This window comes from Paraburkholderia pallida (assembly GCF_004524855.1).
GTDB lineage: Bacteria > Pseudomonadota > Gammaproteobacteria > Burkholderiales > Burkholderiaceae > Paraburkholderia > Paraburkholderia oxyphila.
Map to the genome: position 1 here is coordinate 286522 of NZ_CP038148.1, position 56985 is coordinate 343506.

Annotated in this window: 53 protein-coding genes and 1 tRNA gene (2 of these 54 cut by a window edge); 30 read left to right on the forward strand and 24 right to left on the reverse strand. The window is 63.8% G+C overall.

The features are described from left to right. From E1956_RS01190 to E1956_RS01220, 7 genes are all read right to left on the reverse strand, one after another. A protein-coding gene (locus tag E1956_RS01190; protein WP_134746703.1) for a hypothetical protein crosses the window boundary here: on the reverse strand, positions 1 to 2686 show its 5' portion. The gene continues 737 nt to the left of window position 1, outside the view; only the first 2686 of its 3423 coding nucleotides appear in the window; its start codon is at positions 2684 to 2686; its stop codon lies off the left edge, out of view. A 154-nt stretch (positions 2687 to 2840) separates the two neighbouring features. Further along, positions 2841 to 3308 carry a hypothetical protein gene (locus tag E1956_RS01195; RefSeq protein WP_167759955.1) on the reverse strand — a complete coding sequence of 156 codons (468 nt, stop codon included), beginning with the start codon at positions 3306 to 3308 and terminating at the stop codon, positions 2841 to 2843. A gap of 119 nt (positions 3309 to 3427) precedes the next feature. Continuing rightward, positions 3428 to 5476: an integrase gene (locus E1956_RS01200; RefSeq protein ID WP_232071209.1), complete on the reverse strand. Its 2049-nt coding sequence runs from the start codon at positions 5474 to 5476 to the stop codon at positions 3428 to 3430. After that, positions 5448 to 7085: a site-specific integrase gene (locus E1956_RS01205; RefSeq protein WP_134746705.1), complete on the reverse strand. Its 1638-nt coding sequence runs from the start codon at positions 7083 to 7085 to the stop codon at positions 5448 to 5450. The genes E1956_RS01200 and E1956_RS01205 overlap by 29 nt, the downstream gene beginning before the upstream one ends. Positions 7086 to 7088: 3 nt before the next feature. Then, the gene (locus E1956_RS01210) at positions 7089 to 8279 is read right to left on the reverse strand and encodes a tyrosine-type recombinase/integrase (RefSeq protein ID WP_134746707.1); all 1191 of its coding nucleotides are present in this window, start codon (positions 8277 to 8279) and stop codon (positions 7089 to 7091) included. A 257-nt stretch (positions 8280 to 8536) separates the two neighbouring features. Next, entirely contained in the window at positions 8537 to 9085 is a 549-nt protein-coding gene (locus tag E1956_RS01215) for a single-stranded DNA-binding protein (RefSeq protein ID WP_134746708.1), read from the reverse strand. 188 nt (positions 9086 to 9273) lie between these two features. Next, positions 9274 to 10476, reverse strand: a complete 1203-nt coding sequence (locus E1956_RS01220) for an MFS transporter (RefSeq protein ID WP_418789230.1) — start codon at positions 10474 to 10476, stop codon at positions 9274 to 9276. A gap of 206 nt (positions 10477 to 10682) precedes the next feature. On the opposite strand from E1956_RS01220, the gene uvrA reads away from it, so the two are divergent. Next, complete coding sequence (gene uvrA / locus E1956_RS01225; RefSeq protein ID WP_134746712.1) at positions 10683 to 13574, forward strand: excinuclease ABC subunit UvrA; 2892 nt, start codon at positions 10683 to 10685, stop codon at positions 13572 to 13574. A 103-nt stretch (positions 13575 to 13677) separates the two neighbouring features. After that, positions 13678 to 14763, forward strand: a complete 1086-nt coding sequence (locus E1956_RS01230) for an AI-2E family transporter (protein WP_134746714.1) — start codon at positions 13678 to 13680, stop codon at positions 14761 to 14763. A gap of 171 nt (positions 14764 to 14934) precedes the next feature. Here E1956_RS01230 and purU read toward each other — a convergent pair whose 3' ends face one another. The 5 genes from purU to E1956_RS01255 all read right to left on the reverse strand — a co-directional run bounded on the left by purU (position 14935) and on the right by E1956_RS01255 (position 20195). After that, positions 14935 to 15804 (reverse strand): formyltetrahydrofolate deformylase, encoded by an 870-nt coding sequence (gene purU, locus E1956_RS01235; protein WP_134746716.1) that lies wholly within the window; start codon positions 15802 to 15804, stop codon positions 14935 to 14937. Positions 15805 to 15878: 74 nt separating this feature from the next. Further along, complete coding sequence (locus E1956_RS01240; RefSeq protein WP_134746718.1) at positions 15879 to 16748, reverse strand: NUDIX hydrolase; 870 nt, start codon at positions 16746 to 16748, stop codon at positions 15879 to 15881. A 31-nt stretch (positions 16749 to 16779) separates the two neighbouring features. After that, a complete protein-coding gene (locus E1956_RS01245; RefSeq protein ID WP_134746720.1) occupies positions 16780 to 17394 on the reverse strand; it encodes a LysE family translocator in 615 nt (204 codons plus the stop codon). Positions 17395 to 17501: 107 nt separating this feature from the next. Further along, on the reverse strand, positions 17502 to 18068 hold the full coding sequence (locus E1956_RS01250; protein WP_134746722.1) for an adenine phosphoribosyltransferase: 567 nt from the start codon (positions 18066 to 18068) through the stop codon (positions 17502 to 17504). A 111-nt stretch (positions 18069 to 18179) separates the two neighbouring features. After that, positions 18180 to 20195: a monovalent cation:proton antiporter family protein gene (locus tag E1956_RS01255; protein ID WP_134746724.1), complete on the reverse strand. Its 2016-nt coding sequence runs from the start codon at positions 20193 to 20195 to the stop codon at positions 18180 to 18182. 226 nt (positions 20196 to 20421) lie between these two features. On the opposite strand from E1956_RS01255, the gene kdsD reads away from it, so the two are divergent. From kdsD to E1956_RS01310, 11 genes are all read left to right on the forward strand, one after another. Next, positions 20422 to 21408, forward strand: coding sequence for an arabinose 5-phosphate isomerase KdsD (kdsD, locus tag E1956_RS01260; RefSeq protein WP_134746726.1), 987 nt, complete (start codon positions 20422 to 20424; stop codon positions 21406 to 21408). After that, complete coding sequence (locus tag E1956_RS01265) at positions 21408 to 21974, forward strand: KdsC family phosphatase (protein ID WP_134746728.1); 567 nt, start codon at positions 21408 to 21410, stop codon at positions 21972 to 21974. The genes kdsD and E1956_RS01265 overlap by 1 nt, the downstream gene beginning before the upstream one ends. Beyond that, positions 21974 to 22576, forward strand: coding sequence for an LPS export ABC transporter periplasmic protein LptC (gene lptC / locus E1956_RS01270; protein ID WP_134746730.1), 603 nt, complete (start codon positions 21974 to 21976; stop codon positions 22574 to 22576). Before E1956_RS01265 ends, lptC begins: the two co-directional genes overlap by 1 nt. 32 nt (positions 22577 to 22608) lie before the next feature. Next, entirely contained in the window at positions 22609 to 23301 is a 693-nt protein-coding gene (gene lptA / locus E1956_RS01275) for a lipopolysaccharide transport periplasmic protein LptA (RefSeq protein WP_134746732.1), read from the forward strand. A 20-nt stretch (positions 23302 to 23321) separates the two neighbouring features. Beyond that, positions 23322 to 24089, forward strand: a complete 768-nt coding sequence (lptB, locus tag E1956_RS01280) for an LPS export ABC transporter ATP-binding protein (RefSeq protein WP_028219968.1) — start codon at positions 23322 to 23324, stop codon at positions 24087 to 24089. A 326-nt stretch (positions 24090 to 24415) separates the two neighbouring features. Then, entirely contained in the window at positions 24416 to 25933 is a 1518-nt protein-coding gene (locus E1956_RS01285) for an RNA polymerase factor sigma-54 (protein WP_134746734.1), read from the forward strand. 177 nt (positions 25934 to 26110) lie between these two features. After that, a complete protein-coding gene (gene hpf, locus E1956_RS01290; protein WP_028219970.1) occupies positions 26111 to 26467 on the forward strand; it encodes a ribosome hibernation-promoting factor, HPF/YfiA family in 357 nt (118 codons plus the stop codon). A 358-nt stretch (positions 26468 to 26825) separates the two neighbouring features. Beyond that, on the forward strand, positions 26826 to 27353 hold the full coding sequence (ptsN, locus tag E1956_RS01295; protein ID WP_133196318.1) for a PTS IIA-like nitrogen regulatory protein PtsN: 528 nt from the start codon (positions 26826 to 26828) through the stop codon (positions 27351 to 27353). Positions 27354 to 27402: 49 nt separating this feature from the next. Then, positions 27403 to 28371, forward strand: a complete 969-nt coding sequence (gene hprK / locus E1956_RS01300) for an HPr(Ser) kinase/phosphatase (protein WP_027795920.1) — start codon at positions 27403 to 27405, stop codon at positions 28369 to 28371. 79 nt (positions 28372 to 28450) lie between these two features. Beyond that, on the forward strand, positions 28451 to 29344 hold the full coding sequence (gene rapZ, locus E1956_RS01305; protein ID WP_134746736.1) for an RNase adapter RapZ: 894 nt from the start codon (positions 28451 to 28453) through the stop codon (positions 29342 to 29344). A 40-nt stretch (positions 29345 to 29384) separates the two neighbouring features. Next, complete coding sequence (locus E1956_RS01310; RefSeq protein ID WP_134746738.1) at positions 29385 to 30023, forward strand: LON peptidase substrate-binding domain-containing protein; 639 nt, start codon at positions 29385 to 29387, stop codon at positions 30021 to 30023. A gap of 52 nt (positions 30024 to 30075) precedes the next feature. Here the strand turns inward: E1956_RS01310 and mutY are convergent, their stop codons facing one another. Beyond that, positions 30076 to 31197, reverse strand: a complete 1122-nt coding sequence (gene mutY, locus E1956_RS01315; protein WP_134746739.1) for an A/G-specific adenine glycosylase — start codon at positions 31195 to 31197, stop codon at positions 30076 to 30078. A 15-nt stretch (positions 31198 to 31212) separates the two neighbouring features. Further along, positions 31213 to 32043, reverse strand: a complete 831-nt coding sequence (gene mutM, locus E1956_RS01320; RefSeq protein ID WP_134746741.1) for a bifunctional DNA-formamidopyrimidine glycosylase/DNA-(apurinic or apyrimidinic site) lyase — start codon at positions 32041 to 32043, stop codon at positions 31213 to 31215. Positions 32044 to 32174: 131 nt separating this feature from the next. On the opposite strand from mutM, the gene E1956_RS01325 reads away from it, so the two are divergent. The 8 genes from E1956_RS01325 to hisC all read left to right on the forward strand — a co-directional run bounded on the left by E1956_RS01325 (position 32175) and on the right by hisC (position 39497). After that, positions 32175 to 34046: a tetratricopeptide repeat protein gene (locus E1956_RS01325; protein WP_134746743.1), complete on the forward strand. Its 1872-nt coding sequence runs from the start codon at positions 32175 to 32177 to the stop codon at positions 34044 to 34046. Continuing rightward, positions 34046 to 34702: a lipoprotein insertase outer membrane protein LolB gene (gene lolB, locus E1956_RS01330; RefSeq protein ID WP_134746745.1), complete on the forward strand. Its 657-nt coding sequence runs from the start codon at positions 34046 to 34048 to the stop codon at positions 34700 to 34702. Before E1956_RS01325 ends, lolB begins: the two co-directional genes overlap by 1 nt. A 61-nt stretch (positions 34703 to 34763) precedes the next feature. Further along, positions 34764 to 35657 carry a 4-(cytidine 5'-diphospho)-2-C-methyl-D-erythritol kinase gene (gene ispE, locus E1956_RS01335; protein WP_134746747.1) on the forward strand — a complete coding sequence of 298 codons (894 nt, stop codon included), beginning with the start codon at positions 34764 to 34766 and terminating at the stop codon, positions 35655 to 35657. 50 nt (positions 35658 to 35707) lie between these two features. Continuing rightward, a tRNA-Gln gene (locus E1956_RS01340) sits at positions 35708 to 35784 on the forward strand. 63 nt (positions 35785 to 35847) lie between these two features. Next, the gene (locus tag E1956_RS01345; protein WP_134750249.1) at positions 35848 to 36804 is read left to right on the forward strand and encodes a ribose-phosphate pyrophosphokinase; all 957 of its coding nucleotides are present in this window, start codon (positions 35848 to 35850) and stop codon (positions 36802 to 36804) included. 171 nt (positions 36805 to 36975) lie between these two features. Then, a complete protein-coding gene (locus tag E1956_RS01350; protein ID WP_134746749.1) occupies positions 36976 to 37584 on the forward strand; it encodes a 50S ribosomal protein L25/general stress protein Ctc in 609 nt (202 codons plus the stop codon). Between the two features lie 168 nt (positions 37585 to 37752). Then, entirely contained in the window at positions 37753 to 38355 is a 603-nt protein-coding gene (pth, locus tag E1956_RS01355) for an aminoacyl-tRNA hydrolase (RefSeq protein WP_134746751.1), read from the forward strand. Between the two features lie 62 nt (positions 38356 to 38417). Next, positions 38418 to 39497: a histidinol-phosphate transaminase gene (gene hisC, locus E1956_RS01360; protein ID WP_134746753.1), complete on the forward strand. Its 1080-nt coding sequence runs from the start codon at positions 38418 to 38420 to the stop codon at positions 39495 to 39497. 79 nt (positions 39498 to 39576) lie between these two features. Here the strand turns inward: hisC and E1956_RS01365 are convergent, their stop codons facing one another. The 3 genes from E1956_RS01365 to rsmD form a co-directional block, all read right to left on the reverse strand. Beyond that, on the reverse strand, positions 39577 to 39834 hold the full coding sequence (locus E1956_RS01365) for a YfhL family 4Fe-4S dicluster ferredoxin (RefSeq protein ID WP_134746755.1): 258 nt from the start codon (positions 39832 to 39834) through the stop codon (positions 39577 to 39579). A gap of 139 nt (positions 39835 to 39973) precedes the next feature. Continuing rightward, the gene (gene coaD, locus E1956_RS01370; RefSeq protein WP_133196127.1) at positions 39974 to 40468 is read right to left on the reverse strand and encodes a pantetheine-phosphate adenylyltransferase; all 495 of its coding nucleotides are present in this window, start codon (positions 40466 to 40468) and stop codon (positions 39974 to 39976) included. A gap of 110 nt (positions 40469 to 40578) precedes the next feature. Further along, positions 40579 to 41229 carry a 16S rRNA (guanine(966)-N(2))-methyltransferase RsmD gene (gene rsmD / locus E1956_RS01375; RefSeq protein WP_134746758.1) on the reverse strand — a complete coding sequence of 217 codons (651 nt, stop codon included), beginning with the start codon at positions 41227 to 41229 and terminating at the stop codon, positions 40579 to 40581. Between the two features lie 280 nt (positions 41230 to 41509). On the opposite strand from rsmD, the gene ftsY reads away from it, so the two are divergent. Beyond that, positions 41510 to 42634 (forward strand): signal recognition particle-docking protein FtsY, encoded by a 1125-nt coding sequence (gene ftsY / locus E1956_RS01380; protein ID WP_134746760.1) that lies wholly within the window; start codon positions 41510 to 41512, stop codon positions 42632 to 42634. Positions 42635 to 42743: 109 nt separating this feature from the next. Here ftsY and maiA read toward each other — a convergent pair whose 3' ends face one another. Next, complete coding sequence (gene maiA / locus E1956_RS01385; protein WP_134746762.1) at positions 42744 to 43391, reverse strand: maleylacetoacetate isomerase; 648 nt, start codon at positions 43389 to 43391, stop codon at positions 42744 to 42746. A 29-nt stretch (positions 43392 to 43420) separates the two neighbouring features. Beyond that, positions 43421 to 44119 (reverse strand): fumarylacetoacetate hydrolase family protein, encoded by a 699-nt coding sequence (locus E1956_RS01390; protein WP_134746764.1) that lies wholly within the window; start codon positions 44117 to 44119, stop codon positions 43421 to 43423. Between the two features lie 258 nt (positions 44120 to 44377). Here E1956_RS01390 and ybiB point away from each other — a divergent pair, with 258 nt between their 5' ends. From ybiB to leuA, 3 genes are all read left to right on the forward strand, one after another. Continuing rightward, positions 44378 to 45343, forward strand: coding sequence for a DNA-binding protein YbiB (ybiB, locus tag E1956_RS01395; RefSeq protein WP_134746766.1), 966 nt, complete (start codon positions 44378 to 44380; stop codon positions 45341 to 45343). Between the two features lie 333 nt (positions 45344 to 45676). Beyond that, complete coding sequence (locus tag E1956_RS46005; protein ID WP_167759956.1) at positions 45677 to 45856, forward strand: hypothetical protein; 180 nt, start codon at positions 45677 to 45679, stop codon at positions 45854 to 45856. Continuing rightward, positions 45846 to 47492, forward strand: coding sequence for a 2-isopropylmalate synthase (gene leuA / locus E1956_RS01400; RefSeq protein ID WP_134746768.1), 1647 nt, complete (start codon positions 45846 to 45848; stop codon positions 47490 to 47492). The genes E1956_RS46005 and leuA overlap by 11 nt, the downstream gene beginning before the upstream one ends. 285 nt (positions 47493 to 47777) lie before the next feature. Here the strand turns inward: leuA and E1956_RS01405 are convergent, their stop codons facing one another. After that, positions 47778 to 48161, reverse strand: a complete 384-nt coding sequence (locus E1956_RS01405) for a nuclear transport factor 2 family protein (protein WP_028219992.1) — start codon at positions 48159 to 48161, stop codon at positions 47778 to 47780. A gap of 631 nt (positions 48162 to 48792) precedes the next feature. On the opposite strand from E1956_RS01405, the gene rpoH reads away from it, so the two are divergent. The 5 genes from rpoH to cydX all read left to right on the forward strand — a co-directional run bounded on the left by rpoH (position 48793) and on the right by cydX (position 53147). Beyond that, positions 48793 to 49734, forward strand: a complete 942-nt coding sequence (gene rpoH, locus E1956_RS01410; RefSeq protein ID WP_134746770.1) for an RNA polymerase sigma factor RpoH — start codon at positions 48793 to 48795, stop codon at positions 49732 to 49734. Between the two features lie 182 nt (positions 49735 to 49916). Beyond that, positions 49917 to 50204 (forward strand): cytochrome oxidase putative small subunit CydP, encoded by a 288-nt coding sequence (gene cydP, locus E1956_RS01415; RefSeq protein WP_134746772.1) that lies wholly within the window; start codon positions 49917 to 49919, stop codon positions 50202 to 50204. Continuing rightward, entirely contained in the window at positions 50194 to 51783 is a 1590-nt protein-coding gene (locus E1956_RS01420; RefSeq protein WP_134746775.1) for a cytochrome ubiquinol oxidase subunit I, read from the forward strand. Before cydP ends, E1956_RS01420 begins: the two co-directional genes overlap by 11 nt. Positions 51784 to 51838: 55 nt before the next feature. Then, positions 51839 to 52975: a cytochrome d ubiquinol oxidase subunit II gene (gene cydB / locus E1956_RS01425; RefSeq protein ID WP_134746777.1), complete on the forward strand. Its 1137-nt coding sequence runs from the start codon at positions 51839 to 51841 to the stop codon at positions 52973 to 52975. A 58-nt stretch (positions 52976 to 53033) separates the two neighbouring features. Further along, on the forward strand, positions 53034 to 53147 hold the full coding sequence (gene cydX, locus E1956_RS01430; RefSeq protein WP_063744714.1) for a cytochrome bd-I oxidase subunit CydX: 114 nt from the start codon (positions 53034 to 53036) through the stop codon (positions 53145 to 53147). 46 nt (positions 53148 to 53193) lie between these two features. Here cydX and E1956_RS01435 read toward each other — a convergent pair whose 3' ends face one another. From E1956_RS01435 to ptsP, 4 genes are all read right to left on the reverse strand, one after another. Then, the gene (locus E1956_RS01435; protein WP_134746779.1) at positions 53194 to 53622 is read right to left on the reverse strand and encodes a type II toxin-antitoxin system VapC family toxin; all 429 of its coding nucleotides are present in this window, start codon (positions 53620 to 53622) and stop codon (positions 53194 to 53196) included. After that, positions 53619 to 53873: a type II toxin-antitoxin system Phd/YefM family antitoxin gene (locus E1956_RS01440; RefSeq protein WP_134746781.1), complete on the reverse strand. Its 255-nt coding sequence runs from the start codon at positions 53871 to 53873 to the stop codon at positions 53619 to 53621. Before E1956_RS01440 ends, E1956_RS01435 begins: the two co-directional genes overlap by 4 nt. Positions 53874 to 54059: 186 nt before the next feature. Continuing rightward, the gene (gene nagE / locus E1956_RS01445) at positions 54060 to 55823 is read right to left on the reverse strand and encodes an N-acetylglucosamine-specific PTS transporter subunit IIBC (RefSeq protein WP_134746783.1); all 1764 of its coding nucleotides are present in this window, start codon (positions 55821 to 55823) and stop codon (positions 54060 to 54062) included. A gap of 175 nt (positions 55824 to 55998) precedes the next feature. Further along, on the reverse strand, positions 55999 to 56985 hold the 3' end of the coding sequence (gene ptsP, locus E1956_RS01450; protein WP_134746785.1) for a phosphoenolpyruvate--protein phosphotransferase. The gene runs 1659 nt beyond the window's last position; 987 of the gene's 2646 nt are visible here — the last part of the coding sequence; the start codon falls outside the window, past its right edge; it ends in the stop codon at positions 55999 to 56001.

Sequence of the window (56985 nt, forward strand, 5' to 3'; positions counted from 1 at the left end):
CCTGCCAGGCTGCCTGGTGTAGCGCATCGTCGGCGTTAGGCAGAATCTGATCAAGATTGCCACGTATCCAGTCTGCGCCGAAATAGAAAAGCCAATCTAGATACCGCCCCAAGATGGCGCGGGGAATACGCCCTGAAGGTGAGAGGTCTGCGAGTTGTGTCTCAAGCATTTGCGCAACCTGCGGAAGCATATGCAGGGCAGTACGTGGAGCCACAGAAATCTGGGAGCAACTGCTTTTGCTTAGCCAGAACAACCAAAGCACGCAGAGTTCGAGAGCGGACCCGCGCAGCGTAGCCGTAGCGGCAAGAAAGGCGTCTCGAGCGAAGCGCTCTTCAAAATCTTCGACCTCGGGTTCACGAGGCGCCTTCTCGATAAGAATAAATACGAGGCTTTGAACCGTCGCAGCCTCTTCAAAAGGAATGGATTCCGCACCTCGTCGCAATCCCGACTTCAGCAGTTCGCTCGCGCTGCGGCAAGCTTGTATCCAGCCCTGCTCACCTGCGACGGTTAGATCCGGTTCACCGACTGAGTCTCCAAGCTTGGAAAACGTATGAGAAACCAGATCAAGGACCGGAGCCCAAGCGAAGTTGGACTGGCTCTTGGCGGCGTCTTCCAACCCCTCGAAGAGTTCATGCACGTAGGATGGCGGAACATCCACGAAGCATTTGGCTGATTCAGCATATCTGCCTGGCTCTCGCTGGACCGCGAGGCGCCATTGATGCGCGAACGCCGCCACGGCCTCCCACGGCTTCTCGTTACGCGGCGTCCAGGTACTGAAAAGGTCGACTATTTCGGCAACTGTTTTTGTGGAAAAATCAGATGCCCATAGGGGAGGGTTTTCTTCCCGAGGAAATGCGATACCGTGTTTCCATTCGTCTGGATTCCCATATTTTTCGACAGTCACGTTGAGTTCCGCCTGTACTTCATCAGGAAGTACCGCGCGCCAATGCCATAGCATATCTCTAAGTACCAAAGCGTCAAACATACGCTCGTCTTCTACACTGACAGGCTGCCCTCGCTGCTCTCGACGGGCTTTCCATGCATCCCGGTAGCGGCCTGGTACCGCTCGAACCGAATTTAGCAGTGCGTTCTGCGCGTCCGGCTTCAGGGACGGGTACCAAGCCAGCGCGAGGGCCGCGTACTCTTCCGCATACAATGAATCTTCGATCAGGTCTGAGTCGGTAAGCCAGCTCTGCGCCAGTTCGGGCTCGGAGGCGGGATTCTTCGCTAAAACATGTATCGCTATACGTTTGAAAATGTTGTTTGACACATTGACCAACAAGGTCACAACAGCATGCATAGAGCACGACACCTGCTGAGCGAGCAGTTCGGCGCTGGTCCTTACCGCGCTCACCAACGCACTGTACGTATCGTGTGCGGCATGTTCACCGCTGGCTATCGAGCCCAGCGTAATATGACTGTGATCGACACCCGAACTCTCCCGCAGTTTGCCGTCGGCAATTGCAGCCTCTCTCAGCAGCGCGACAAATAGGCCCAAGGCTTCCAGACCACAAGCACGAGTGAGCATGGTGACCAATGTCGGCAGGCTGTATTCGTACATATGGCGCGCGTATAGCGTGGAGATACCACCGCCTTCCTCGAAAACCTGAAGGAGCGCGCGCGCAACAATGAGCGCAGCGTCGGTCTGCCCTGCCTCAGCAAAGTTCGTCAAAAGCCGCTCAGGAATATGCATCGACATGTTGCGTATGTCGCGGTCGAGCCACCTTGCGACCACTGTCGCGAACGGTGCGGCTTCGTTCGCAGGTAATGCGGCCAAAATCTCCATGCCGATAAAACGCATTTCCCGCTGTTCGAAGTCAGGCGCAATACGTAGTACCGCGATCACCTGTTCGCGCGTTTCCAAGTCTGCAGAGCCGGCCATTCGCAGCAGATAGCTCCCAGCTGGCCAGGCCCCGAACGGAAACTGGGCGCTGGCATTCACATTTGAATGCGTCAGAAGCTTCCTGTTGGCAAGATGTGGAAGCCAGTCCGGAGTCTGCAAGCGCTGGAAGAAGTGCCATTGAAGCGGCAACGCACCTGGAATCTCTTTTTCGAACAGGGCGACCGCCTGTGCCTTGTCGGATACAGATACAAGCTCTTCCACGCGTCGTAATAGAGCACTGTAGCGGCGTTGTAGAGCCAGCGCGACGCCACGCACCACCAATTCGAACGGCTCCTGAAACGCGATACGAAACTCGTCGTCTACATGCAAGGATTTGTGGAACGAACGCTCATGCGCGCGACCTGCCCCCTTGTCAAGCGAAATCCATGAGCCAGCCACGTCACCGTCAAGAGGGAGCCCCAGCCAGCCGATGATTCCAAGGATTTCATCTCTATGATTGCGTCGATTCGGAAGCGCCTTTAGCGCGCGCCGAATCGCAGTGTCATCGAATCCCAACACCGCCAATTCCTGAGCAGCCCGCTGCAAATTTTCCTGCTCAGACACCGAAAATACTTGGCGAGCGTCGGTCACCGTTGTTAGTGTCTGCCGAAGTGAAGATTCGAATTCCCTTAATGCGTGGGCGGCAAGGGGTCGTGAAACGCGAAGCGAAATTTTCTCCCCAACCAAACGGCAGAAGTCGACATATCGATCAGCGAATGCCTGGCCCAGCAGATGACTTAAGAGGTTCGTTGTGTCTCGCTGCTCTTCAGACAAGTCCGATTCATCTTCTCTTCCGATCGTCATCTTTCACCTCAATGTAATCGACCAGGCGAGATGCGTTCGCGAGACTTCCGGGCAGATCGAATCGTTCTCGACGAGGGTATATCGCTATCTTCGCCACGAATTTGACCATAAGTCCCGGAAAAAATGGTCGGGCATGCGACGCGTGAGCGCACTCTTAGTGCTCTCCTTTTCCCTTCCTGCCCCGCTTCACTTCGGACTTGTCACCCCTTCGGTTTAAATCGTCGAGCGGCTTGTCGAGATCTTCAATGTTCAGCCCGAGTTCGCTGCAACGGACAGCAATGCGTTGCCAACGCTGGAACCACGTTTGCTCCAGATCCTGGTACCTCTTCACCTTACTTTCCAAATCCCTAACCGTCTGATCAAAATATTTCCGTTCTTCGTCCCTGGAGCGCGAAGACGATACGCGCGCCGGATCAGCAAGTGCGTGTTTCGCTTCGTCATAGGCCAACTTGATTCTCGGATGGCGGCTTAGCGCCTGACGGGTATAGCCCGAAAAGGCTTCAATTTTTTCCCACGTAAGCTTGGTACCAAGCTCGCGGTCACGCCACCTCTCCAACTCGGAAATGATAGTGAGTGCTTTCACGTCGCTGATCTTTGCACTCGCCCTGATTACCTTGACCATGCGTTATTCCCCAACCCAATATTCGGTTGCGTCGGCCTACCTGCGCGATCATCTTTGATGCAAGCGACCCGGTGTTCCAGTATGCGATAGACCTTCGATACTTCAACGTCAGCGCATAATCAACCGCTTTCCTCGGGAACTGGTTCAGAGAATTCGCCGCCGCTATCAAGACCATTCTCCGCGATGTACCGATCGATATCCGATTTGTTCAGCGCCGACGATTTCATCTGCTTCAGGAGCTGACGGTACTTCGTTTTCAGGTGTTTCCACCAGTCACTCTTGACGATCCCCCCTGCTGCCTTGCGCCCAAGTGCGGCGCGGATAGTCCCCTGCACGAACGCCATTTGACGCAACAGCGCGTCCTTGCGTTCCGGGTCACCTTTCTCCCAAACGTATTCATCACAATCGGCCGTGCACTCCAGATACTTGGGGCATGGCATCATCTGGAAATCGTGCACGCACATCCCTGGGCCAACGTCGTGGACGGCCTGAACACGCGTAAGCAAGAAACCTCTGGCGACATCAGTCGGCAGTGGCTTGACAATATCGGCGACCTTGCCCTCTACCTTGCCCGCCATGATATCGTCAACCACCTTCCTCGCCCGCTGCGCAGGTGTCAGATGTTGATACGCTCTCGTGTCCGTCGGATTCTTCCGCCCGAACCATTTGGTCTGAACCAGATCCGGAGCCCCTCCCTCATCCAGCAGATTGTTCAGAAAGTGACGGAACCCTTTTGAACTGATATCGATGGGATGCCCGTCAGCGTCAACGATGCCGGAGCGGTCAAAGATGCTTCTGGTCCCTGTGCGAGCCGTCAGGAAGTCACGGATCTGCAGATCGGCGACCGGCTGTGCCGCATAGAGCAACGTGGTTTTGGTTCCACGATGCATCTGGTTCGTGTAAACGACACACAGGGCTTGATGAAGTTCCAGTCCCTTCCCTTTCGGTCCACGCAGCATCGGTAGTGACCAATGATCCCGGATGATGCCCGCCAGGAAGTCCGGTTTTCCAACCCGAATTTTCTTGTTAACGACTTCGTATGGAATATTGCGCTGCTTGAGAAACTGCGCGACATTCCGGCCTTCAAGGCCGACGAGTTGAAGAATATCTCCAGGGCCCAAAATTGGCTTTATTTTTTTTCCAGCAAGGAGTCTTCCAGTGCGGCTGAACGAGCGTGCGACGTTTCGAGCCCCGTCTGTCAACTCGTGTAGCTCCCTAATTGCGCCTTCCACAAGTTCAACAGTTGCACTGAGGAGTGGTTTCACTTTCCACTCAACGGTAATATGGTCCCGCCGCCCCTTGAGCCGCGCATATCGCAAGCTTCTGGTGCCGTCGCGCTCGGTCAACAGCGGATCTTCTGGCAAGGTGAGGACCTCACCTATTCGCAGCCCCGTGCACACGAGAATGGTCGTAATCAGGATGGCTATACGATCAGGATTCGCTACGCCATTGACAGGGCCCTTACTCGGGATATTCTGGTATAGCCACCCCACCGCGCGAATAGCCTCTTCTTTCGGAAGACGGTCATCGGGCTCCGCAACGGGGAGTACGTCTTCGATACGGTCTGTTCCGAGCTTTTCTGGCCGGACCTTCTTGCGACACCGCCAGTCAAGCCGCAGCCTGCAGAGCCCGTTCGCGTCCAGCATGTCCGCGAACTCTTCCATATGGCCAACGGCCTTATACGCGGAGACCTCGGACTCCCGCTTGAAAACCGCGGCGGCAGCAAGATCGAGATGCGCTGGAGTTATCAGACTGATGTCGTAATCGACGGATTTCAGTACATCGTAGACATAGCGTGTCGCGCGAACAAATACCATGTGACTCGGAACGGATTGGCCTCGTTTGGAGTGACGTGCACAAACGAGCGACTTGACCACGTCACCGAATACACCGGCAAGAGGCTCGCCATCGATACGCGCCTTCTGCGAATGCTGCGTGAACAGCAAATTATGAGGCTTGCCGTTCGATTTATATCCACGATCCCGCGACGCATATGACGCTTCCACGTCCCAGACCGGCTCCTCCCAGGTCACATGAAGAAAGGGGTTGGAGATCTTCGAAAGCGCTATCAGGGTGGCCTGGTTCGCGATCCAGTTATCGCACGGCAGCCCGATGACTGAGCCGACGGCTGCCATCGACTTACGTTTGCGTGCCTTTCCGTCGGACATAGGCGGCCACCTCCATTATCACCTCGCAGACGGCGTAGATCACGTCGTCGAGCTGGATCGCAATCTGTAACGAGTATTTTTTTCGACGCTCTTCCCGGGTTGCGAGTAATTCAGTCAGGACGGCGTCATGATCGGCTTCCACGAACGGTTCGAATTGTGGGCAGCAATAGCAGGTAAAGGGAGGATCAAGCTGACAGCTCTTCTTCTTGCCGCAGCCGCCAATGTCGACCGGGTCGACGACATGCTCAGCTCCAAGAAACGTCACGGTTTTCTCGGGCTTCTCGCCATTTGTCGAATCCGCGGCAGATTCAACTATTCTGCCCTTAAACAGCTTCATTAGAGGGCCGAGGCGGAGCGCGGCAGCGCGGTCGAGGATGCGCGTCAATCGCTTTCCCTTGAGCGAATAGTAAACCTGCACGTGCTGGGTATCCGAGTGATCCAGCATTGCCGCCAAGGTGCGCCTGGCCACCCCCCGCTCGACCATGGTCGTCGCAAACGTATACCGCAGGCGACGTGGCGTAATGAACAGGCGCTCATTGGTTCTGGGTGATTTCAGATTCAGCCGGTCCACAAACCTTGATAGCAGGTTACGATAGACGTCAATCGGAAGATGATATTTGTATTCACTCACACCCGTTTCGTCAAACCATGGATCTGGAGTCGATCGCATAAAGAGCGGACGCGGAGATTGTCCGCATTTGATCACCCTGTTGCTCTCGATTAGATCCTGGATGATCTGGACGAGTCTTTCATCGACGCGCTCGTCAATGAATGCGGCCCGCGGTCCAATTCCCGGCTTCTTGATGCGGGGAATGGACAGAACCCACTGGGGCGGTACCTCGAAGCCTGCGAGCGCATTTTTCAAATCCTCCTCGCGAAGCAGGCAGTAGTTGGACGGGTTACGACCAAAGGCCAACCCCAGTGCCGCCGCAGCCCTTTGCATGACGTGCTCACGCTCGGACGAATGATCGTCCAGAATTGCGTGTTGAAGCACTGAGACTTCAACGTCCCAAAGCGGTCCGGATTCCTCATCTTCGAGTTCGACTGCAATTCCTGACTCGCGCCCGGGCACATGAATCTGATCTAATTCAAGCGCATATTCTTCGTCAAAGCCGAGGCAACTTAGTACGTCGGACGACCTGCGATACCAGTCTCGTAAACAGTAAAACTCCTGCATTCGTTTGCGCGCGCGAAGATGCTCGATAGCGGCACTCACGTGAGCACGAAGTGCGTCGGCCAGTTCGGCTGGATGTTTATCCCCCGCCATTGCTTGCCACGAACGGAGTACTCTTTCCGATTCGAGATTGCTGTGCCCTCCACCTCGCAAAGCGAAAATCACTGATCTCAATGCGAAGACAGCTGCGTTCGCAGATTGCTGCTTGACTAATTGCTGGACCCATCGTCGAAGCGAGTATTCGACGACAGAGTTACCGTCTTGAATTGTCTCCCAGTTGAACGACTCCCTGCGTGTTGGAGCGTTGAACTTCCATAAGACGCCGCTCAAGTCCATCGTTCGTCCGTCGCGATCTATGATCTGGTTCTCCAGCGGCGACAGTCCGAACTGACGGAGCTTACGACCCAACTGCTGGTTTATCTCGTCGTTTGTCACGATTCAGCTCGCTTCGCTTGCACTGCCGAAAAGCGACTGCTGATACGCCAGTCCGATCTCGGCGGCTTCCCGGCGTGTTGCGCCCTCGACGTACGGCGCGATTGACTGGTCAGAGCGCCAGCCGAAGAAGGTTTGCATGTCCTTGTCGATATCCGATTCATCGAGGCCCCTGCGGCGGGCGGTTTCCTTGAAGTCGGTCGCACAGGTACTTCTCAAGCAGTGCGGATGCAGATCGGCGAATTCAGGATGCCTCAGGCCGATCTGGCTGACGATCCCATTCACCCGGTTCAGGCTCAGCGGCAGACCCGTCCGGCTCAGGAACAGAAACGGCATCCGATCCGCCAGACGGGTTTCCCTCCGGGTGACACAGATAAACTGATGCAGATCTCTGGCAAGCTGCCGCTCACAGGGCAAATGGCGGGACTCGGTCTTGACCTGTGGTTCATTGATGCGGGGATCGTCATCATCGTCAGGTGAGCGCTCAACGCGAATCTCCGGGATCGCTCGCGTGAGATGGCAGTCAGAAGTTCGCAACTTGAGAAGCTCCCCCCGCCGCAGGCCGAGCGCCAGCATCAAGTGAATGATGAGACGGTTCCTGACGCGACAGGGCCTTTTCCAGGGATTCTCAGGGCTGTCGACCTCGCATATCGCCAGCAGTCTCCGCGTCTCAGGCTCCAGAAGGGCTTTGGCATGTTCCGATGATTGCGTGCGCCCTTTGGCGGCATCCGCGAACATCTGCTTGCAAGCAGTTTGTTTTGCCCGAATGTCCTTGATGTCGTTACTGCCGACAGGCCGGGCACTGATCGCTGCATTGAAGTGCCAGTCGACAAATTGCCGTGCGACGTCCAGACGGGACTTGACCGAGCTGGGTGCGACAGCCAATGACCGGACTGCATCCGCTGTGCGGAAATTGCGGCGCAACCAGGAGCAAAGGCTGTCAATCTCGTTCTGGGTCAGGCCGTTCCCGCTCTCCAGGCGTTCACGTAGCGAGAACTTTTGCCGGAGTGACCATGCATAGATGAAACCCAGTATTCGCGTGACCTTCAGGAGGCTGTTGAATGAAAGCCTGCGACGCAGGCGCTTGAGGATATAGAGATTGATCCAGACGACTGGCTGGCGATCGGCGTCAAGCAGGATCGGAAGGCGTTCGCCCTCCGGATGCCGGACGGTTACCACGAAGAACAGATTGGCCATTAGCCCCTCCTCAAGGGAAGTCAACAGCACAATAGGTGATGTTTACGTTTCTACCAAGGAAAACGTGTGATCACCAGCAACGGAGCCTGTTTCGTGGCAGCAATGTTTACATAGGCCATTACGAACAAAAACACAGCTTGCCGCGGTATACCCTCCGCTCAATCTTGTCATTTCTCCTGGGCCGCAAACCCTAGATAGATAAAGAAAAACCCCACCAAAAGGCGGGGCTAATCTTTACATTTTTCAATTACGGGAGTTCAGAACGGAATATCGTCGTCCATCTCGTCGAAGCCGCCGCCGGCCGGCGCGTTCGAGCGGCCACCGCCGCCCGCACCCGCACCCGCACCGCCACCGCTCGAGCGCGGCGCGCCGCCACCCGAGGCCGCACGGCCGCCGCCGCGCGGTGCGGACGGCTCGCGGCTGTAGCCGCCGTCATCGCCCATGTCGCTGCCCGACGACGCGCCGCCGCCGCTGCGGCCGCCCAGCATCTGCATCTGCTCAGCGACGATTTCCGTCGAGTAGCGGTCGGTGCCGTCCTGCGCCTGCCACTTGCGCGTGCGGATGCGGCCTTCGATATACACCGACGAACCCTTCTTCAGGTATTCGGAGACGATCTCGGCCAGACGGCCAAAGAACGCCACGCGGTGCCATTCGGTCATTTCCTTGAACTCGCCGGACGTCTTGTCCTTGTAGCGGTCGGTGGTCGCGAGGCGGATGTTCGCCACAGCGTCGCCGCTGGGCAGATAGCGCACTTCCGGTTCGGCGCCGAGATTGCCGACGAGGATCACCTTGTTCACGGATGCCATGAGTTTCTCCTGTTGATTCCGTTGCGTTTGAGCGGCCACGCGTTTCGCGCATCGGCGTCACATTGCGATGCGCGGCGCGCGGTCCGCCTCTCGCGAAAAATGTTGCGGCGAACGCCGGGTTCGCCTCAAAGCAGAGGGCGGGCGCGCTTGCGACCCCGCCCGCGGCGCTTGCCTGAGGCCTGGCCCCATCAAGCCCGCTTGGGCTGCACCTTCAGCGGCACCTTCATATAGGCCGCGATTATAAGCCAGCACAGAACGAGCCCCGAGCACGCGTAAAACACCGCGCTCGCGCTATCGTGCTTGAGCAGCCACCCGCCCACCACGCCGCCGAGCGCAAGCCCGATCGACTGGGTGGTGTTGTAGACGCCCGTAGCCGCGCCCTTGCGGTTGCCCGGCGCGAGCTTGGACACCAGCGAGGGCTGCGAGGCCTCCAGGATATTGAACCCGAGGAAGTACACGAACAGCACGGACGCCACAATTGCAATGGTATGCGCAAGCGAGCCAAGCAGAAGCTGGCCGATCAGGATAAGCCCAATGGCCGAGACGACCACGGCCTTCATCTTGCCCCGCTTTTCCGCGGCGATGATGGCGGGCACCATCAGGACAAACGAGAGGCCCATCACCGGCAGGTAGACCTTCCAGTGCGACGCCACGGGCAGGCCCGCATCCACGAGCAGGCGCGGCACGACGAGAAAGAGCGCGGTCTGCGTGGCATGCAGCACAAGCACGCCGAAGTTCAGGCGCAGCAGCTCCACGTTGTGCAGGACTTCGGCGAACGGCGCGCGCACGTGCACGGGCTTGGGCGCATCGGGCACGATCCACAGCACGACGCCGACCGCCAGGATCGAGAACACGCCGACGAGCGCGAACAGGCCGCTCATGCCCAGCCAGTGGAACACGATGGGCGCGCCCACGATCGCCACCGCAAAGGACATGCCGATCGAGCCGCCCACCATCGCCATGGCCTTGGTGCGGTGCTCTTCGGAGGTGAGGTCGGCAATGAACGCGAGCACGGCGGAGGACACCGCGCCCATGCCCTGGATCACCCGGCCGACGATGATCCACGTCATGTCGTGCGCACCGGCCGCGACGAAGCTGCCGATCGCGAAGATCACGAGGCCGGTGGCGATCACGCGCTTGCGCCCCAGCATGTCTGAGGCCCAGCCATAAAAGATGTACAGGAGCGACTGCGTGACGCCGTAGGCGCCGAGCGCGATGCCAACGAGCAGCACGTTGTCGCCGCCGGGGATGGTTTTCGCGTAGACCGAAAACACCGGCATGATCATGAAGAGGCCCAGCATGCGCAGCGCGAAGATCGCGGCGAGCGACACGGTCGCGCGCATTTCGGGCGCGCTCATGCGTGAGGAAGTAGCGGGTGAATTGGAGGACATCGGAGCGTTTTTTGATTGGGCCGCCGCTGCGCGCGCGTTACGCTGGTCCCAAGCCTGAAGACATTCCCGGCCGCCTGCTGTCGAACCTCTTTCGGCGCCCCCGCGCAACCATTCGGGACCCTTTCAAAGACTGTCAGCAAGCCGTAACGGCGGTCTGGAAAAGTCGTTATAGTAGCAGGTTTAGCCTCCCTTTCTCCCGCAGGTTCATGGAACAAATCCGTATCCGTGGGGCCCGAACCCACAACCTGAAGAACGTCAATCTGGACCTGCCGCGCCACAAGCTCGTGGTGATCACCGGGCTTTCGGGCTCGGGCAAGTCGTCGCTGGCGTTCGACACGCTCTACGCGGAAGGCCAGCGGCGCTACGTGGAAAGCCTCTCGGCCTACGCGCGCCAGTTCCTGCAACTGATGGAGAAGCCCGACGTCGACCTGATCGAGGGTCTGTCGCCGGCCATCTCCATCGAGCAGAAGGCCACCTCGCACAACCCGCGCTCGACGGTCGGCACGGTCACCGAGATTCACGACTACCTGCGCCTGCTGTACGCGCGCATCGGCACGCCCTACTGCCCGGACCACGAGATCCCGCTCGAGGCGCAAAGCGTCTCGCAGATGGTGGACGCCGCGCTCGCGCTGCCCGAAGAGACCAAGCTCATGATCCTCGCGCCCGTGGTGGTCGACCGCAAGGGCGAGCACGCCGAGCTCTTCGACGACATGCAGGCGCAGGGCTTCGTGCGCTTTCGCGTGCGCTCGGGCGGCGGCACCGCCAACGAAGGCGAGGCGAAGATCTACGAAGTCGAGTCGCTGCCCAAGCTCAAGAAGAGCGAGCGGCACACCATCGACGTGGTGGTGGACCGCCTGAAGGTGCGGCCCGACATGAAGCAGCGTCTCGCGGAGTCGTTCGAAACGGCGCTGCGTCTCGCCGACGGCCGCGCCATCGCGCTCGAAATGGACACGGGCCGCGAGCACCTCTTCAGCTCGAAGTTCGCCTGCCCGATCTGCTCGTACTCGCTGCCGGAGCTCGAGCCGCGCCTCTTCTCGTTCAACAACCCGATGGGCGCGTGCCCGGAGTGCGACGGCCTCGGCCAGATCACCTTCTTCGACCCGAAGCGCGTGGTGGCGCATCCATCGCTCTCGCTCGCGGCGGGCGCGGTGAAGGGCTGGGACCGGCGCAACCAGTTCTACTTCCAGATGCTGCAGAGCCTGGCGGCGTTCTACGATTTCGACATCGACACCGCGTTCGAGGACCTGCCCGAGAAGGTGCGCAAGATCCTGCTCTACGGCTCGGGCAAGCAGGAGATCCCGTTCTCGTACATCAACGAGCGCGGCCGCACTTCGGTGCGCGAGCACGTGTTCGAGGGGATCATCCCGAACCTCGAGCGGCGCTACCGCGAAACCGACTCGGCCGCCGTGCGCGAGGAGCTGTCGAAGTACCAGAACAACCAGGCCTGCCCGCATTGCGAAGGCACGCGTCTGCGCCGCGAGGCGCGTTTCGTGCGCATCGGCGCGGGCGATGAGGCGCGCGCCATCTACGAGGTGAGCGGCTGGCCGCTGCGCGACACGCTCGGCTACTTCCAGACGCTGCGTCTCGAAGGCGCCAAGCGCGAGATCGCCGACAAGGTGGTCAAGGAAATCGTCGCGCGCCTGATGTTCCTGAACAATGTCGGGCTCGACTACCTCTCGCTCGAGCGCAGCGCCGAAACGCTCTCGGGCGGCGAGGCCCAGCGCATCCGGCTGGCCTCGCAGATCGGCTCGGGGCTCACGGGCGTGATGTACGTGCTCGACGAGCCGTCCATCGGCCTGCATCAGCGCGACAACGACCGCCTCATCTCCACGCTCAAGCACCTGCGCGACCTCGGCAATTCGGTGATCGTGGTCGAGCACGACGAGGACATGATCCGCATGGCCGACTACGTGGTCGACATGGGCCCCGGCGCTGGCGAGCACGGCGGCATGGTGATCGCCGAGGGCACGCCCCAGGAAGTGGAGAACGACCCGGCCTCGATGACCGGCCAGTACCTCTCGGGCGCGCGCCGCATCGACTACCCGGACGAGCGCATCGAACCCGGCGAGCGGCGTCTGCGCATCATCGAGGCGTACGGCAACAACCTGAAGCGCGTCACGCTCGACCTGCCGGTGGGACTGCTCACCTGCGTGACGGGCGTCTCGGGCTCGGGCAAGTCCACGCTGATCAACGACACGCTTTATCACGCGGTGTCGCAGCATCTGTATGGTTCGTCGGCGCAGCCGGCGCCGTTCGAGGCCATCGAGGGCATGGAGCACTTCGACAAGGTCATCAACGTCGACCAGTCGCCGATCGGCCGCACGCCGCGATCGAACCCGGCCACCTACACGGGTCTCTTCACGCCCATCCGCGAGCTGTTCGCAGGCGTGCCGGCGGCCAAGGAACGCGGCTACGAATCAGGCCGCTTCTCGTTCAACGTCAAGGGCGGCCGCTGCGAAAGCTGCCAGGGCGACGGCGTGCTGAAGGTCGAAATGCACTTCCTGCCCGATGTCTACGTGCCTTGCGACGTCTGCCACGGCAAACGCTACAACCGCGAAACCCTGGAGATCCAGTACAAGGGACGGAACATCAGCGAAGTGCTCGACATGACCGTCGAGGCCGCCTACGAGTTCTTCAAGGCCGTGCCGGTCGTGGCGCGCAAGCTCAAGACGCTGCTCGACGTGGGTCTCGGCTACATCCGCCTCGGCCAGTCGGCCACCACGCTTTCGGGCGGCGAGGCGCAGCGCGTCAAGCTCTCGCTCGAACTCTCCAAGCGGGACACGGGCCGCACGCTGTATATACTCGACGAGCCAACCACGGGGCTGCATTTCCACGACATCGCGCTCTTGCTGGAGGTGATCCACCGGCTTCGCGACCAGGGCAATACGGTGGTGATCATCGAGCATAATCTCGATGTCATCAAAACCGCCGACTGGATCGTGGACATGGGCCCCGAAGGCGGCGCGGGCGGCGGCCAGATCGTCGCGCAGGGCACGCCCGAGCAGGTGGCGAAGGCGAAGGCGAGCTTCACGGGCCGCTATCTCGCGCCGCTGCTCAAGCGCCAGGCGGCTGCGCTCGACGCGGCCTCGGGAAAGTAAGCAGTAGAAAACGCTGCTCCGACAACCGCTGCAGCGGTTGCCACAGCAACAACAGAACGGGGGCGCTTGCGCCCCCGCGGTTTGGAGACGGAATACACCCAACATGGTCAAGCGCAACGAAGCGACCGACGATAAACAGGTGCGCGACCTGCGGCCAAGGCCGGTCAGGCTCACGAGCGATATGAGCCTGCCGAAACTCTCGGCAGTGGAGATAGGCAGCTATATGGCGGCGCTCGCCGGATTGTGGGCGGTGCTGCATCTGGACCTGCTCGGCGCGCTGCTCGCGGGGATGCTCGTCTTTCAGCTCGTGCACACCATCGCGCCGCTGATCGAGCGGCGCATGCCGAGCCAGCGCGCGCGCTGGCTCTCCGTCGTGCTGGTTTCCATTGTGATCGTGGGCGTGCTCACGGGCATTACCGTGGGCGTCATCGAGCAGTTCGAAAGCGACGTGCCGAGCGTGCAAAAGGTCATGGCGCAGATGATGACCTTCGTCGACCAGGCGCGCGGCAAGATCCCCGACGCCATCGCGGCCTATCTGCCCGTCGACGTCGCCCAGATGAAGCTCAAGGCCATCGCGCTCATGCACGAGCACGCCACCCAGCTTGGCCAGGGCGGCAAGAACGCCGCGCGCATCTTCGGGCGGATCGTGATCGGCATGATCATCGGCGCGATCATCGCCATTGGCGCGCAGAAGAACGCCACGCGGCTGCCGCTCTCGACGGCCTTCGTCACGCGCGTGGCGCGCTTCGCCGATGCGTTCCGCCGCATCGTGTTCGCGCAGGTGAAGATTTCGGCCATCAACACCGTGTTCACCGGGCTCTTCCTGCTGCTCGTGCTGCCGCTCTTTCACGCGCCGCTGCCGCTCGCGAAGATGCTTGTCGTGGTGACTTTCGTGGTCGGTTTGCTGCCGGTGATCGGCAACCTGATCTCGAACACGCTGATCGTCGCGATCGCGCTCACCGTGAGCCTGCCCGCGGCGGTCACGGCGCTCGTGTTCCTGATCGTGATCCACAAGCTCGAATATTTCCTGAACGCACGCATCGTGGGCGGCCAGATCGAGGCGCGCACGTGGGAGCTGCTGGTCGCGATGCTCGTGATGGAGGCCGCGTTCGGCCTCCAGGGTGTGATCGCCGCGCCTATCTTCTATGCCTATATCAAGCGCGAGCTGATCTATCTGCGGCTCATTTGAGCGTGCGGCGGGGCGGTTTGCCCCGCCTTGGCCTCTGCATCGGCCACGTCTTCGGCTGTTGCTCCGAACCGGCCGTCGCCCCTCGCGCGGCGGCCCGCCTGATCCCTCGCGCGGCTCGCCCTTCCCCTACAGGAAGTTGTGGCAGCAACGGGAGATCTGGACTACCGCAGATTAGCGGAACACCACCGTCTTGTGCCCGTTGAGCACGATGCGATGCTCGACGTGCCACTTCACCGCGCGCGCGAGCGTCACGCACTCGACGTCGCGGCCGATTGCCGTGAGCTGGTCCGGCGTCATGTTGTGATCGACGCGCTCGACTTCCTGTTCGATGATCGGGCCTTCGTCGAGATCGGACGTCACATAGTGCGCCGTCGCGCCGATCAGCTTCACGCCGCGGTCGAACGCCTGGTAGTACGGCTTCGCACCCTTGAAGCTCGGCAGGAACGAATGGTGAATGTTGATCGCACGGCCTTTGAGCGCATCGCACAGCTGCGGCGAGAGAATCTGCATGTAGCGCGCGAGCACCACGAGGTCGGCGCGCTCGCCGTTCACCACTTCGAGCACGCGCGCTTCCTGCGCGGCCTTGTCCGCCTCGCTGCCGCCGAGCAGCGGGAAGTGATGGAACGGGATGTTGTAGCTCGCCGCGAGTTGATAGAACTCCTTGTGATTCGAGATGATCGCGGGAATCTCGATGGAGAGCTGCCCGGTGCGGTAGCGGAACAGCAGATCGTTCAGGCAGTGGCCGATCTTCGAGACCATGATCACCACGCGCGGCTTCACGTTCGCGTCGTGCAGCTCCCAGCGCATGCCGAACTCATCGGCGAGCGGCGTGAACGCGGCGCGCAGGCCCTCGAGGCCCGGGTCGCCGCCCACTTGCTGGAAGTGCACGCGCATGAAGAACTCGCCCGTGTGGCTGTCGCCGAACTGGGCCGAATCGAGAATATTGCTGCCGCGCTCGAACAGGAAACCCGACACGGCATGCACGATGCCCGGCCGGTCGGCGCACGACAGTTTGAGAATGAAGCTGTGATCGGTCGACATGACCCTGGTAACTCCCGTCAATTCTTTGGTGATTCAGAAGGGCTTTCGGTACTGACGAAAAAACCGGCGCCCTTTCACAGCGTCGGCGGCTCGAAGATCGCGGCGATGCCCTCGCACGCGTCTGCGTCTATCCATTGGCGGCGCAACAGCAGATCGAGCGTCGCGAGGCTCGCGTCCACCGTCATCTTGCCCTCTTCGATCCAGCGCGCGGCTTCGTCGATGCGTGCGAGGCGGTGCTCGCCGACTTCGCCGTCCTGATTGTGCGGCACGAAGTCCTCGGGCAGCGCGAGGTCGTAGACGAAGATCTGCTCGGCCTGGGTGCCCTCGGGCAGCGACTGCAGCACGTGCACGGTGCGGCCCGCCTTGGCCTGCGCAGCCAGCCCGGCGGCGACGCCCGCCTCTTCCCAGCATTCCTTCACGAGCGTCTCGTCGATGCCGAAGCCCCAGCCGATGCCGCCCGCCACGACGTTGTCGAGCATGCCGGGGTCGGTGGCCTTGGTGTCGCTGCGGCGCGCGATCCAGAGCTGCGGCGCGCGGGGCGAAGCAGAGCCCGCGTATTCTACGACGCCGTTCAAGTGCACCGCATACGTCATCGTGCCGAAGAAGCGCGAGGCGGCGCGCTCGATGAAGGCGAGCGGCGGCGCGTCGAAAGCGTTGCGGATCGCGTAGGTCTCGTCGCGCCAGCCGGGAATGCAGCCCTCGGCGGCGAGCGCACCGATCACGGCGCCCAGCGCGGCGCTGCGCGCCGTCACGCTGTCGAACTTCGCGGCGAGCGTGACGCGCGCGCGTTCGCCAATATCAGCGATCTCGAACACATCGGGCCAGCGCGCGAGCAGGGCAACGTCGCCGCGGCGGATCCAGCCCACGCGTTCGTCGCCGAAGAAAAACGGCAGATGCGCGCTCGCGTCGAAGCGGCGCGCGTCGGTGATGCAAGGCAAGGTCATCTCGTGAAGCTCCAGGCGTCGTGCGGATGCGTCAGTCGCGCAGCGCAATGCGCATGCCGATGGCGATGAAGGTGAGCCCGGCGAGGCGGTCGAGCCACAAGCCCGCGCGCGGCCGGCGCTTGAGCCAGCCGCCGATGGTGCCCGCGCACAGCCCGAACAGCGAGAACACCACGACGGTCTGCGCCATGAACACGAGGCCAAGCTCGAGCATCTGCAGCGTGACGCTCTGCGCGCCGTGGGTATCGACGAACTGCGGCAGGAACACGACGAAGAAGAGCGTCACCTTCGGATTCATCACGTTGCCGAGCACGCTCTGGCGAAAGATCGTGGCGAGCGGCTGGCGCGGCTTGTCGCCGGCGGCGGCCAGGCCCTGGCTGCGCAGCGCCTTCACGCCGATCCAGATGAGGTACGCGGCGCCCGCGAGCTTGAGGATCTGGAACGCGAGCGGCGACGAGCGCAGCACGGCCGCAATGCCGAGCGCCGCGAGCGTCGTGTGGAACGTCACGCCCGCGGCAAAGCCGAGCGCGGCGACGAGGCCCGCCGCGCGGCCCTGCGAGATGCCGCGTGCGAGCACTTGCAGGTTGTCGGGACCGGGCGCGAAGGTAATGGCGAGCGAGGTAGCGAGAAACAGCGTGAAGTTGGGCATGACGTGAAGGGTATCCGTGGATTCGGTGACCGCTCGAGGGTCACCCGGTGACCGCGCAATGAACGCCCAGTGAACGAGCGCCCGGCGACCACCTGGTGACCAACCACTCAGTGACCGCCAAACGCGGTCACGGTGAAGAGCGGCAGGCCCGCTTCGGTGAGCAGCTTCGAGCCGCCCAGGTCCGGCAGGTCGATGATGGCCGCGCCCTCGACCACCGTCGCGCCAAGGCGCTCGAGCAGCAGCTTGCCCGCGAGCATGGTGCCGCCCGTAGCGATCAGGTCATCGACGATCACGACGCGGTCGCCCTTGCTGCAGGCGTCTTCATGGATCTCGACGGTGGATTCGCCGTATTCGAGCTTGTAGGTCTCGGAAACCGTCTTGTACGGCAGCTTGCCGATCTTGCGGATCGGAATGAAGCCCACGTTCAGTTCATACGCGACGATCGGCCCGATGATGAAGCCGCGCGCATCGAGGCCCGCGACGTAGTCGAGCTTCGCATCGACATAACGCTCGACGAACAGGTCGATCAGCACGCGCAGGCCCTTCGGGTGGCCGATCAGCGGTGTGATGTCGCGGAACTGCACTCCCGGCTGAGGCCAGTCGGGCACCGTGCGAATCAAGCTGTTGACGAACTGCGAGGCTTCGGCGCTCGCGTTCGCAGGTGCGTTGGCCATGATGTCTCCGGGTAATGACGAGAATAAAGAACAGGATTCGGTTAATCGGGGCGGGACCCCTAAAGCAATACGGCGCCTTTGCGTCCCATGGCGTCCTGCGGCGGCGCGCGCTCAAGCCGCTGCCGCGCCCGCACCGGTGGCGCCGGTCTTGCGGTGGCGCGAAAGGAGCTCCTCAGCTTGCGCCAGTTGCTCGGGCAGACCGCGCAGCACGACGATGTCCGCTTCGCGCAGCTTCGTCGACGGATCGGGCTCCACGCCGCGAATGCCATGCCGGCGGATCGCCGTCACCTCCACGCCAAGGTCGAAGAGGCCCAGATCGGCGAGCGTGCGGCCCACCGCCTCGGCGCGCGCGTCGACCGGTACGGATTGTAGCCGCACCTGCTCGTGACCGTCCTCGCCTACATCGTCGGTGCCGTGGAAGTAGCCGCGCAGCAGGCTGTAGCGCTCGTCGCGCATTTCTTCCACGCGCCGCACCACGCGGCGCATCGGCACGCCCATCACCACGAGCATGTGCGAGGCGAGCATCAGGCTGCCCTCCACGATCTCGGGAATCACCTCGGTCGCGCCGGCCGCCAGCAGGCGCTCGAGATCGGCATCGTCCACGGTGCGCACGATCACCGGCAGCGTGGGCTCCAGTTCGTGGATGTTGTGCAGCACGCGCAGCGCCGACTGCGTATTCGCGTAGGTGATCGCCACCGCCGCCGCACGGTGGATGCCCGCCGCCACCAGCGACTCGCGCCGCGCCGCGTCGCCGAACACCACCGACTCGCCCGCCGCCGCCGCCGCCGCCACGCGGTCGGGGTCGAGGTCGAGCGCCACATACGAGAGCCCTTCGTATTCGAGCATGCGCGCGAGGTTCTGCCCCGCGCGGCCGTAGCCGCAGATGATCACGTGGCCGCTCTGCTTGATGCTCTGCGTGGCGATGCGCGTCATCATCAGCGACTGCTGCATCCATTCCGTGGACGACAGGCGCAGCACGATGCGGTCGGCGTTCTGGATCAGGAACGGCGCCAGCAGCATCGAGAGCAGCATCGCGGCGAGGATCGCCTGCAGCAGCGTGGGATCGACGAGATGCTTGTCCAGAATGAGGTTCAGCAGCACGAAGCCGAATTCGCCGGCCTGCGCGAGGCCGAGCCCGGTGCGCATCGCCACGCCCGGCGAAGCGCCGAAGAGGCGCGTGAGCGCCGTGATGAGCACGGCCTTGAGCACGACCGGCCCAACGAGGAAAGCGGCCACGATGAACGGGTGCTGCCAGATCACGTGCGGGTTGAGCAGCATGCCCGTGGTCACGAAGAAGAGACCCAGCAGCACGTCGCGAAACGGCTTGATGTCCTCTTCCACCTGATGCTTGTACGGCGTCTCGGCGATCAACATGCCCGCGATGAACGCGCCGAGTGCGAGCGAGAGGCCGAATTTGTCGGTGACGAACGCCGCGCCTAGCGTGACGAGCAGCACGTTCAGCACGAACAGTTCCTGCGAGCGCCGCCGCGCGACCACGGTGAACCAGCGCGTCATGAACTTCTGCCCGACGATGAGCAGGATGCCGAGCGCGAGCACGATCTTGATGGCGGCCATGCCGAGCGACTCGACGAGCGAGGCCGACGAGCCGCCGAACGCCGCGATCACGATCAGCAGCGGCACCACGGCGAGATCCTGGAACAGCAGCACGCCCAGAATATTGCGGCCATGCTCGGATTCGATCTCCAGCCGCTCCGCCAGCATCTTGCTCACGATGGCCGTGGACGACATGGCGAGCGCGCCGCCGAGCGCGACGCAGGCCTGCCAGGTGATATGGACCCACGGCTGGAGCACGAGCCCGAGCAAGAGCGCGACCACAATGGTTCCCACGACCTGCGAGAGCCCGAGGCCGAACACGGCGCGCCGCATCGCGCGCAGCTTGGTGAGCGAGAATTCGAGGCCGATCGAGAACATCAGGAACACGACGCCGAACTCGGCCAGATTCTTCGCGCCCGCCGTGTCCGGCACGATGCCGAGCGCGCGCGGCCCGACCAGAATGCCGACCGTGAGATAGCCGAGCATCGGCGGCAAGTTCAGATAACGGAACAGCACGACGCCAACCACCGAGGCGAGCAGCAGGAACAACGTCATTTCCAGCGGGGAGATCATCGTGTGAAGCGTCCTCGTTCCATACGTTGCCAAAGCCTTATCGAGCGCGCGTGGCCGCCGATGCAAATTGTGCCCGCGCCGGTCGTGTTCATGATCGGCGCAAATTGGGGTCCAGGGGAAGTCCAGAGGAAGTATTGCGGAAGAGGCGTGCAAAAGCGGCAAAAGCCGGGGCTTTCGCGCTGGGGGCGCCGGCGCGGCGCGCATACGCCTTTGCTATACTCCGCGAATGATAGCGAAAATCAATGGCGACCGGGCGCTGAAGCTCGCTCGCGACGTGCTCGACATCGAAGCTGACGCCGTGCGCGGGCTTCGCGACCAACTCGACGACAACTTCGTCGGCGCGGTCGATCTCATCCTCAGTTGCCGCGGACGCGTGGTCGTTTCCGGCATCGGCAAATCGGGTCACATTGCCCGCAAACTCGCGGCCACCCTCGCCTCCACAGGCACGCCGGCGTTCTTCGTGCATCCCGCCGAAGCGAGCCACGGCGACCTCGGCATGGTGACCGCCGACGACGTCTTCATCGGCCTGTCCAATTCCGGCGAATCGGAAGAGCTCGTGGCCATTCTGCCGCTCGTCAAGCGCATCGGCGCGAAGCTGATCGGCATGACCGGCAACCGCCCGCAATCGACGCTCGGCAAGCTCTCGGACGTGCATCTGAACGCCGGCGTCGAGAAGGAAGCCTGCCCGCTGAATCTCGCGCCCACCGCCAGCACGACGGCGGCGCTCGCGCTCTCCGACGCGCTCGCGGTCGCGGTGCTCGACGCGCGCGGCTTCGGCGCCGACGACTTCGCGCGCTCGCATCCGGGCGGCGCGCTCGGCCGGCGCCTGCTCACCTATGTGCACGACGTGATGCGCACGGGCGACGCCATTCCAAAGGTGCGCGCGGACGCCACCGTGCGCGACGCGCTCTTCCAGCTCACCGCAAAGCGCATGGGCATGACCGCCATCGTCGACGAAGAAAACCGCGTCGCCGGCATCTTCACGGACGGCGACCTGCGCCGCGTGCTCGAGCGCGCCGGCGATTTCCGCGACCTGGCGATCGCCCAGGTGATGACCAAAGGCCCGCGCACCATCGGTCCCGACCAGCTTGCAGTAGAAGCCGTGGAACTGATGGAGCGACATCGCATCAATCAGATGCTGGTGGTCGACGCCGAAGGCTCGCTCATCGGCGCACTCAACATGCACGACCTGTTCTCCAAGAAGGTGATCTGATGAATGCGGCCCCCGGGCTTGATGCGAACGCGCGCGCCGCGCGCGTGCGCTTGATGATTTTCGACGTCGACGGCGTGCTCACCGACGGCGGCCTGCTGTTCACGGGCGCCGGCGACACGATGAAAGGCTTCAACTCGCTCGACGGCCACGGCGCCAAGCTCTTGCGCGAGGCCGGCATCGACACGGCCATCATCACCGGGCGCCGCTCGGAGATCGTCGCCGTGCGCGCGAAGGAGCTGCGCATCACGCATCTGTACCAGGGCGTCGAGGACAAGCGCGTCGCGTTCGAGGCCTTGCTCGCCGAGACCGGCATCACGCGCGAGCAGTGCGGCTACATGGGCGACGACTGGCCCGATCTCGCCGTGATGCTCCAGTGCGGCTTTGGCGCGGCGCCTGCGAACGCCCATCCGGAAGTGCTCGCGCGCGCCCACTGGGTCACCGACAAAACCGGCGGCCACGGCGCCGTGCGCGAAATCACCGACCTGATCCTGCGCGCCCAGGGCCATTACGACGCCATGCTCGCGGCCGCTTGCGCCCCGTCCGCCCCGCGCGCCGCGGAGTCCTGATGAGACAACCGCGATTCAGCCTCACCTCGCTCGTGCCGATCGTCTGCGTGGCCGTGCTTGCCGGCTTCACCTGGTGGCTGATGCAGGCCGTCAAGCCGCGCGAGAACGAAGCCCCGCCGCGCCCGCTCACGCACACGCCCGACTATTTCGCCGACAACTTCTCGGTCTCCGAGCTCGACCAGTCGGGCTCCACGCAATACCGCCTCACCGCCGTGCACATGGTCCATTACGAGGACGACTCGAACAGCGACCTCACGATGCCCGCGGTGCGCGCGTTCCAGCCCGGCAAGCCGGTGGTCACGGCAACGGGCCAGCGCGGCACGGTCAACGGCGACGCTTCGATCGTCGACCTGTACGACCACGCACGCATCCTGCGTGCCGCCGGCGCCGGCGACCCCGACATGCAGGCTGATTCCGAGCATTTCCGCGTGCTCGTGAACGACGATGTGATCCTGACCGAAAAGCCGGTTAAACTTCGTCGCGGCCAGTCGGTCATGACGGCCACCAGCGGCATGAACTACAACAACGTCACCCGGGTCATCCAGCTCTTCGGCAACGTCCGCGGCGCGATCGCCCCGGCTGACTCCGGCGGCTCGTCCTGATCCCCCGGGCCGTCCACCCAAGGCACGACTGCATGAACGATTCGCTTCCCCGACCTTTGTCCGGCCGCCCGCTCGCGCAGGGCTGGCGCCGCGCTGCGTTCGCGACGCTGGCCGCGTTGGCAGCCGCGATCCCGCTCGCATGCGTGGCCCCCGCCGCGCATGCCGAACGCGCCGACAAGGACAAGCCGCTCAACATCGAAGCGGACAACATGACGTATGACGACCTGAAGCAGCAGACCATCTTCACCGGCCACGTGGTCGCCACGAAGGGCACGATTCTGATCAAGGCCGACAAGCTCGTCGTCACGCAAGACCCGCAGGGCTACCAGTACGCGACCGGCACGGTGGCGCCGGGCACCCCGGACGCCAACCTCGCCTACTTCCGCCAGAAGCGCGAAGGCATCGACGAATACGTCGACGGCACGGCCGAGCGCATCGACTACGACGGCAAGCAGGATCTCACCACGCTCACCACGCGCGCGACGGTGCGCCGCCTGCAGGGCCTCTCGACCGTGATGGACACGGTGCATGGCAGCGTCATCACCTATGACGGCCAGAACGACTTCTATACCGCGAAGTCGGGCTCGGACGTCGCCGGCCCCGGTAACCCGAAGGGCCGCGTGCGCGCGACGCTCTCGCCGCGCAACGGTGGCGCACAGCCGCTCGCCGGCGCGTCGGCCACGCTCGCGCCCTCCACGTCAATCAAGGGAGCGCCGCAACAGTGAACACCGCCACCGCCTCCCCCATCCATCAGCGCCCGGCCGCGGGCAAGACAAGCTCGCTCGTCGTGCGCAACCTCAAGAAGCGCTACGGCTCGCGCACCGTCGTCAAGGACGTCTCGCTAGACGTGAAGAGCGGCGAAGTGGTCGGGCTGCTCGGGCCCAACGGCGCGGGCAAGACCACGTCGTTCTATATGATCGTGGGCCTCGTGCCGCTCGACGCGGGCGAGATCGACCTCGACGGCGAGTCCATCAGCCTCCTGCCGATTCACAAGCGCGCGGCGCTCGGCCTTTCGTATCTGCCGCAGGAAGCCTCCGTGTTCCGCAAGCTCACCGTGGAGGAGAACATCCGCGCGGTGCTGGAGCTGCAGACCGACGAGCAGGGCAAGCGCCTCTCGAAGGACGCCATCGCCACGCGCTCCGACGCGCTCCTCGACGAGCTCCAGATCGCGCACCTGCGCGACAATCCGGCGCTCTCTCTGTCGGGCGGCGAGCGCCGCCGCGTGGAAATCGCACGCGCGCTCGCGACTGATCCGAGCTTCATCCTGCTCGACGAGCCGTTCGCAGGTGTCGACCCGATCGCCGTGCTGGAAATCCAGAAGATCGTGAAGTTCCTCAAGCAGCGCAACATTGGCGTGCTGATCACGGACCACAACGTGCGTGAGACGCTCGGCATCTGCGACCACGCGTACATCATCAGCGATGGCAGCGTGCTCGCCGCGGGCGCCCCCGGCGAGATCATCGAAAACGAGAACGTGCGCCGCGTCTATCTCGGCGAACACTTCCGCATGTGACACGCCCCACCGGGCGCTGGCTGCACAGCCCGCGCCCGGAACGCCGCGCGCCCTACCCGGGCCAGCGCGGCCGGCCACGCGCCATCTGCCGTGCCTCTAGCTTCCCCCTGAGTTTTCCGTTGTGTTTGCCCGCTGGTGCCCGCCCAATGAGGCGCGTGCGCCACGAGCGGCCCGCACCCATGCGCCGGCGCCTTGCACGCGCCTGTTTGCGCACCAAATTCGCCCCTGCGGCCAGGCCGCGCACCACCGCAGAGCACACGCGTTTTCGCGAATGTCGCGTGGTATCGCGAGCGTGGCAAACTCTTTACAATGAATCGCACACCGCCATGAAAGCCAGCCTCCAACTCCGCCTCTCGCAGCATCTCGCGCTGACCCCGCAGCTACAACAGTCGATCCGGCTGCTGCAGCTGTCGACGCTCGAACTGCAGCAGGAGGTCGCCACGGCGATCTCGCAGAACCCTCTGCTCGAGAACGAGGACGACTGGATCGCGAGCCCGCTGCGCGTGGCAGCGGACGGCTCGGTCATCGCTCAGCCGCCCACGCCCTCTGGCGCCGAGCCGATGCAAGGCGCGGACCACGGCACGTCGTCGTCGGGCAGCAGCAGCGAAAGCGGCGAAGGCGAGCCGCGTGGCGTGGACGAATACGACGGCCTCAGCGGCGACGCAAACGGCGAGGCCAGCCAGTGGAACCTCGACGACTACGGCCGCTCCGGCAGCGCCTCCGACGACGACGACCTGCCGCCGCTGCAAATCCACGAATCGACCACCACGCTGCGCGACCATCTGATGGCGCAACTGCGCGAGACGAATGCGAGCCAGCGCGATCGCGCGCTCATTACGTTCCTGATCGAATCGCTCGACGAAGACGGCTACCTCTCGGCGACCTGCGAGGAAATCCTCGCCGATATCCCGGAAGAGCTGGAAGTCGATGCCGACGAGCTGAATGCGGCGCTTGCGCTCCTGCACAGCTTCGACCCGGCGGGCGTGGGTGCGCGCTCGGCGTCGGAGTGCCTGAAGCTGCAATTGCTGCGCGTCAATTCGTCGCCTACGCGCACGCTCGCGCTCGAGATCGTGTCGAACCATCTGGAATTGCTCGCCGCACGCGACTTCACGCGCTTGCGCAAGCAACTGAAGACCGGCGACGACGAATTACGCGATGCGCATACCTTGATCCGCTCGCTCGAGCCGTTTCCGGGCGCGGCGTACGGCAAGGCTGAAGCCGACTACGTGGTGCCGGACATCATCGTGAAGAAGACGGGCCAGAACTGGCACGCCGAGCTCAATCCGGAAGTGGTGCCGAAGCTGCGCATCAATCACCTGTACGCCAACATCCTGCGCAACAACCGGGGCGACCCGGGCAGCGGGTCGCTGCGGCAGCAGTTGCAGGAAGCGCGCTGGCTCATCAAGAACATCCAGCAGCGTTTCGAGACGATCCTGCGCGTCGCGCAGGCCATCGTCGAGCGTCAGAAGAACTATTTCGTGCACGGCGAGATTGCCATGCGCCCCTTGGTTTTGAGGGAGATTGCTGATACGCTGGGCCTACACGAATCAACTGTCTCGCGTGTGACAACCGGTAAATACATGCTGACTCCATTCGGGACACTTGAATTTAAGTACTTCTTCGGATCGCACGTTTCAACGGACACCGGTGGCGCCGCATCGTCTACCGCCATCCGCGCCCTTATCAAGCAACTCATAGGAGCCGAGAACACCAAATCCCCTCTTTCGGACAGCCGCATAGCCGAACTGCTGGCGGAACAGGGTTTCGTGGTCGCGCGACGCACCGTCGCGAAATACCGTGAAGCGCTGAAGATTCCGGCGGTCAATCTGCGCAAGTCTCTTTAAGCCTGTTCCGGCCTTAACGGAATGGGCACTTTCCGGCCGCGGCGCCAGTTGGCGGATAGGGCCGGCCGAGCTAGCCCCTCGTAACGGCCTTTCGGGGAGCCGTACGACCTGGGCAAGGCAGTCGACCGGCACAGCCGCGCTTCACGCGTCACGCGGCCAATAGCCTGGAGAAGCACTATGAATCTGAAGATCAGTGGACACCATCTCGAAGTAACGCCAGCGTTGCGAGAATACGTGATCACCAAACTGGACAGGGTGCTAAGACATTTCGATCAGGTCATCGATGGCAATGTGGTCCTCTCGGTCGACAACCATAAGGAAAAGGACAAGAGACAGAAGGTTGAAGTGAACCTTCATCTGAAAGGCAAGGATATTTTTGTGGAGAGCGCGAACGGCGACATGTACGCCGCCATCGATCTCGTGGTCGACAAACTCGATCGCCAGGTCGTGCGTCACAAGGACCGCCTGCAAGGGCATCAACACGAGTCGCTGAAGTATCAGCCGGCCGCCCCGATCGAAGTCCCGCCGCAATGATGCGCTGAACGCCGGGGCAGCGCATGCGGCCCCGCTTCAAGGCACCAGCGAAAGTACGAACGAAAGTGCAGACGCGGTCCCGAACCGGCCGCAAACGAAGCCGCCCTAGCCGGGCGGCTTTTTTGATGAGCTTTTTGATGGGTGGCCAGGCATGAACGAGCGGCACCGAACGGTGCTCCGGGGTGCAACCGCGCAACAATGGTTGCGCCGATGCATGGCGCATCGCACCATCGGCCAGTACGCTTGTTCTATAATGGTCCAGTCGCTTTCGGGGTAATACGTCCCCACGGTCCCGGCACCGCGCTGGTTGAGCCATGCGAGGCGCCGGCTGCGCAGGGTTTCTCTTGCGCGCAACGGCATGCCGCCTCGCGCATCAACTGCGCCTGATGTCGGTGTGAGGAGCATTCAGGCCACGTTTTCGCCTGCCAACATGAATCGTTTAGCCAAAATACTTCCCATCGAGAACGTCGTCGTCGGCCTGTCCGTTACCAGCAAAAAGCGCGTCTTCGAACAAGCTGGCCTGATCTTCGAAAACCAGAACGGCATTGCCCGCAGCACGGTTACCGACAATCTGTTCGCGCGCGAGCGCCTCGGCTCCACCGGCCTCGGTGAAGGCGTGGCCATTCCGCACGGACGCATCAAGGGCCTGAAGCAACCGCTCGCCGCCTTCGTGCGCCTGGCCGAGCCGATTCCCTTCGAAGCCCCGGACGGCCAGCCCGTCTCGCTCCTGATCTTCCTGCTCGTGCCGGAACAGGCCACGCAGCAGCACCTGGAAATTCTGTCCGAGATCGCCCAACTGCTGTCCGATCGCGAAACCCGCGAGCGGCTGCACACGGAAGAAGATCGCGAAACATTGCATCGACTGCTCACCCAGTGGCAAGCTTGATGTAACGCGCGGCTTTTCGTGGTTTTTTGCGCATTTTGCGCCAGGACTCATGGACACTTCCAGCATCAACGCCCAAAGCATCTTCGACGACAACGCCACCACGCTGAAGCTCAGCTGGCTGACGGGGCACGAAGGCTGGGAACGCGGCTTTTCGGCCGAGACGGTGGCAACGGCAACGGCCAGTGCGGACCTCGTCGGCCACCTGAACCTGATCCACCCGAACCGCATTCAGGTGCTCGGCGACGCCGAAATCCACTACTACCAGCGCCAGACCGACGAAGACCGCTCGCGCCATATGGCCGAGCTGATCGCGCTCGAGCCGCCGTTCCTCGTCGTGGCCGACGGCATGACCGCGCCGCCCGAGTTGGTCCTGCGCTGCACGCGCTCGTCCACGCCGCTCTTCACAACGCCGATGTCGGCGGCCACCGTCATCGACAGCCTGCGCCTCTACATGTCGCGCATCCTCGCGCCGCGCGCGACGCTGCACGGCGTGTTCCTCGACATTCTCGGCATGGGCGTGCTGCTGACCGGCGATTCGGGCCTCGGCAAGAGCGAGCTGGGTCTCGAGCTGATCAGCCGCGGCCACGGCCTCGTGGCCGACGACGCCGTGGACTTCGTGCGCCTCGGCCCCGACTTCGTCGAAGGCCGCTGTCCGCCGCTCCTGCAGAACCTGCTCGAGGTGCGCGGCCTGGGTCTGCTCGACATCAAGACGATCTTCGGTGAAACGGCAGTGCGCCGGAAGATGAAGCTCAAGCTCATCGTGCAGCTGGTGCGCCGGCCCGACGGCGAATTCCAGCGCCTGCCGCTGGAAAGCCAGACAGTGGACGTGCTCGGCCTGCCCATCAGCAAGGTCACGATCCAGGTGGCGGCGGGCCGCAACCTGGCCGTGCTCGTCGAGGCAGCCGTGCGCAACACGATCCTGCAGTTGCGCGGGATCGACACCCTGCGCGACTTCATGGACCGCCAGCGCCTCGCCATGCAGGACCCGGACAGCCAGTTCCCCGGCAAGCTGATCTGACGAGCCGCGCCTCGGGAGCGTCATCACCGCGGCGCAGATCGGATGCTATGATGACCCAATCGGGTTCATCTACTTTCCCATGCGTATCATCCTGATCACCGGCATCTCGGGTTCCGGCAAGTCAGTGGCGCTGAATGCGCTCGAAGACGTCGGCTACTTCTGCGTCGACAATCTGCCGCCGCGCTTTTTGCCGCAACTCGCCCAATATCTCTCCGAAGACGGCTACGAGCGTCTCGCGGTTGCCATCGACGCGCGCTCGAGTTCTTCGTTCGAGGACATGCCGGAGATGATCCGCGACCTCGCGCGCGAGCACGACGTGCGCGTGCTGTTCCTCAATGCGAGCACGCAGTCGCTCATTCAGCGCTTTTCAGAGACACGCCGCCGTCACCCGCTCTCGGGTTCCGTCACGCACGACGCCAACGTCGGCATGCTCAAGTCCCTGGAAGAAGCGATCGAGCACGAGCGCGAACTGGTCGCGAATCTCGCCGAATTCGGCCATCAGGTCGACACGAGCAACCTGAGCGCCAATTCGCTGCGCCAGTGGATCAAGGTGTTCGTCGAAGGCGGGCGCGGCTCGCTGATGCTCACCTTCGAATCGTTCGGCTTCAAGCGCGGCGTGCCGCTCGACGCGGACCTCGTGTTCGACGTGCGCACGCTGCCGAACCCGCACTACGACGCCCGTCTGCGCCCGCTCACCGGGCTCGACCAGCCCGTGATCGAGTTTCTGAACGCGCAGCCGGCCGTTCACGCAATGATCGACGACATCTACGCGTTCGTCGCGAAATGGCTGCCGCATTTTCGCGACGACAACCGCAGCTATCTGACCGTCGCGATTGGCTGCACCGGCGGCCAGCATCGCTCGGTCTACATTGCCCAGACGCTCGCCACGCGCTTTGCCGGCGAGTCGAACGTCATCGTGCGTCATCGCGACGCGCCACTCGATGTCGGAGAATCGTCCCGGCTGATCGCCTAACTGGCCGCGCCAGCGCGGCCTTAACCGAAAGCGTTGCGCCATGTCCTCTTCTTCTGCCGTGCTCGCCGATTTGCCGCTCTTTCCGCTGCATACGGTGCTCTTCCCGGGTGGCCTGTTGCCGCTGAAGATCTTCGAAGCGCGTTATCTGGACATGGCACGCGAATGCCTGCGCGAACAAACGCCGTTCGGCGTGTGCCTGCTCAAGAGCGGCGCCGAAGTCGCACAGCCCGACGAAACCGCGGCCGTGCCCGAAAACGTGGGCTGTCTCGCCGAAATCGAACAGTGCGACGTCGAAACGTTCGGCATGCTGCTGATCCGCGCGCATGGCACGCGGCGCTTCAGGCTGCTCTCGCATCGCTCGGAAGCCGACGGCTTGCTGGTCGGCATGGCCGAGCCGCTGCCCGAGGACATCCCGCTCGAAGGCTCGGAGCGTCTCGCGCGCTTTGGCGCGTGTGCGGAGGTGCTCGAGCGCATCATCGCGACGATCCGCGAGCGCGACCCGGCGAGCCTGCCGTTCGTGGAGCCGTTCCGTTTCGACGATCCATCGTGGGTCTCGAACCGGCTCGCGGAAGTCCTGCCAATCGCGCTGCGCGCGCGTCAGAAACTGATGGAGCTCGACGACGCCGGTGCGCGCATCGACGTCGTGCATCACTACATGCAGCAGCATCAGCTGCTCTGATGGCGCTTTAGGCGGCTTTCCTCGCGCCGCGCTCAGCGCCCGCGTTTTTGCCTCAAATTAAGGAGCCGCGCAGGCTATCGAGCAGCTTGCGTACCGGCGCAGGCACGCCATAGGCGTCGATCTCGCGCAGCGCGACCCACACCGTTTCCCCCTCGTTCGCCATGAGCGCGGCGCCCTTGTGTTCGAACTCGACCACGCGCGGCTCGATGTCGAGCTTGAAATGCGTGAACGTGTGCGTGAGTGGCGCAAGCGGCGAGGCCTTCGCTGTCGCGCCGAACATCAGCGCGCGCTCAGCCAGCGCTGCTTCACCGGCCGCTTCGGGCAGGCTCCACAGGCCGCCCCAGATGCCCGTGGGCGGGCGCTTCTCGAGCATCACCGCATCGCCGTCGAGCAGCACGAGCATCCACGTGCGGCGCGTGGGCACCGCCTTCTTCGGACGCGCGGCGGGCAGCTGGCGCTGACGGCCCGTCGTCTTCGCCACGCAATCGTCCGCGAAGGGGCAGCGCTCGCAATCGGGCTTGCCGCGCGTGCACAGCGTCGCGCCGAGATCCATCAGGCCTTGCGTGTAGGCGCTCACGTCGGCGTCGCTGGCATCGGCTCCCGGCACGAGCGACTCGGCGAGCGTCCACATCGCGTTCTCCACGCGCTTCTCGCCAGGAAAGCCTTCCACGCCGAACACGCGCGCAAGCACGCGCTTCACGTTGCCGTCGAGGATCGTCGCGCGCGCGCCGAACGCGAACGACGCGATCGCCGCCGCCGTCGAGCGGCCGATGCCGGGCAATTCGGCGAGCCCTTCGACCGTCGACGGAAACTGGCCGCCGTGCTCCTCGGCCACTACCTGCGCGCATCGATACAGATTGCGCGCGCGCGAGTAGTAGCCGAGCCCGGCCCAGAGCGCCATCACGTCGTCGATGGGCGCGGCGGCAAGCGCCCCCACCGTGGGAAAGCGTTCGAGAAATCGCCCGTAATACGGAATCACCGTGGAAACCTGCGTCTGCTGCAACATGATTTCCGAGAGCCAGATGCGATAGGGGTCGCGCGTGTTCTGCCATGGCAGGTCGTGGCGGCCATGCACGCGCTGCCACGCGATCAGGCGCGGCGCGAAGCTCGCGAGCAGGTCGTCGGGATAAGTGCCCGGCGCGAGTTTTTCAGTAGAAGCGGATGAAAGATACATGGAAGAACTTGCGAATCAGCGCTGACAGCGCGGACAGAAATAAGTGGACCGCTGGCCCTGCACGATCTGCTTGATCGGCGTGCCACATACTCGGCAGGGCTGGCCCGCGCGGTCATAAACGAAATATTCGAGCTGAAAGTAGCCGCTCTCGCCGTTGCTGCCGACGAAGTCGCGCAACGTGCTGCCGCCCTTCTCGATCGCCGAGGCCAGCACGGCGCGCACGGCGTCCGCGAGCAATTCGTAGCGCGCGAGCGAGACGCGGCCCGCGGCCGTGGTCGGCCGGATGCCCGCGCGAAAAAGACTTTCCGACGCGTAGATATTGCCCACGCCCACCACGATGTCGCCGGCGAGCAGCGCCTGCTTGACGGCAACCTTGCGGCCACGCGTCTCGCGAAACAGCAGCGCGCCCGAGAACGCGCTCGTGAACGGCTCGATGCCGAGATTCGCAAGCAGCGGATGGCCGAGCACGTCGCCCGCCTCGCGCGGATGCCAGAGCACGGCGCCAAAGCGGCGCGGATCGCGAAAACGCAGCGTGAAGTCGTCGAAGAGCCAGTCGACGTGATCGTGCTTCTCGGCCGCGGGCGGCTTTGGAAGATTACGTAACACGCGCAGCGTGCCGGTCATGCCAAGATGGACGATGAACCAGCCCTCATCGACCTCGAAAAGCAGATACTTGCCTCGTCGGCCCACGGAACGGATCGTGCGGCCACGCAGCGTGCGTGCGAGCGTGTCCGGCACAGGCCAGCGCAGGGCCGGATTGCGCACGTCGACGCGCTCGACACGGCGGCCCGCGACCCACGGCTCGATGCCCCTGCGGGTAACTTCAACTTCTGGCAGCTCTGGCATGTCTAAGGGCTTGTGAGGTTGTGCTGAAAGGTTCCGGCGAGCGTAGCAGGGCTGGTCTGCAACTTGCGTCATCGTTGTGCGCGTATTGTATCGAGCGCGTTACAATCGACCGAAACATTCGACGGAATTCCATGGAACTGTCTTTCGTAAAGCTGTTTGCGAAGCGCTCGCCGCAAGTGTCGAAAGCGGCAGCACCGCGTCTGCGCAAAGCGTCGCCACTGCGCGCGTTCGGACCCCGGCGGCTGATCGCGGCGGCGGTGCTCGCGGCGTGGGCGCTGACCGCGTCGAGCGCGTATGCACAGGATCAGGCCCCCGACACGGACGACACTTCCGTCACCATGCCGGATGCATTCGGTCCCGCCTCGCCCGACGAGATGAAGGACCTGCCGAGCGTACCGCTCACGAGCCAGATCGTCTTCCAGGTGCTCGCCGCCGAAATCGCGCTCCAGCGTGACCAGCCGGCGCCGGCCTATCAGACCTATCTCGCGCTCGCGCGCGACACGCACGACCCGCGCATGGCGCAGCGCGCGACGGAAATTGCGCTCGCCGCACAAAGCCCCACCGACGCGCTCACCGCCGTGCAGCTCTGGCAACAGTACGCGCCCGATTCCGAGCGCGCTGCGCAGCTCGACGCCTCACTGCTCGTGCTCGCCGGCAAGCCCGCCGACGCGCAGCCGCTGCTCGCGCGCGAGCTGGCCCGCGTGCCGGCCGACAGCCGCGGCCAGGCGCTGCTCTCGCTGCAACTATTGCTCTCGCGCGGCCCGAATCGTGCGGGCGGCCTCGACACGCTCAAGGCGCTGCTCAAGGACGACATGAACCGGCCCGAGGCGCAACTCGCCATCGGCCGCCAGCAACTGCTCGTCGACGACGTGCCCGCCGCGCGCAAGTCGTTCGAGCAGGCGCTCGCGATCAAGCCCGACTACCTGCCCGCCGCGCTGATGCTCGCGCAGATGGGGCCGGAGGAGCGCCAGGAAGGCATCGCGTCGATCGAAAAGTATGTTCAGCAGAATCCAAAGTCGCGCGAAGGACGTCTTGCGCTTGCGCAAACCTACCTCGCCTCCGACCGGCTCGACGACGCGAAAAAGCAGTTCGAAATCCTGCACAAAGCCAACTCGACCGACTTGATGCCGCTGATGGCGCTTTCGCTCATCGACGTGCAGCAAAAGAAGTATGACGAGGCGAAGCAATATCTGGTGCAGTACTCGCAGGTGGCCGAGAAAACGCCTGGCGCGGATCCGGGCCAGGGCTACATTTATCTCGCGCAACTCGCCGCCGAGCAGAAGGACAACGCGCAAGCGCAGCAGTGGCTCGACAAGATCCAGCCCAACAGCCAGCAATACGTGCCCGCGCAAATCACGCGCGCGCAGATGCTCGACAAAGAGGGCAAGGTCGACGACGCACGCCGTCAGCTCGCGAGCATCCAGGCCGACGACCCGCGCGACCAGGCGCTGATCGCACGCACGGACGCCGCCATCCTGTTCGACGCGAAGCGCTATCCGGAGGCTGAGGCGCGTCTGGCCAAGGCCACTGCCGACTTCCCGGACGACCCGGATCTCACCTATGACTACGCCATGGCCGCCGAAAAGAACGGCCATTACGACATCATGGAAGCGCAGCTGCGCCAGTTGATCAAAGCGCAGCCGGACAACCCGCAGGCCTACAACGCACTCGGCTACTCGCTCGCGGACCGCAACCTGCGCCTGCAGGAAGCGGACAAGCTCGTCGAAAAAGCTTCGGCGCTCGCCCCGGACGACGCGTTCATCATGGACAGCGTGGGCTGGGTGAAGTACCGCATGGGCGACAACGCCGACGCCATCAAGCTGCTGCGCAAGGCCTACGATCTGCAGCCGAACGCCGAGATCGGCGCGCACCTCGGCGAGGTGCTGTGGAAGAACGGTGACCAGGCCGGCGCACTGCAGGCCTGGCGTGAGGCGCGCAAGCTCGAACCCGATAACGACACACTCCTGAAAACGCTCAAGCGCTTCCAGGTCAACGATCTCTGATGGCTGAATTTCCTTTGCATCGCCGCCCTGCCGCCACTGCCGCCGTGTTTGCGCGATCGGTCCGGCGGCCGGCGCTGGGCGTGGCGGCAGCCGCGCTGCTCGCTCTCGCGGGCTGCGCGACGCAACTGCCGCATGAACCGTCCACCGCACGCGCCACGACTTCGCTCACCACGCAAACGAGCCGCGCCTACCATGGCCGCTTCGCCGTTCAGTACAACGACCAGAACGGCCAGCAGCGCAATGCCTACGGCAATTTCGACTGGCGCGAAACCGACTCGACCGTGACGCTGCAACTGCTCAATCCGCTTGGGCAGACGCTCGCCGTGGTCACGTCGTCGCCCGCCGAGGCCATGCTCGAGCTGCCGAACAAGCAGCCGCTCACCGCCGACAACGTCAGCACGCTGATGCAGCAGGCGCTCGGTTTCGCTTTGCCCGTGGAGGGCTTGCGCTACTGGCTGCAGCCATCGGTTGCGCCCACGTCGCGCGCGCAGACCACGCCTGATCCCAAAGATCCCCAGCGTCTCGCGCAGATCCAGCAAGACGGCTGGACGATCGACTATCTCGCATACGCAGACGCACCCGCCACCGGCGTCAAGCGCGTGAACCTCACGCGCGAAGATCCGCCGCTCCAGATCAAGCTCGTGCTCGACCAGTAAAGGAATCACGCCCGGGCCGCAGCAGGTGCGATGCGCTTGCCGCCGCAGGGCGCCCAGTATCATGACCGAAACTCAGGACTCGCTGCGCGACTGCCTCGCGCCCGCGAAACTCAATCTTTTCCTGCACATCACGGGCCGCCGGCCCAATGGCTATCACGACCTGCAGACCGTGTTCCAGTTGCTCGACTGGGGCGACACGCTGCATTTCACGCGCCGCCTCGACGGCCGCATCACGCGCACGACGGAAGTCGACGGCGTCCCTGCCGAACACGACCTCACCGTGCGCGCCGCAACGTTGCTCAAGCAACATACCGGCACGAGCGAGGGTGTCGAGATCGACATCGAAAAGCGTCTGCCGATGGGCGCGGGTCTTGGCGGCGGCAGCTCGGATGCGGCCACCACGCTGCTCGCCCTCAATCGCCTCTGGAAGCTCAACGTGCCGCGCGAGGAACTGCAGGCGCTCGCGCTCAAACTGGGCGCGGACGTGCCGTTCTTCGTGTACGGAAAAAATGCGTTCGCGGAGGGTGTTGGAGAGGCGCTGGAGGCTGTACAATTGCCCCCGCGTCATTTTTTGGTCGTGACGCCGCGGGTTCATGTTCCTACTGCTGAAATTTTTTCAGAAAAGTCGTTGACAAGGGACACAAAGACCTGCACAATAGCAGTCTTTCTTGCACAGCAAGCAACGCAGAACGGATGGCCAGACAGCTTCGGCCACAACGATATGCAAGCGGTTGTCGCAGGAAAATACGCGGAAGTAGCGCAGGTGCTCAGATGGTTTGAGAATATCTCAAGCAGCATCGCACCAGCGCGGATGACCGGGTCGGGCGCAAGTGTTTTCGCAGCGTTCGCCAGTCGGGCTGAAGCAGAAGCGGCGCAAACGCAGCTTCCGGCAGACTGGAGAAGCGCAGTCGCATCGAGCCTGGACAAGCATCCACTCTTCGCTTTCGCGACATAGTTTTGCGTGGCTGATCGCTCTACCGGTCAGTCAGGCTCGAAGTTGAATGTAGGGGAGTCGCCAAGTTGGTTAAGGCACCGGATTTTGATTCCGGCATGCGAGGGTTCGAGTCCTTCCTCCCCTGCCAAAAATTCTAAAGCAGTTCACCCAAGTAGTTCCTCTCGCCCCCCAAGTCCGCAGCAGGTGCATGATGAGCAGCCATGACGGCCTGATGGTTTTTACTGGCAACGCGAATCCCGCGCTTGCACAGGAAGTCGTCAAGATCCTCGGTATCCCCCTCGGTAAGGCTATGGTTAGCCGCTTTTCCGACGGTGAGATCCAGGTCGAAATCCAGGAAAACGTGCGCGGCAAGGACGTCTTCGTCCTGCAGTCGACCTGCGCGCCGACCAACGACAACCTGATGGAACTGATGATCATGGTCGATGCGCTCAAGCGCGCATCCGCAGGCCGGATCACCGCAGCCATCCCCTACTTCGGCTATGCCCGTCAAGACCGCCGCCCCCGTTCGGCGCGCGTCGCCATCTCGGCGAAGGTCGTGGCGAACATGCTGGAAATCGCGGGCGTCGAGCGGATCATCACGATGGATCTGCACGCTGACCAGATTCAGGGCTTCTTCGATATTCCCGTCGACAACATCTACGCTACGCCCGTGCTGCTCGGCGATCTGCGCAAGCAGAACTACGAGAACCTGCTGGTCGTTTCGCCGGACGTCGGCGGCGTGGTGCGCGCCCGTGCGCTCGCCAAGCAGCTGGGTTGCGATCTCGCGATCATCGACAAGCGTCGTCCGAAGGCGAACGTCGCCGAAGTGATGAACATCATCGGTGAAGTCGAAGGCCGCACCTGCGTGATCATGGACGACATGGTCGACACCGCCGGCACGCTCTGCAAGGCAGCGCAAGTGCTGAAGGAACGCGGCGCGAAGCAGGTGTTCGCTTACGCCACGCACCCGGTTCTCTCGGGTGGCGCAGGCGAGCGTATCGCTGCTTCGGCGCTCGACGAACTGGTTGTGACCGACACGATTCCGCTGGGCGCCGAAGCGCGTTCGTGCGCGAAGATCCGATCGCTCACGAGCGCGGGTCTGCTGGCAGAAACGTTCTCGCGTATCCGTCGCGGCGACTCGGTGATGTCGCTGTTCGCGGAAGGCTAAAGAGATTCGCGCCAAAGCGCGGCATTCGCAAGGGTGCCGCGCTTTGGTGTAATCGGCGCAGACGGACGAAGGTCTGCGCCGTATCGTTGGGGCCTTTCGGCAGAAATAATGCCTGAACGGCCCCGTTTTACTGACTGCCTGGTCGCGGGCAGTGCAATAACTGAGAACATCATGAAAGTCATCGCTTTCGAACGCAATCTGCAAGGTACGGGTGCGAGCCGCCGCCTGCGCAATGCTGGCAAGACGCCGGGCATCGTCTACGGTTTCGGCGCTGAGCCGCAACTGGTCGAGCTCGACCACAATGCGCTGTGGCACGCCCTGAAGAAGGAAGCCTTCCACTCGTCGATTCTCGACCTCGAAGTGGCCGGCAAGTCGCAGCAAGTCCTGCTGCGCGACGTGCAATACCACCCGTTCCGTCAGCTCGTGCTGCACGTGGACTTCCAGCGTGTCGATCCGAACAAGAAGATCCACACGAAGGTGCCCCTGCACTTCATGAACCAGGAAACCAACCCGGCCGTCAAGCTGGGTGGCGCGATCATTTCGCACGTCCTCGCCGAAATCGAAGTGGTGTGCCTGCCGGGCGCGCTGCCGGAATTCCTCGAAGTCGACCTCGCGAAGATCGAAGCTGGCCAGTCGCTGCACGCCAAGGACATCACGCTGCCCGCCGGCGTGACGCTGGTCCCGCACGTTGAAGCCGAAAACCCGGTGGTCGCATCGGCACCCGTGCCGGCTGGCGCCCAGGCGGCTGCTGAAGGCGAAGAAGCACCGGCTGCTGAGTAAGCGCTGCGGCTTTGCAGCCCGCTGTACAGCAAAAAAGCTGATCCTCTCGATCCGTTTCAATGAAACGGACGACGTGACCCGCCGCGGTTCGCCCCGGCGGGTTTTTTTTCGCCGTTTTTTCGTACACTTGGCGGTTGCTTCAACGAATTCTGCAGGCGGAACACCACAATGATCAGGTTGATCGTCGGGCTCGGCAATCCGGGCGCCGAATACACGGCAACGCGCCATAACGCGGGCTTCTGGCTCGTGGACCAGCTCGCGCGCGAAGCCGGCACGACGCTGCGCGACGAGCGGCGCTTCCACGGCCATTATGCGAAGGCGCGCCTCTACGGCGAGGAAGTGCATCTGCTCGAGCCGCAGACTTATATGAACCGCTCGGGCCAGTCGGTCGTCGCGCTCGCGAACTTCTTCAAGATCCTGCCCGACGAGATCCTCGTCGCGCACGACGAGCTCGACCTGCCGCCCGGCACCGTCAAGCTCAAGCTCGGCGGCGGCAGCGGCGGCCACAACGGCCTGAAGGACATTTCCGCCCATCTGTCGACGCAGCAATACTGGCGCTTGCGCATCGGCATCGGCCATCCGCGTGACCTGATTCCCGAAGGCGCGCGCGCGGGGGCCAAGCCCGACGTCGCGAACTTCGTGCTCAAGCCGCCGCGCCGCGAGGAGCAGGACGTGATCGACGCGTCGATCGAGCGTGCGCTCGCCGTCATGCCCACCTTCGTGAAGGGCGAGGCCGAGCGCGCCGTCATGCAGCTGCATCGCAACGGGTGATTTTGCGCACGCGCGTAGCGTGCATCGTCAGCAGGCCCTATGAAGTACTGAAGGAGAGAGTCTTGAGTCGTTACTGGAGTGACATCGTCCACGGCCTCATGCCTTATGTGCCGGGCGAGCAGCCCGCGCTCGCGAAGCCGGTGAAGCTGAACACCAACGAGAACCCGTACCCGCCCTCCCCGCGCGTGCTCGAAGCGATCCAAGCCGAGCTCGGCGAGACGGCCGAGTCTCTGCGCCGCTATCCGGACCCGGTCGCGAGGCGCCTGCGCGCCGCGGTGGCCGCGCACCACGGCATCCGCGCGGATCAGGTGTTCGTGGGCAACGGCTCCGACGAAGTGCTCGCGCACGCATTCCAGGCGCTGCTCAAGCACGACAAGCCGATCCTCTTTCCCGATATCACGTACAGCTTCTACCCGACGTACGCGCGTCTTTACGACGTCGAGTACCGCACGGTGCCGCTCGACGCGCAGTTCGCGATCCAGGTCGACGACTATCTGCCGGCCAATGGCGCGACGAACGGCGGCGTGATCTTCCCGAATCCCAACGCGCCCACCGGCCACGCGCTGCCGCTCGCAGAAGTCGAGCGCCTCGTAGCGGCGAACGCCGACTCGGTCGTGGTTGTGGATGAAGCCTATGTGGATTTCGGCGCAGAATCGGCGATCGCGCTGATCGACCGCTACCCGAACCTGCTCGTGGTGCACACGACGTCGAAGTCGCGCTCGCTCGCGGGCATGCGTGTGGGCTTCGCGTTCGGCCACGCCGATCTGATCGACGCGCTCAACCGCGTGAAGGACAGCTTCAACTCGTATCCGCTCGACCGCCTTGCGCAAGCCGCGGCGACGGCCGCCTACGAGGACGCCGAGTGGCTGGAAAGCACGCGCAGACGCGTCATGGAGAGCCGTGAGCGCCTGACGGCCTCGCTCGAGGCGCTGGGCTTCAAGGTCGTGCCCTCGGCGGCCAATTTCGTGTTCGCGAAGCATCCCGCGCACGACGCCGCACAACTCGCCGCGAAGCTGCGCGAGAAAGAGATCTTCGTGCGCCACTTCAATGCGCCGCGCGTGAACCAGCACCTGCGCATCTCGATCGGCACCGACGACGAATGCGCTACGCTGGTCGAAGCGCTGAAGGTCATCGTCGGCTAAAAGACGCGCATCAAACAAAAAACGCGCCTCATCGAGGCGCGTTTTTTGTTTCCGCATGGGCGCGAGGCCTGCCTGCGCTTCAAGCGCTCTTCGCCGCCACGAGCACGCGATACTTCTCCATCAACTGCTCGTGCGATTCCACATGTTCCGGATTTTTCGGAATGCACTCGACCGGGCAGACCTGGATGCACTGCGGCTCGTCGAAGTGGCCAACGCATTCGGTGCACTTCTTCGGGTCGATCACGTAGATTTCGGGGCCCATCGAAATTGCATCGTTCGGGCACTCGGGCTCGCAGACGTCGCAATTGATGCACTCGTCGGTAATCATCAGGGCCATACTACTCTCACGTTTCCCTTTAAAAACAAGCCATTATAGCGCCGCGGCCCGCGCCTTGCCGGGCCTTCGAAGCCTGTGGCCGCTGCGCTTCAGAAAGGGAAGAAAGCGGCGCCGTGCGGCACGCGCCGCTCGAGCTTTGTCAGGCCGGGCCGCCGAGCGAAGCGACCTTGTCCTGCAGCCGCTTTTCCACCGAAGGAAACACGAACTTGCTGACATCGCCGCCCAACTGGGCGATTTCGCGCACGATCGTGCCCGAAATGAACTGGTATTGGTCCGACGGCGTCATGAACATCGTCTCGACGTCCGGCAGCAGGTAGCGGTTCATGCCCGCCATCTGGAACTCATATTCGAAGTCCGACACGGCGCGCAGGCCACGCACTATCACGCGCGCGTTGTTGTTGCGCACGAAATCCTTGAGCAGGCCCTTGAAGCTCATCACCTGGACGTTCGGATAGTGGCCGAGCACCTCGTGCGCAATCTCGAGCCGCTCTTCGAGCGAGAAGAACGGCTTCTTGTTGCGGCTGTCGGCGACACCGACCACCAGCGTGTCGAAAATGCTCGACGCGCGCCGCACGAGATCTTCGTGACCGCGCGTGAGCGGATCGAACGTACCGGGGTACACGGCGACTACCATGAGGCTTCTCCTCTCAACAGAAATGGGGCGCAATGTGCGGCTCGTGCGCCGCATGCGCGAGTGCCTGCGTGGCGCCTGAAGCCGCCCGCCGCTTCTTTATCGAACGCGCATTATTCCTCATTTTCGCGCTGCAGCAAATGATACCGAACCGCCCCTGCCTTGCCCTCGCGCACCACGCTCCAGCCCGCCAGCGCGGGGTGGGTCGCGGGATCCACGGCCTCGCCCGACTCCACGTAGAGCCAGCCGTCGGCTGCGACGAGCGGCGCGGCCAGCTCGAGCGAGCGCGCGAGCAGCGCGGCATCGCCGAACGGCGGATCGAGGAACACGACGTCGAACGAGCCAGGCGCGAGACTGGCGGCGAGGCGCAGCGCGTCGGCTTCGGCGACTTCGATCATGCGAGCGCCAAGACGCGCCTGGTTCGCACGCATCTGGGCGGCGGCACGCGCATTGCGCTCGACCATCACCACGCGCGCCGCGCCACGCGACGCCGCTTCGAAGCCGAGCGCGCCACTGCCCGCGAACAGGTCGAGGCAGCGCAGGCCGTCGAGGCGCTGGCCGAGCCAGTTGAAGAGCGTCTCACGCACGCGGTCGGGCGTGGGCCGCAGGCCTTCGAGTTCGAGCACCGGCAGCGGCGTGCGCTTCCAGTCGCCGCCAATGATGCGGATCGTGTGCGCGCCGCCGGCGCGGCCGGACGGCGAGCCGGATTGCGCACCACGAACTGCGCGTGCGCCTTGCGGACGCGGGGAGGATGAACGGGGCATGCGTTTTTTCTGAGTGAATCGGTACTGTTGCGCACCGGCGCTCGCCGCCCGGACGGCGGCAGGCACGGCACGACTTGCCGCGCGCGCAAGCGCCGCGCTGGCCAATGCGCGAACGTTACCACAGGGTTGCGCAGACGCTGGGATGGATACCGCACGCCTGCCCCGACGACGCGCCCGGAGGCGCCTGATAAAATGACGTGTTTTCCACGCGTTGCCCGCTTGAGCTACGTCCATGACCGTCCCTCGGTCAGACCGCGGCGCGTTTTCCTCACACCAGACCATGTTCAGTTTCTTTAAACGACTCCGGGGCTCGAAGGGCGCCGGGAACGAGGCGGCCGAAACGGACTCGCAGGCTGCGCCCGACGAAGTGGGCGCAGATGTCCCGTCCTCCGTTTCTGCGCCCGCTGCGCACATTCCTCCGGTGAGCGCCGCCGCGCCACAGGCCGTGGAGAGAGAGCTCGAAACCGTCGAAATCGTCCCGCCGCCCGCGCCCGACGCCAACGCGAAGAAGTCGTGGCTTTCGCGCCTGAAGTCGGGGCTTTCGAAGACGAGCTCGAACATTCAGAGCATCTTCGTCAACGCGAAGATCGACGACGATCTCTACGAGGAGCTCGAGACCGCGCTGCTGATGTCCGACGCGGGCGTCGACGCCACCGAGTACCTGCTCGAAACGCTGCGCCAGAAGGTGCGCGCCGAGCGCCTGACGGACGCCCAGCAAGTGAAGGACGCACTGCGCCAGTTGCTCATCGACCTGCTCGAACCGCTCGAAAAATCGCTCATGCTGGGCCGCGCGCAGCCGCTCGTGATGATGATCGCGGGCGTGAACGGCGCGGGCAAGACCACGAGCATTGGCAAGCTCGCCAAGCATCTGCAGAGCTTCGACCAGAGCGTGCTGCTGGCCGCCGGCGACACCTTCCGTGCCGCTGCGCGCGAGCAGCTCACGATCTGGGGCGAGCGCAACAACGTGACGGTCGTGCAGCAGGAAAGCGGCGACCCGGCCGCCGTGATCTTCGACGCGGTAAGCGCGGCGCGCGCTCGCGGCATCAATGTGGTGATGGCCGACACGGCCGGCCGCCTGCCCACGCAGCTGCACCTCATGGACGAGCTCAAGAAGGTCAAGCGCGTGATCGGCAAGGCGCTCGACGGCGCGCCGCACGAAGTGCTGCTCGTGATCGACGCGAACACGGGGCAGAACGCGCTCACGCAGGTGAAGGTGTTCGACGACGCACTCGGCCTGACCGGCCTCATCGTCACGAAGCTCGACGGCACCGCGAAGGGCGGCATCCTCGCCGCCATCGCGCGCCAGCGCCCGATTCCGGTGTATTTCATCGGCGTGGGCGAGAAGGTCGAGGACCTGCAGCCGTTCGTGGCCGAAGAGTTCGCGGACGCGCTGCTCGGGAACTGATCCCGCTCCCAGGCGCAAACAAAAATGGCGTCGTTCGCGAGAACGACGCCATTTTTTCATGCGCTCACGCGCCTGACGGTCACCCCGGTTGAGCCCGGTTCATCCCGGCTCACTCCGCGTCCGGCTGCACGCCCGGCGCCGCGCGCACGAACGCGTCGAGCTGCACGGCGTAGTCGTGAATGCGCTGGATGGTCGGATAGCGTGTCGTGTCGATCTTGAAGCGATTCGCGTTGTAGATCTGCGGCACGAGGCACAGGTCGGCGAGCGTCGGCGTATCGCCATAGCAGAGCTTGCCCGTGCGCGGATCGTTCGCAAGGCGCTCCTCCAGCGTGGCGAACCCGGCTTCGATCCAGTGCCGATACCAGGCATCCTTGGTCGCATCATCCACGCCCAGCGTGTGCTTGAGGTATTTCAGCACGCGCAGGTTGTCGATCGGATGAATCTCGCACGCGATCTGCAGCGCGATCGAGCGCACGTGCGCGCGATCGGCGGCCGACTTCGGCAACAGCGGCGGCTCGGGATGCGTTTCCTCGAGATACTCGATGATCGCGAGCGATTGCTGGATCGTGTGATTCTCATCGTCGATGAACGTGGGCACGATCGCGTCGGGATTGACCTTGCGATAGGCGGGCTTCAGTTGCTCGCCGCCCTCGCGCACCAGATGCACCGGCACGTACTCGTACGGCAGGTTCTTCAGATTGAGCGCAATACGCACGCGATACGACGCCGAACTCCGGAAATAGCTGTAAAGCTTCATGCTCCCCTCATGCTCTTCTATCAATGCGCTTACGCGACGTGCACGGCAAACTCGCCGATGCCGTCCACGCCGCCCTTCATCACGTCGCCCGGCTTCACCGCGCCGACGCCCTCCGGCGTGCCCGTGTAGATCAGGTCGCCCGCCTTCAGCTCGAACAGCGTGGAAAGAAACGCGATCGTATCGGCAACCGGCCAGATCATCTGCGAAATGTCCGAGCGCTGCTTCTCCTCGCCGTTGACCGTGAGCCAGATCGCCCCGCTGGCCAACTGGCCGACTTGCGCGACGGGATGGATCGGACCGATGGGCGCGGAATGGTCGAAGCCCTTTGCGGTGTCCCATGGGCGGCCAAGCTTCTTCGCTTCGGCTTGCAGGTCGCGGCGCGTCATGTCGAGACCGAGCGCATAGCCGAACACGTGGTCGAGCGCGCGCTCGACGGGAATGTTCTTGCCGCCCTTGCCGATCGCGGCGACCAGTTCCATCTCGAAGTGGACATTCTGCGATTGTGCGGGATACGGGAATTCGGCGGTCGTGCCGGGCGCGACGTAGAGCAGCGCATCGGCGGGCTTGGCGAAAAAGAACGGCGGCTCGCGGTCCGGATCGTGCCCCATCTCGCGCGCGTGCGCCTCGTAATTGCGGCCGACGCAGTAGATGCGGCGCACCGGAAATTGTGCGTCGGTGCCGGCGACGGGCACCGCGGCTTGCGGCACCGGGTCAAATACGTAGGTCATCGGGTTCTCCGTCTTCGTGATGGGCCGCGCGCCGTTCAAGGCGCGCGGCAAGCGAATGAAGCGCGCGGCCGCAGCGGCGCGGCATGCGCGACGTAGAACGCGAGTGTAACGCGCTGCGGTGGCGGTGCACCGGGGCGCTCGTGCGATACTTCCCGTATCCCGGACCGATCCAGACCAAAACGCAGACGAAAGCGGCGTCATTGCCCCTTATCACGCCGCCATTGCGCTGCGTGCCGCCTGCACCACACTCACGCCGCCATGAACGCCCCCGACTCCACCGAAACTTTCTCCTGCGCCCGCTTCATCAAGGAGATCGGCCGCGGGCCGCATGGCGCGCGTTCGCTGTCGCCGGAAGACACGCATACGCTCTATGCGGCGATGCTCGACGGCTGCGTGCCCGATCTCGAACTGGGCGCGGTGCTGCTTGCCTACCGGCTCAAGGGCGAGACCGCCGACGAGCTCGCGGCCATGCTCGCGGCCGCGCATGCGTCGTTCGCGCCCATCGCGGTAGCCGAGGGCGCGTACCGCCCCGTGTCGATCCCGAGCTACAACGGCGCACGCAAGCAGGCGAACCTCGTGCCGCTGCTCGCGCTGCTGCTCGCGCGCGAAGGCGTGCCGACGCTCGTGCACGGCGTCGTCGTCGATCCGGGCCGCGTGACGAGCGCCGAAATCTTCGCGGCGCTGAACCTGCCCGGCGCGGACGATCACGCGGCGATCGAGGCGCAGCTTGCCGGGCGACGCGTGGCGTTCACGTCGATCGAAACGCTCGCGCCCAAGCTCGCGCGGCTCTTGTCGCTGCGCCGGCGCATGGGCGTGCGCAACTCCACGCACACGCTCGTCAAGCTCCTGCAGCCGTTTGCGCAGCCCGGCCTGCGGCTCGTGAACTACACGCATCCGCCCTATCGCGAGAGCCTGAGCGCACTGTTCGCGGCGCACCCGGAGGCCGCCGTGGGCGGGGCGCTGCTCGCGCGCGGCACCGAGGGCGAAGCCGTCGCCGACACGCGCCGCCAGGTGCAGGTGGACTGGCTGCACGACGGCGTCTGCGAGACCTTGATCGAGCCGGTGCGCTCGTCACCGGACAGCCCCGAAATCGATCTGCCCGAAGGCCGCGACGCCCCCACGACAGCGGCCTGGATCGAGGCCGTGCTGCGCGGCGACGCGCCGGTGCCCGACGCCATCGCCCGTCAGGTCGAGACGATCAAGCGCATCGCGAAGCGCGCGTAACGCCGCTCATCTGCACACAACTCCGCACGCAAGTTCGCGACACAAAACCAAGCATTCGTTGTTGACAGGCTCGCCAGTCCTCGCTTACATTCGACGAATGCGTTCCTTTCCGAACACCCTCCGAATTACCTCCGGCCGCCTAGCGGCCCTATCGCTACGTCTAGCGTAAGCCAGGCGTAGCGCTGCGCGACCCCCTCTCCGGTCGGCAGTCCTCCCAAGCAGTTCTCGCAGTACCCCAAACCGCAGTTTCTCCACAACCAGTCGTCTGCATTCGTCCGTTTACCGTTCGGACGAGTCGCGAGGGTCAAAATGCACGTTGCATGGGCTTCGTTCATGTCCGCTTCTGCCGCGCCGGTTACCGCCGTCACCGTGGCCATCTTCTTCGCGTCCGCGGTTGCCGCCCGTACGCCCGAAGTTGTGCGCATCGTGCCTCGTCGTCAGCCAGCCAGCCGCCCGCTGCCGACCGCCATCGCAAACGACACCACGAAGAACGAGGCATGTCATGTTGCGTAATCCCGCCGAGAAGTACCGCCCTTTCCCCGCCATCCGCCTGAACGGCCGCCGATGGCCCACGCGTACCGTCGAGCACGCGCCCATCTGGATGAGCACCGACCTGCGCGACGGCAACCAGTCGCTGATCGAGCCGATGAGCATCGAGCAGAAGCTCGAGTTCTTCGAGATGCTGGTCGCGATCGGCTTCAAGGAAATCGAAGTCGGCTTTCCGTCGGCGTCGCAAACCGACTTCGATTTCGTGCGCAAGCTGATCGAGGAAAAGCGCATCCCTGAAGACGTGACGATCGAAGTGCTCGTGCAGTCGCGCGAGGAACTCATCGCCCGCACGTTCGAGGCGCTCGAAGGCGTGCCGCGCGCGATCGTGCATCTGTACAACGCCATCTGCCCGTCGTTCCGCAAGATCGTGTTCGGGCAGTCGAAAGACGAGGTCAAGGCGCTCGCGGTCGAAGGCACGCGCCTCATCCGCCAGTACGCCGACGCGCGCCCCGGCACGCACTGGATCTACCAGTACTCGCCGGAAACCTTCAGCATGACCGAGCTCTCGTTCGCCCGCGAAGTCTGCGACGCCGTGGCCCAGACCTGGCGCCCGACGCGCGATCACAAGATGATCGTGAACCTGCCGGCCACCGTCGAAGCCGCGATGCCCAACGTCTACGCCGACCAGATCGAGTGGATGGACCGCAACCTCGCGTACCGCGACAGCATCGTGCTCTCGGTGCATCCGCACAACGACCGCGGCACGGCCGTGGCCGCCGCCGAAATGGCGCTGCTCGCGGGCGCGGACCGCATCGAAGGCTGCCTGTTCGGCAACGGCGAGCGCACCGGCAATGTCGACCTCGTCACGCTCGCGATGAATCTCTACACGCAGGGCATCGACCCGGGCCTCGACTTTTCCAATATCGACGCCGTGCGCCAGGTGGTGGAGCGCTGCAATCAGTTGCCCGTGCATCCGCGTCACCCGTACGCGGGCGACCTCGTGTTCACGGCATTCTCGGGCTCGCACCAGGACGCGATCCGCAAGGGCTTCGCGCAGCAAAAAGCCGATGCGCTCTGGGAAGTGCCCTATCTGCCGATCGATCCCGCCGATCTCGGCCGCAGCTATGACGCGGTGATCCGCGTGAATAGCCAGTCGGGCAAGGGCGGCGCCACCTGGCTGCTCGAGCGCGGCATGGGCTTCACGCCGCCGCGCCGCGTGCAGATCGAATTCAGCCACGCCGTGCAGACCGTCACCGACGGCTCGGGCGAAGAGATTTCAGGCGACGCCATTTGCGCGCTCTTCTCGCGCGAATACCTCGAGACGCGTGGGCCGGCCGTGCACGTGGGCGCGGGCCGTGTGCGCTGGGAGGGCCGCGAAGTCGCGATGCCAGCGGCGGCGCAGATCGACGAGGCGCATGCGCGGGCCGTGGGCGCGGCGATGGCGGCGGCCGCGGGCGTTGGCGTTGAAGTCACCTCGTTCGAAACCCTGCGCACGGCGCAGGGCGCCACGGCGGTCTTCGTCGGCTGCCGGGTGGGCGGCCAGCCGCTGCGCCATGGCGTCGGAGTCGCCGACGACGCCGCCCATGCGGCCATCGCCGCCATGGTGAGCGCGGTCAACCGCGCCGCGTGGCCGCAAGTCGACCAGCGCGCGGCGGCTTGATCACACCAGGGCGCACGCGAACGTGCGCGAAGTGACGCCGCCGCGCGCAAGCGCGGCGGCACAGTGAAAGAAGCGGTTTAGTGGGAGCAGCATGGCTTTGCATGGGACCAGAGTACGGGGCTTTGCATGGGGCCGGAGTAAGTGCTGAAGCATTAACTCCGGCCGACAGCTAAAGCGCCAACTCTGGTCGACAGGCGACGCCGTTGAGCGTCGGCGGCAAAACGGGCCGCCGGCGTGCGCCCGACACGCCCAGCAGGCGATATCGGCGAGTGGACCTACCGGTCGTCACTCGATCGCGCAACGCGTCGCCTGCCAGGCGAGCAGACGCCAGTGGCCATCCTCCTGGGTCTGAATCGCCGTATAGGCAATCGGATAGAGCAGCGCGCCGTTGTTCGCTTCCATTTCGATCAGCGCGCGGCCCGAGATCACGCAGGTCTCGCGCCCCACCGGCAGCACGTCCTGCGACTGGATCTCGATCTGGCGGTAGCGGCGGCGCCCGGCCGTGATCGCGTCGATGAACTGCTGTTTGGTCTCGCGTTTGCCGTTCGTATGGACGAAGGTGGCGTGGTCAGACAGCAGTTGATCCAGCGACGAGCCGTCGCCGTCCACCATCGCGCGAAACCGCTCGCGCTCCAGCCCGCGAATCGCTTCGATTACTTTTGCAACCATTGCCAGAGCCCCTTGCGCACAAGTCCACGTCATCGCGCCGACTCGCACCGAAGATGTATCGCGCGCGCCTCGCTGAAATTTATACCAGGTTTTGACGCATGGATACTTGCGATCAAACGGATCGCCCCCATATGAGGGCTACACGACACAGAGGCAGGTCGAAGGCCGTGCAAAGCGCGCCTCGCCTAGCTGGCCGCGCCTGACCGGCCGTGCCTCGCCGGCCGCGCCCGAATGTCGCATCGCAGCACTTTTGGCCTGATCCCGTGTCTATTAGACAGGTCCGGGCATCGAAATTCGGGCCTGATATCCAGGCAGCGCCGCGAAGCGCCAGCCGCCCGGAAAACCGATCACTCCAACCCTTTTTCCCCTCCGCATCCGCCACGGATGACGGCCTCGTTCTAGAGTATTCCTTCGGCCCGCCGGTGTGTGCGGGACCGCGACGGGCGGCAAGCCCCGTCCAGCTTGCCTCTCAGTGTTTCGCTGAAATCTATCGAAACAAATATTTCGATAGGAGTGGCGGAACCTTGAAGTCCCTACAGACTCGAAGTATTAGCACTCGGTAATTGAGAGTGCTAACATCCACCGTGGAGTCGATGTCTGACTTTTGCAAGATTCCTGAGGAGTTCGCTACGTGAGCAACGCAATGACCATGACCCTTCCGAATATGCTTAGCCCGTCGTCGGCCAAGGCCGGGGGTTCGGGTGTACTGGCGCTCGCGAACGCTTCCATGCTGCCTGGCCAACTGGGCAACATCGACGCCTACATTCAGGCCGTGAACCGGATCCCGATGTTGACGCCGCAAGAGGAGCGCCAGTTCGCGACCGAGTATCGCGAGCAAAATAATCTCGAAGGCGCGCGCCGCCTCGTACTGTCGCACCTGCGACTCGTGGTGTCGATCGCGCGCAATTATCTGGGCTACGGTCTGCCGCATGCCGACCTGATCCAGGAAGGCAATATCGGCCTGATGAAGGCTGTGAAGCGTTTTGACCCAGAGCAGAACGTACGCCTCGTGTCGTACGCCATGCACTGGATCAAGGCGGAGATCCATGAGTACATCCTGCGCAACTGGCGCATGGTGAAGGTCGCCACGACCAAGGCGCAGCGCAAGCTGTTCTTCAATCTGCGCAGCCACAAGCAGGGCCTGCAGTCGTTCACGCCCGAGGAAATCGAAGGCCTCGCGCAGGAACTGAACGTGAAGCGCGAAGAAGTCGTGGAGATGGAAACGCGTCTGTCGGGCTCGGATATCGCGCTCGAAAGCCAGACCGACGACGGCGAAGAATCGTTCGCCCCGATCGCCTGGCTCGCCGACTCGCACAACGAGCCGACGGCCGTGATCGCCTCGCGTCAGCGCGATCGTCTGCAGTCGGACGGCATCGCGAGCGCGCTGGAGGCACTCGACGCGCGCAGCCGCCGCATCATCGAGGCGCGCTGGCTGAACGTCGCCGACGACGGTTCGGGTGGTTCGACGCTGCACGAGCTGGCCGACGAGTTCGGCGTCTCGGCCGAGCGCATTCGCCAGATCGAAGCGAGCGCGATGAAGAAGATGCGCACGGCACTCGCCGACTACGCTTAAGACATCAAGTCGCACGGCGCGGCCGCGAGGCCGCCCACATGGGCTTCACCGCTGAGCCCCACTCTTATCGAGAGTGGGGCTTTTCTTTTTGGCCGACAATAATTCGTACACCTTCGCGCCGTTTTTTCCGATTCCTTCGTAAGATCATTTCGTATGTGATGCAGCCCTAATCGGACATCGCCATGATCTCGACTTCCGGCCAGTCTGCGCGAGTGCGACCGTTGCTCCGCGCGCGCTTCCTCCAGTGGGCACGCGGCCCGACCTTCGGCCGCGACATCGTTCTCGTCCTCGCCTTCAAGCTCGTGTTGCTGATGGCGCTCAAATACGCATTCTTCAATCATCCGCAGGCCGAGAACATGACCATGCCGCCGGCGGCGGTCGCACAGGCCCTCCTCTCCGTGCCCGTGCCGCCCGGAGCTAGCCCGCCCGGCGCAAATCCACCCCAAGGGGACCCGCACCATGCCAATTAGCGAAACCGTCGACCTATCGCGCCTGCAGTTCGCGGTCACCGCGCTCTATCACTTCCTGTTCGTGCCGCTCACGCTGGGTCTGTCCTGGCTGCTCGTCATCATGGAATCGGTCTACGTGATGACCGGCAAGCAGATCTACAAGGACATGACGCAGTTCTGGGGCAAGCTCTTCGCGATCAATTTCGTGATGGGCGTCACCACCGGTCTCACGATGGAATTCCAGTTCGGCACGAACTGGTCGTACTACTCGCACTACGTGGGCGATATCTTCGGCGTGCCGCTCGCCGTGGAGGGGCTGGCCGCGTTCTTCCTCGAATCGACTTTCGTGGGCCTGTTCTTCTTCGGCTGGAACCGCATGTCGAAGGGCGGGCACCTGCTCACGACGTTCTTCGTCGCGCTCGGCTCGAACCTTTCCGCGCTGTGGATTCTCGTCGCCAACGGCTGGATGCAAAACCCCGTCGGCGCCGCGTTCAACTACGAAACCATGCGCATGGAGCTCACGAGTCTCTTCCAGGTGATCTTCAACCCGGTCGCCCAGGTCAAGTTCGTGCACACGGTGTCCGCCGGCTATGTGACGGCGTCGATGTTCGTGCTCGGCATTTCGTCGTGGTATTTGCTGCGCCGCCGCGACGTGGACTTCGCGCTGCGCTCGTTCGCCATTGCCGCGGGCTTCGGTCTCGCGTCCACGCTCTGCGTGATCGTGCTCGGCGACGAATCGGGCTATCGCACGGGCGAAGTCCAGGAGATCAAGCTCGCCGCCATCGAAGCCGAATGGGACACCGCACCCGCGCCGGCGCCGTTCACACTGTTCGGCATCCCTAACCAGCAGGAAGAGCGCACCGACTACGCCATCCGCATTCCCTACCTGATGGGGATCATCGCGACGCGCTCGATCGACGAGCCGGTGATCGGCCTGAAGGACCTGATGGGCCGCGCCGAAGTGCGGATCCAGAACGGCATGCTCGCCTACGCCGCACTGCAAAAAATGAAGGAAGGCACCGCCGACACGGCCACGCGCGACGTATTCGACGCGCACAAGGCGGACCTCGGCTACGGCCTGCTCCTCAAGCAGTTCGCGCCGAACGTGGTCGACGCCACGCCCGAGCAGATCAAGGCCGCCGCAAAGCACTCGATTCCGCCCGTCGCTCCGGTGTTCTGGTCATTTCGCGTGATGGTGGGCCTCGGCATGCTGTTCCTCGCGACCTTCGTGCTCGCGTTCTGGTTCTGCGCGCAGCGCTCGCTGCTCAAGGACAACCGCCGCTGGTTCCTGAACTGGGTGGTGTGGGCGATTCCGCTGCCGTGGCTCGCCGCGGAATTCGGCTGGGTCGTCGCGGAGCTCGGCCGCCAGCCGTGGACCATCGCCGAAGTGCTGCCCACGCACCTCTCTGCGTCGAGCCTCGCGCCGGGCGACGTGTGGCTGAGCCTCGCGGGCTTCGTGGTGTTCTACACCGCGCTCTTCATCATCGAGATCACGCTGATGTTCAAGTACGCGCGGCTCGGGCCGTCGGCGCTGAACACGGGGCGCTATTTCCACGAGAAAGGCGCAATGGCCACGGCGAGTGGCAATCGCGTCTCGTGATGCCGGCCCGGAACGTGTCGCAAGCCCTGCACAGGAAACACACAGGAACCACACCATGGACTACGCAACGCTCAAAGTGATCTGGTGGGTGCTGATCGGCGTGCTCTTGATCGGCTTCTCGCTCACCGACGGCTTCGACATGGGCGCCGCCGTGCTGCTGCCCTTCATCGGCAAGACCGATGCGGAGCGCCGCATCGTCATCAACACGGTCGGCGCGACCTGGGAAGGCAACCAGGTCTGGCTCATCACCGCGGGCGGCGCGATGTTCGCCGCCTGGCCACTCGTCTATGCGGCGTCGTTCTCAGGCTTCTACTTCGCGATGCTGCTCGTGCTCTTCGCGCTCTTCTTCCGGCCCGTGGGCTTCGACTACCGCGGCAAGCGCGAGAACCCGAAGTGGCGCAACGCATGGGACTGGGCGCTCTTCATCGGCGGCTTCGTGCCAGCGCTCGTGTTCGGCGTGGCGTTCGGCAACCTGCTCGAAGGCGTGCCGTTCAGCTATGACTCCGACCTGCGCGTGACGTATCACGGCAGCTTCTTCGCGCTGCTCAATCCGTTCGCACTCCTGTGCGGGCTCGTGAGCCTCACCATGCTCACCGCGCACGGCGCCGCGTTCGTGAAGTTGAAGAGCGATGGCGTGGTGGCCGAACGCGCGTCGAAAGCGCTGCGCATTGCCTCGGCGCTCGCGGTCGTGTGCTTCGTGGTGGCGGGCGCGCTCGTGGCGACGCTGATCGGCGGCTATATGATCACCACGCCCGCGCCGTATGACTCCGTCGCCAATCCGCTGCTCAAGAGCGTCGAGCCCGGCGCGGGGCTGTGGATCAGCAACTACGGGCTCTATCCGTGGATGGCCGTTGCGCCGATTCTCGGCATCCTCGGCGGCGCGATCGCATTCGTGCTGGCCGGCTCGCGGCTCGAGAAGACGGCCTTTCTCGGCACCTCGCTCCTCATCATCGGCGTGATACTCACGGCGGGCTTCTCGATGTTTCCGTTCATCATGCCGTCGTCGCTGGACCCGCGTTCTAGCCTCACGGTCTGGGACTCCACCTCCAGCAAGACCACGCTCGAAATCATGCTGGTGGCCGTGATCATCTTCCTGCCGATCGTGCTGGGCTACACCACCTGGGCGTATCGCATCATGCGCGGCAAGGTGACCCTCGAGGCCGTCGAAGACAAGCGCAATTCGCTGTATTGAACGAGTCGTGCAGCCCGGCATGCCGGGCTGCATCGCCATTCACGCAGGAGCGGAAATCATGTGGTACTTCACCTGGATACTGGGCATTGGCGTGGCGCTGGGCTTCGGCATCATCAATGTGATGTGGCTCGATCAGCAGCGCAAAATGGACGCGGCCGATAGCGGGGAGTGAGGTTTTGGGCGGGTGGATGGTCTACGGGTAGATTTCACGCGATTGCTCAGACCGAAGCCTCCCACGGATTAACAATGCCGACTCCGGAAGAGGCAAAGTCGGCAACGTTCCGTGTTACGACAGTCATGCCATGCACGAGCGCAGTGGCTGCGATAAACGCATCTCGTTCGGAACAAGGATCTGGCACGTGCAGCTTTGCGCAACGCAGTGCCACCGCGGAATCGACTGGCAGTGTCCGCTCAGAAAACTCGGGAAGGACGCGAGCGTTCATCCAGGTACGCAGTCTTGCGCCCTGTTCGGCGTCGCGCCGCTCGAGCCGGAGAATGCCGAGTTCGAGCTCCATGACCGTTACTGCGGAAATGTAGAAGGTCGAAGCATCTTCATTCGACAGCCAGGCAATGACTTGCGCATTCGCTTTGCCATCGCCAGCTTTGCGCAACTCGGAAATGACATTGGTATCTAGCAGGAACATTATTCGAAGTCAGCCGCTCGGGGTAGTTCGCGTGAACGCGGGAAATCGATCTCAAAGTCAGAGATGCCCGGCATGGAAAGCGCATCCACGATGCTCCGCTTCTTGCCCACAAGCCGCTGGTACTCCTCAATGCTAAGCAACACATGCGCGGGCTTGCCACGATCTGTAATGAAAACTGGACCGTTATTGGCTGCCTTCTTGGCCTTGGTGACGTCCTGATTGAGTTCCCTGCTGGATAGAGTCGTAATGGTCATGATGTGACTCCTGCCCGAATATGCAATGTAGGTACGTTACTACAAAAACAACCCCTCCTGCAACCGTAGTGACCTCCACCGCGAGTACGTTTACCCCAAAATACAAAACCCCGCGCCCCAAAGAACGCGAGGTTTATTCGGTGTCACACCGGCGCAAGCGCCGGTTTTTTTGCAACAAGAGACCGCTCAGGCCGCCTGCAACGCAAGCTCGCGCGCGTAACGCTGCGCCGCGTCGCCCGCGACGATATGCAGCGTATCCGCCGACACCCAGGCCACATCGAGCGCACCAAGCTGCGCACGGTCGGCCGCGGCGGGGTCGCGCAGGATCACGCGCAGACGCGTGACCGCGACCGCGTCGATCGACACGATATTCGCCGCGCCGCCCAGCACCGCCAGCCAGCGCGACGGATTCGGATCGAGCGGACCGGCTGCCTGCGCCGGCTGAGCGGCAGACTGCGAGACTGACTGCGACGCGGGCTGCGCCACAGGCACCGCCTTGGCCGCGGCTGCCGCCGGGCGCCCGCTGGCAATCTCGCGACGGATTTCATCGGCGATCATGTCGGCTTCCGGCCCGATGATGACCTGCACGCTCTCGCCACCGCGTTTGAGCACGCCACGCGCGCCGATGGCCTTCAGCGCCGGCTCCGACACATGCGCCGGGTCCGCCACCGTGAGACGCAGACGCGTCGTGCACGCATCGACCACCTTCAGGTTGGCCGCGCCGCCGAGCGCATCGATATAGCGCGCCGCACGCGACAGCGACGTGGCTGCAGCCGCGCCACCCACCGGCACTTCCACGCCCGACATCGACGAGGCGATAGCCGTGTCGCCGGCAGAGGATTCACGGCCCGGCGTCGGCAGATTGAAGCGGCGGATGAAGAAGCGGAACAGCGCGTAGTAGACCACTGCATACGCAATGCCGAGCGGAATCGCTTCCCAGCCGTGCGTGGAGAGGCCGTAGTTGAGCACGTAGTCGATCGCGCCCGCCGAGAACGTGAAGCCGAGCTTGATGCCGAGCAGCGAGCAGATGGCGAGCGACAGCCCCGTGAGCACGGCGTGGATGCCGTAGAGCACCGGCGCGAGGAACATGAAGGTGAACTCGATCGGCTCGGTCACGCCCGTGAGAAACGAAGTGAGCGCCATCGAGAGCAGCAGGCCGCCCACCATCGCGCGGCGCTCCTTGGGCGCCTCGTGCAGCATCGCGAGACACGCGGCCGGCAGGCCGAACATCATCACCGGGAAGAAGCCGGCCATGAAGCTGCCCGCGGTGGGGTCGCCCGCGAAGAAGCGGTGCAGGTCGCCGGTCACGGCCGCGCCGCCGGCTGCGGGCGTGAACGAGCCGAACACGAACCACACGAGCGAGTTCAGGATGTGATGGAGCCCCGTCACGAGCAGCAGACGGTTCAGCAATCCGTAGACGAACGTGCCGACCGCGCCCGCCGTGGTGAGCCAGTGGCCCGCCGTGTCGATCACGTGCTGCACCGGTCCCCACGCATAGCCGAACACGATGCCGAGCAGCAAGCACGCAAGCCCGGTCACGATCGGCACGAAGCGCTTGCCGCCGAAGAAGGCAAGGAACTCGGGCAGCTTGATGTCCTTGAAGCGGTTGTACAGCATCCCCGCCACGACGCCGGCCACCACGCCCGACAGCACGCCCATGTTGAGCTTGTCGTTGATGTCCTTCATCACGGCGGTCTCGACCAGATAGCCGAGCGCGCCCGCGAGCGCCGCCACGCCGTTGTTGTCCTTCGCGAAACCCACCGCGATGCCGATTGCGAACAAGAGCGGCAGATTGTCGAAGATCGCGCCGCCTGCGTCGGCAATGATCTTGATGTTGAGCATGTCGGCCTGCCCGAAGCGCAGCAGTATGCCGGCCACCGGCAGCACTGCGATCGGGAGCATCAGCGCGCGGCCGAGGCTCTGAATCTTGAGAAACGGATTGCCATCCATTGAACTGCCTCCAGTCCCTGTCTCTTGCGTGACGAAAGAGAGGTGAATAAGCCCGGCACGCGATCGCTGCGCACACCGGTGTGTGGTTATTGAGGAAATCGAACGATTACTACTGTCGACCACCCGATAAAGCGAGTGGCCAATTGCTCAGCCACTCACGAAATCGAGCGATCAATCAATCGAGCGGCCAGTGCGCACGGCTCGCCGCGCGTACTGCCTGCGCCGACTCCAGCGCGAGGACCTCGAACGCGCGCTCGCGGCACTGGCTGTAATCGAGCTTGCGCACGCGCGCCTTGATCGACGGCACGGACACCGGATCGACCGACAGCTCGGTGACGCCCAACCCGATGAGCAGCGGCACCGCGAGCGGGTCGCCCGCCAGCGCGCCGCACACGCCAACCCACTTGCCATGCTTGTTCGCGCCCTCCACCGCGATGGAGACGAGACGCAGCACGGCGGGATGCAAGCCGTCCGCCTGCGCCGCCAGATCGGGCTGGCAACGGTCCATCGCGAGCGTGTATTGGGTGAGATCGTTGGTGCCGATCGAGAGGAAATCGGCGTGGCGCGCGAGCTGGTCGGCCAGCAGCGCCGCCGAGGGGACCTCGATCATCACGCCCACCTCGATGCGGCCCGTGCGGCCCGCTTCGCGTGCAAACGTGTCGATGCGCTCGCGCAGGCGCACGAGCTCGCCCACGTCGGTGACCATCGGCAGCAGGATGCGCACGGCGCCCATCGGCTCGACTGCGAGCAGCCCGCGCAACTGGTCGTCGAGCAGATCGGGGCGCACCTGCGCGAGGCGGATGCCGCGCAGGCCCAGCGCGGGGTTCGGCTCGGGCGGCAGCGTCAGATAGTCGACTTCCTTGTCCGCGCCCACGTCGAGCGTGCGGATGATCGCCGTGCGTCCGCCCAGCGCTTCGGCGATCGCCTGGTAGCCCTCGCGATGCTCGTCCACCGTGGGCGCCGCCTGGCGATGGATGAACATGAGCTCGGTGCGCAGCAGACCCACGGAATCCGCGCCGTTTTCCACGGCGGTGCGCGCGTCCTCGAGCGTCGCGATATTCGCCGCGACTTCAACCGCGTGGCCGTCGCGCGTGGCTGCGGCCTCATGCGAGGTGCGCCGGTTCGCCTCACGCACGCCGGCCAGACGCTGCTTTTCGGCACG

What these genes read in the sequence shown, in the direction of transcription:
- E1956_RS01195 (WP_167759955.1), bottom strand. Translation starts at nt 3,308, where the DNA reads ATGGTCAAGGTAATCAGGGCGAGTGCAAAGATCAGCGACGTGAAAGCA.
- E1956_RS01200 (WP_232071209.1), bottom strand. Translation starts at nt 5,476, where the DNA reads ATGTCCGACGGAAAGGCACGCAAACGTAAGTCGATGGCAGCCGTCGGC.
- E1956_RS01210 (WP_134746707.1), bottom strand. Translation starts at nt 8,279, where the DNA reads ATGGCCAATCTGTTCTTCGTGGTAACCGTCCGGCATCCGGAGGGCGAA.
- E1956_RS01215 (WP_134746708.1), bottom strand. Translation starts at nt 9,085, where the DNA reads ATGGCATCCGTGAACAAGGTGATCCTCGTCGGCAATCTCGGCGCCGAA.
- E1956_RS01220 (WP_418789230.1), bottom strand. Translation starts at nt 10,476, where the DNA reads ATGTCCTCCAATTCACCCGCTACTTCCTCACGCATGAGCGCGCCCGAA.
- uvrA (WP_134746712.1), top strand. Translation starts at nt 10,683, where the DNA reads ATGGAACAAATCCGTATCCGTGGGGCCCGAACCCACAACCTGAAGAAC.
- E1956_RS01230 (WP_134746714.1), top strand. Translation starts at nt 13,678, where the DNA reads ATGGTCAAGCGCAACGAAGCGACCGACGATAAACAGGTGCGCGACCTG.
- purU (WP_134746716.1), bottom strand. Translation starts at nt 15,804, where the DNA reads ATGTCGACCGATCACAGCTTCATTCTCAAACTGTCGTGCGCCGACCGG.
- E1956_RS01240 (WP_134746718.1), bottom strand. Translation starts at nt 16,748, where the DNA reads ATGACCTTGCCTTGCATCACCGACGCGCGCCGCTTCGACGCGAGCGCG.
- E1956_RS01245 (WP_134746720.1), bottom strand. Translation starts at nt 17,394, where the DNA reads ATGCCCAACTTCACGCTGTTTCTCGCTACCTCGCTCGCCATTACCTTC.
- E1956_RS01250 (WP_134746722.1), bottom strand. Translation starts at nt 18,068, where the DNA reads ATGGCCAACGCACCTGCGAACGCGAGCGCCGAAGCCTCGCAGTTCGTC.
- E1956_RS01255 (WP_134746724.1), bottom strand. Translation starts at nt 20,195, where the DNA reads ATGATCTCCCCGCTGGAAATGACGTTGTTCCTGCTGCTCGCCTCGGTG.
- kdsD (WP_134746726.1), top strand. Translation starts at nt 20,422, where the DNA reads ATGATAGCGAAAATCAATGGCGACCGGGCGCTGAAGCTCGCTCGCGAC.
- E1956_RS01265 (WP_134746728.1), top strand. Translation starts at nt 21,408, where the DNA reads ATGAATGCGGCCCCCGGGCTTGATGCGAACGCGCGCGCCGCGCGCGTG.
- lptC (WP_134746730.1), top strand. Translation starts at nt 21,974, where the DNA reads ATGAGACAACCGCGATTCAGCCTCACCTCGCTCGTGCCGATCGTCTGC.
- lptA (WP_134746732.1), top strand. Translation starts at nt 22,609, where the DNA reads ATGAACGATTCGCTTCCCCGACCTTTGTCCGGCCGCCCGCTCGCGCAG.
- E1956_RS01285 (WP_134746734.1), top strand. Translation starts at nt 24,416, where the DNA reads ATGAAAGCCAGCCTCCAACTCCGCCTCTCGCAGCATCTCGCGCTGACC.
- hpf (WP_028219970.1), top strand. Translation starts at nt 26,111, where the DNA reads ATGAATCTGAAGATCAGTGGACACCATCTCGAAGTAACGCCAGCGTTG.
- ptsN (WP_133196318.1), top strand. Translation starts at nt 26,826, where the DNA reads ATGCCGCCTCGCGCATCAACTGCGCCTGATGTCGGTGTGAGGAGCATT.
- hprK (WP_027795920.1), top strand. Translation starts at nt 27,403, where the DNA reads ATGGACACTTCCAGCATCAACGCCCAAAGCATCTTCGACGACAACGCC.
- rapZ (WP_134746736.1), top strand. Translation starts at nt 28,451, where the DNA reads ATGCGTATCATCCTGATCACCGGCATCTCGGGTTCCGGCAAGTCAGTG.
- E1956_RS01310 (WP_134746738.1), top strand. Translation starts at nt 29,385, where the DNA reads ATGTCCTCTTCTTCTGCCGTGCTCGCCGATTTGCCGCTCTTTCCGCTG.
- mutY (WP_134746739.1), bottom strand. Translation starts at nt 31,197, where the DNA reads ATGTATCTTTCATCCGCTTCTACTGAAAAACTCGCGCCGGGCACTTAT.
- mutM (WP_134746741.1), bottom strand. Translation starts at nt 32,043, where the DNA reads ATGCCAGAGCTGCCAGAAGTTGAAGTTACCCGCAGGGGCATCGAGCCG.
- E1956_RS01325 (WP_134746743.1), top strand. Translation starts at nt 32,175, where the DNA reads ATGGAACTGTCTTTCGTAAAGCTGTTTGCGAAGCGCTCGCCGCAAGTG.
- lolB (WP_134746745.1), top strand. Translation starts at nt 34,046, where the DNA reads ATGGCTGAATTTCCTTTGCATCGCCGCCCTGCCGCCACTGCCGCCGTG.
- ispE (WP_134746747.1), top strand. Translation starts at nt 34,764, where the DNA reads ATGACCGAAACTCAGGACTCGCTGCGCGACTGCCTCGCGCCCGCGAAA.
- E1956_RS01345 (WP_134750249.1), top strand. Translation starts at nt 35,848, where the DNA reads ATGAGCAGCCATGACGGCCTGATGGTTTTTACTGGCAACGCGAATCCC.
- E1956_RS01350 (WP_134746749.1), top strand. Translation starts at nt 36,976, where the DNA reads ATGAAAGTCATCGCTTTCGAACGCAATCTGCAAGGTACGGGTGCGAGC.
- pth (WP_134746751.1), top strand. Translation starts at nt 37,753, where the DNA reads ATGATCAGGTTGATCGTCGGGCTCGGCAATCCGGGCGCCGAATACACG.
- E1956_RS01365 (WP_134746755.1), bottom strand. Translation starts at nt 39,834, where the DNA reads ATGGCCCTGATGATTACCGACGAGTGCATCAATTGCGACGTCTGCGAG.
- coaD (WP_133196127.1), bottom strand. Translation starts at nt 40,468, where the DNA reads ATGGTAGTCGCCGTGTACCCCGGTACGTTCGATCCGCTCACGCGCGGT.
- rsmD (WP_134746758.1), bottom strand. Translation starts at nt 41,229, where the DNA reads ATGCCCCGTTCATCCTCCCCGCGTCCGCAAGGCGCACGCGCAGTTCGT.
- ftsY (WP_134746760.1), top strand. Translation starts at nt 41,510, where the DNA reads ATGTTCAGTTTCTTTAAACGACTCCGGGGCTCGAAGGGCGCCGGGAAC.
- maiA (WP_134746762.1), bottom strand. Translation starts at nt 43,391, where the DNA reads ATGAAGCTTTACAGCTATTTCCGGAGTTCGGCGTCGTATCGCGTGCGT.
- E1956_RS01390 (WP_134746764.1), bottom strand. Translation starts at nt 44,119, where the DNA reads ATGACCTACGTATTTGACCCGGTGCCGCAAGCCGCGGTGCCCGTCGCC.
- ybiB (WP_134746766.1), top strand. Translation starts at nt 44,378, where the DNA reads ATGAACGCCCCCGACTCCACCGAAACTTTCTCCTGCGCCCGCTTCATC.
- E1956_RS46005 (WP_167759956.1), top strand. Translation starts at nt 45,677, where the DNA reads ATGTCCGCTTCTGCCGCGCCGGTTACCGCCGTCACCGTGGCCATCTTC.
- leuA (WP_134746768.1), top strand. Translation starts at nt 45,846, where the DNA reads ATGTTGCGTAATCCCGCCGAGAAGTACCGCCCTTTCCCCGCCATCCGC.
- E1956_RS01405 (WP_028219992.1), bottom strand. Translation starts at nt 48,161, where the DNA reads ATGGTTGCAAAAGTAATCGAAGCGATTCGCGGGCTGGAGCGCGAGCGG.
- cydP (WP_134746772.1), top strand. Translation starts at nt 49,917, where the DNA reads ATGATCTCGACTTCCGGCCAGTCTGCGCGAGTGCGACCGTTGCTCCGC.
- E1956_RS01420 (WP_134746775.1), top strand. Translation starts at nt 50,194, where the DNA reads ATGCCAATTAGCGAAACCGTCGACCTATCGCGCCTGCAGTTCGCGGTC.
- cydB (WP_134746777.1), top strand. Translation starts at nt 51,839, where the DNA reads ATGGACTACGCAACGCTCAAAGTGATCTGGTGGGTGCTGATCGGCGTG.
- cydX (WP_063744714.1), top strand. Translation starts at nt 53,034, where the DNA reads ATGTGGTACTTCACCTGGATACTGGGCATTGGCGTGGCGCTGGGCTTC.
- E1956_RS01440 (WP_134746781.1), bottom strand. Translation starts at nt 53,873, where the DNA reads ATGACCATTACGACTCTATCCAGCAGGGAACTCAATCAGGACGTCACC.
- nagE (WP_134746783.1), bottom strand. Translation starts at nt 55,823, where the DNA reads ATGGATGGCAATCCGTTTCTCAAGATTCAGAGCCTCGGCCGCGCGCTG.